Raw genomic sequence first — 57389 nt, forward strand, 5'->3', positions numbered from 1 at the left:
TCCACCTGGACTGGATGGAGCGCGAACTGACGGCCGCGCCGTGGTTCGCCGGCGAGCGCTTCACTGCCGCCGACATCCAGATGAGCTTCCCGATCCAGGCCGCGGCGTCGCGCGCGGGCAGCATGGAGGCGTACCCGAAGCTGAAGGGCTTCCTGCAGCGCATCGAACAGCGGCCGGCGTATCAGCGGGCGGTGGAGCGGGGCGGCCCGTTAAACCTGGGCGCCGGCGCGGCCTGAGCTTGTGGGGGCATCCCGACGCCCCCACCTTGTCGTGATGAGCACTGAAACGCTGCGCTTCGACAACCGCTTCCTCCGGGACCTGCCCGGCGACGATGAAACCGGCCCGCGCGTGCGCGAGGTGCGCGGCGCGCTCTGGTCGTCGGTGATGCCGACGCCGGTGGCGGCGCCGCAGTTGCTGGCGTATTCCCCCGAGCTGGCTACCCAGCTGGGCCTGGGCCAGGACCTGCTGGACAGTCCCGATTTCCCCCGCGTGTTCGGCGGCAACGCGCTGTACGAAGGCATGCAGCCGTGGGCGGCCAACTACGGTGGGCACCAGTTCGGGCACTGGGCCGGCCAGCTCGGCGACGGCCGCGCGATCTCGCTGGGGCAGCTGGTGGCGCCGGATGGGCGCTACTGGGAGCTGCAGCTGAAAGGGGCAGGGCGCACGCCGTACTCGCGCGGCGCCGACGGCCGTGCGGTGCTGCGCTCGTCGATCCGCGAATTCCTGTGCAGCGAAGCCATGCATCACCTGGGCGTGCCCACCACCCGCGCGCTCAGCCTGGTGGCGACCGGCGACCCGGTGGTGCGGGACATGTTCTATGACGGTCACCCCGAGGCGGAACCCGGCGCGGTGGTGTGCCGGGTGGCCCCTTCATTCCTGCGCTTCGGCAGTTTCGAGCTGCCGGCCTCGCGCGGCGACGTGGCCCTGCTGCGGCAGCTGGCCGATGCCTGCATCGCGCGCGATTTCCCCGAACTGGCCGAGGCCGGCGCGGACCGTTACGGCGCGTGGTTTGCGCAGGTCTGCGAACGCACCGCCGTGCTGGTCGCGCACTGGATGCGGGTCGGTTTCGTGCATGGCGTGATGAACACCGACAACCTGTCCATCCTCGGCCTGACCATCGACTACGGCCCGTACGGCTGGGTGGACGACTACGACCCGGACTGGACCCCGAACACCACCGACGCGCAGGGCCGACGCTACCGCTTCGGCACCCAGCCGCAGGTGGCGTACTGGAACCTGACCCGGCTGGCACAGGCGCTGGCGCCGCTGTTCGAGGACGTGGCGCCGCTGCACGCCGGCCTGGCCCGGTTCCAGGCCGTGCACGCGCAGCGCGAGCGCGACGACATCGCGGCCAAGCTCGGCCTGGCGGCGTGCGGCGATGCCGACCTCGGCTTGATGGCCGACTGGCTGCAACTGCTGCACGAGGGCGAGATGGACATGACCCTGGCGTTCCGCGGCCTGATCGCGTTCGATCCGCTGGCGCCGGACGTGGCCGTGCTGGACGACGCGTTCTACAGCCCGGACCGGCGCGCCGCAGTGCTGCCGGCGCTGCAGGCGTGGCTGCAGGCCTACGCGCTGCGGCTGCAGGCCGATGGGCTGGATCCCGCGCAGCGGCAGCAGCGCATGCGCGCGGCCAATCCGCTGTACGTGCTGCGCAACTGGCTGGCGCAGGAAGCGATCGAACGGGCGGAGCAGGGCGACCTGGGGGGTGTGCATGCCCTGCAGGAGGTGCTGCGGCATCCCTATGACAAACAGCCGGGCCGCGCGCATTACGCCGGCAAGCGTCCGGAATGGGCCCGGAACAAGGCCGGCTGCTCGATGCTGTCCTGCAGTTCCTGAGGGGTTACCCTATGCCACCCTCTGCTGTTGCGTGACCATGACCGATTCTTCCGCCCCCGTTCCGGCCTGGGCCGGCCGCCTGCGCGACGTCGCCGATTTCCCCAAGCCGGGCATCCTGTTCAAGGACATCATGCCGCTGCTGGCCAACGGCCCGGATTTCGCGGCCGCGGTGGACGCGATGGTCGCGCCGTGGCGCGATGCGACCCTGGACGCGGTGATGGGCATCGAATCGCGCGGGTTCATCCTGGGCGCGGCGATGGCGCAGGTGCTGGGCGTGGGCTTCGTGCCGGTGCGCAAGCCGGGCAAGCTGCCCGGGCGCACGTTGAAGCAGGAGTACACCCTGGAATACCGCACCGACAGCATCGAAGTACATGCCGACGCATTGCCGCCGGGAGCGCGCGTGCTGGTGGTGGACGACGTGCTGGCCACCGGCGGTACGCTGCTGGCGGCGCTGTCGCTGGCGCGGCAGCTGCAGGTCGAAGTGGTGGGCGCGGCGGTGCTGGTTGAACTGGCCGGGCTGGGTGGGCGTGAGCGCTGGAACAGCGACGTGCCGTTGGTGGCCAACCTGGTGTATTGAGACCGCTTGGGACACGCATGGCGTGTCGCTACGCCCGATCGTTGCCGCCACCGGTCGTTGCATCGAACGTCGCCGCAATCGGTCATCGCATCCATCGGTGATTGCGGCCCCGCGTAGAGACACGCCATGCGTGTCCCACGCGGTGCCAGACCCGCGCGATTACATCTTGCGAACGCGGAACCGCCGGCCCTTGATCTTCCCGGCTTCCAGTCGCGCGATGGCCTTGCCCACGTGCTCGCGCGCGATCGCCACGTACGAACGCGTGGCATAGATGTCGATCTTGCCGATCACCTTGGCCGACAATCCAGCGTCGCCGGTCAGCGCGCCGAGGATGTCGCCCGGGCGCAGCTTGTCCGTTTTGCCGCCGTCGATGCGCAGAGTGGCCATGGCCGCCTGCGGCAGCACCGCCGGGCGGGCCGTGGCCAGCGGCGTCTTCTGCCAGTCCAGAGGCTTGCCCTGTGCCGCTTCCAGCGCGTCGGCGCGGTTGCGTTCGCGCCCGGTCACCAGGCTGATCGCCAGCCCGGTGGCACCGGCGCGGCCGGTGCGCCCGACGCGGTGTTCATAGGTTTCGATGTCGGTGGGCAGCTCGTAATTGATCACCGCCGCCAGGTCCTGCACGTCCAGCCCGCGTGCGGCCACGTCGCTGGCCACCAGCACGTTGCAGCTGCGGTTGGCGAAGCGCACCAGTACTTCGTCGCGGTCGCGCTGTTCCATTTCACCGTGCAGCGGCAGCGCCGAGAAACCGAACTCCTGCAGCGACACGGCCACGTCGTCCACATCGCGGCGGGTGTTGCAGAACACCACGGTCGATTCGGGGGTGTACTTCAGCAGCAAGCCAGCCAGCGCCTTCTGCTTGCTGGCCAGGTCGACCTCGCAGAACAGGTGGCGGATCGCCGGCGCGTGGTCGGCGCCTTCCACGGTCACTTCGACCGGGTCGCGCAGCAGCACCCGCGCGATCTCGCGGATCTCGTCGGGGTAGGTCGCCGAGAACAGCAGCGTCTGCCGGTCCTTGCTGGTACGCCCGGCGATCTCGCGGATCGGCTCTTCGAAGCCCATGTCGAGCATGCGGTCGGCTTCGTCCAGCACCAGCGTGGTCACCCCGCCCAGCTTCAGGGCGCGCTTGCGGCCCAGTTCCTGGATCCGGCCCGGGGTGCCCACCACCACGTGCGGGTCATGCGCTTCCAGCGAGGCCAACTGCGGGCCCAGCGGCATGCCGCCGGTGAGCACCACCAGCTTCAGGTTGGGGATGCCGGTGGCCAGCTTGCGGATCTGCTTGCCGACCTGGTCGGCCAGTTCGCGGGTGGGGCACAGCACCAGCGCCTGCGCGCGGATCACCGCCGGGTCCAGCGCCTGCAGCAGGCCCAGCCCGAACGCAGCGGTCTTGCCGCTGCCGGTGGGAGCCTGTGCGATCAGGTCGCGGCGCGCCAGGATCGCCGGCAGCGCCTGCGCCTGCACGGGAGTCATCTGGGTATAGCCCAGCGCGTCGATGCCCGCCGCCAGCGAGGCCGACAGGGGCAGTTCGGAGAATTCGTTCATGCCACATTCTACCCGTTCGGGCTGCCGCGAGCGACGCCGCGCCCCGCCAGCCCGTACAATGGCGGGATGCCTCTGATTACTCTGCAAAACGTCGACTTCAGCGTCGGCGGCCCGCTGCTGCTGGAAAAAGCCGAACTGTCGATCGAACCGGGCGAACGCATCGCCCTGATCGGCCGCAACGGCGCCGGCAAGTCCACCCTGCTCAAGCTGCTGTCCGGCGACCACAAGCCCGACGACGGAGAAGTGCGCGTGCAGCAGGGGGTTCGCATCACCCGGCTGGAGCAGGAAGTGCCGCATGGCGCCGCCGGTAGCGTGTTCGACGTGGTCGCCGACGGCCTCGGCGAGCTGGGCCAGTGGCTGGCCGAATTCCACCACCTGAGCGTGGCCGAGGAGTTTGACGGTGACGCCCTGGCGGCCGTGCAGGCCAAGATCGACGCCGCCAACGGCTGGGGCCTGGACCAGCGGGTCAGCGAGACCCTGACCAAGCTCGACCTCAACGGCGATGCCGAGTTCGCGCGCCTGTCCGGCGGCATGAAGCGCCGCGTGCTGCTCGGCCGCGCGCTGGTCTCGGCACCGGACCTGCTGTTGCTGGACGAACCGACCAACCACCTGGACATCGAAGCCATCGACTGGCTGGAAATGTTCCTGAAGAACTGGAACGGCAGCGTGGTGTTCGTCACCCATGACCGCCGCTTCCTGCGCGCGCTGGCCACCCGCATCGTCGAGATCGACCGCGGCCAGGTCACCAGCTGGCCGGGCGACTGGGCGAACTACGAGCGTCGCCGCGAAGAGCGGCTGAACGCACAGGCGCAGGAAAACGCGCGCTTCGACAAACTGCTGGCCCAGGAAGAAGTCTGGATCCGCCAGGGCATCAAGGCCCGCCGCACCCGTGACGAAGGTCGCGTGCGCCGCCTCAAGGCGATGCGCACCGAACGTTCGCAGCGTCGCGAGCTCGGCGGCAACGTGCGCATGGAGGCCTCCCAGGCGGAGAACTCCGGCAAGAAGGTGATCGACGTCAAGGACATCTCGTTCGCGTTCGGCGACCGGGTGATGGTCAAGGACTTCAGCACCACCATCCTGCGCGGTGACCGGATCGGCCTGATCGGCCCCAACGGCAGCGGCAAGACCACGCTGCTCAAGCTGCTGCTGGGCGACCTCGCGCCGGACAGCGGCGAAGTGCGCGCCGGCACCAACCTGCAGATCGCCTATTTCGACCAGTACCGTTCGGTGCTGCGCGAAGACTGGACCGCGATCGAGAACGTGGCCGAAGGCCGTGATTTCCTCGAGGTCAACGGCAAGCGCAAGCACGTGCATGCCTACCTGCAGGACTTCCTGTTCACCCCCGAACGCGCGCGCGCGCCGATCACCCGTCTGTCCGGTGGCGAGCGCAACCGCCTGCTGCTGGCCAAGCTGTTCGCGCAGCCGTCCAACCTGCTGGTGATGGACGAACCGACCAACGACCTCGACGTGGAGACGCTGGAACTGCTCGAAGAGCTGCTCGGCGATTACACCGGCACGCTGCTGCTGGTCAGCCACGACCGTGACTTCCTGGACAACGTGGTGACCTCCACCATGGTGATGGAAGGCAACGGCGTGGTAGGCGAGTACGTCGGCGGCTACAGCGACTGGCAGCGCCACGCGGCGCGCGTGGAAGCGGCGGCCGCGCCGGTTGCAGTGGCGAAACCCGCTACGGCCCCGGTCGCGGCGGCTGCCGCGCCGGCGCCGACGGCGAAGCGCAAGCTCAGCTTCAAGGACCAGCGCGAACTGGAGCAGCTGCCACAGAAGATCGAAACCCTGGAGAAGGACGTCGAAGGCCTGACCGCCGCGATGAACGATCCGGCCTTCTACCAGCGCAGCGCGCCGGACATGGCTGCGCATACCCAGCAGCTGGGCAAGGTGCAGGCGGAGCTGGACGCCGCCTACAAGCGTTGGGAAGAGCTCGACAATTGAGGAACAGCCGGGCAGAGCCCGGCTCTACGCCGTAGTGCCGGGCTCTGCCCGGCAGCGATGCGTGCAATCACGCATCGCCCGCACGGGTCACTTCAACCCGTGCAGATCCCGCAACTGACTCGGACGGCTACCAAAATACGCAGCCAGGTCGGCAATATCCTGATCGCTCAGGTCCGTCGCCTGCGGCGTCATCAACGCATGCTGGCGGTCGCCGGCACGGTAGGCCTGCAATGCATGCGCCAGGTAATCGCCGTATTGTCCGCCCAGCTTCGGGTAGGTCGGGTCGATCGGATGGTTGCCGTCGGCGCCGTGGCAGTCGATGCAGCTCTGGTTCGTTGCCTTGCCCTTGACCTGGGCCCGGGCTTCACCGGCGGCGATGCGTCCGGCCGGCAGGCCGGCAGAGGAGCCTGACCCGTGCTCACCACTGGCGTGGCCCGGGTCGGCGGCGGAATCTGCGCTGTTTTCCACCTGCGACTGCGAACAGGCAGCCAGCAGCAGGGTAACGGACAGGGCGATGGCGTAACGCTTGAATCGCGTGGCTTTCGTCATGAGCGCGCTTATTTGACGGTGGACAGGTAAACAGCGAGATCGGCGATCTCCTGTTCGCTGAAACTCATGGACTGCGCCTGCATCGTCGGATGCCGGCGCTTGCCCGTGCGGTACTCGCTCAGCGCCTGGCTGAGGTACTGCTGGGTCTGCCCACCGATCTTGGGCACCCGGTAACTGGGGTAGGCGTTCTTGTACCCGGTGATGCCATGGCACCCCTGGCAGGTGTAGGCGAGCACCCGGCCGTTGTCGAACTGCCCGGTCAGGGCGGCCGGGGCGGCGGGCGCGGCTGCCGGGGCAGCGGCGGGTACTGCGGGTACGGCTGGAGCTGGAGCAGGTGCGGCCTGGACGGCAACCCCGAAGGGCAGGAGGACGGCCAGAGCAAGACAAGCGGCGAGCGGCTGCGGGCGCATGATGTCGTTTCCGATATACGGGTTCTGGTCGTTCCGGCGTGGGGTACGGAACTGACCCGAGTATAGCCTGCGTTTTCATCTTGCTGAAACCGGGCATTGCCGACAGGCGGCCGCAGGTCACCATGACCTTTGGGATATGGTGTAGTCGTGACGTGGTGCATTACTTTGCTACCACACCTGCCCACGCATCCTTCAGGGACACGACGATGTTGCGAATCTCTCTTCTGCCCGGCCGCACCGGAACCTGCGCCGCGGCGCTGATCATCTCCACCTCGCTGCTGCTCGGCGGCTGCGGCGCCGGTGGCCCGGCCGGCGAAGCGGCGGCCGCCGAAAAGGACCCCAAGGCCGAGAAGGCCGCTGAAGCGGTGCCGGTCGAAGCCGCCGCGGCCACCCGTCGCGCGGTTGCCGCCAGCTACACCGGTACTGCGGCGCTGGAAGCCCGCGCCGAATCGCAGGTGGTGGCCAAGACCTCGGGCGTGGCCCTGGCCGTGCTGGTCGAGGAAGGCCAGCAGGTGCGTGCCGGCCAGCCGCTGGTGCGGCTGGACCCGGACCGTGCGCGCCTGGCCGTTGCCCAGAGCGAGGCACAGATGCGCAAGCTGGAGAACAGCTACCAGCGTGCGCAGAAGCTGGTCGGCCAGCAGATGGTCAGTGCCGCCGACGTGGACCAGCTGCGTTACGACCTGGAAAACGTGCGCGCGCAGTACCGCCTGGCCACGCTGGAGCTGTCCTACACCACGGTGGTGGCGCCGATCTCCGGCGTGATCGCCTCGCGGTCGATCAAGACCGGCAACTTCGTGCAGATCAACACGCCGATCTTCCGCATCGTCGACAACTCGCGGCTGGAGGCCACCCTCAACGTGCCCGAGCGCGAACTGGCCACGCTGCGTCCGGGCCAGCCGGTGACCCTGGTGGCCGACGCGCTGCCGGGCAAGTCCTTCCCCGGCAAGGTCGACCGCATTTCGCCGGTAGTCGATGCCGGCAGCGGCACCTTCCGTGTCGTGAGCGGCTTCGGCGAAGGTGCCGAAGGCCTGCAGCCGGGCATGTTCGGCCGCATCCGGATCGACTACGACCAGCGCGCCGACGCACTGGTGGTGCCGCGCCTGGCCCTGCTCGACGATGGCGACCCGGCGGTGTTCCGCGTGCGTGACGGCAAGGTCGCGCGCGTCCCGGTCAAGCTGGGCTACGCCGAAGGCCCGTGGGTGGAGATCCGCGACGGCCTGGTCGCCGGCGACAAGGTCGTGACGGCCGGCAAGGTCGCGCTGCGCGACGGTACCGCGGTCCAGGTGATCGGCGACAAGCCGGCGGCCACCGTGGCCAGCAAGGCCGCCCCGGCCAAGGCGGAGACCCGCCAATGAGTCCGGCCGGCCACGACCACCCGGACGCCCCCGGCGGCGGCTTGGTGGAGTTCGCCACCCGCCGCCGCGTCACCATCTTCATGTTCATGATCACCCTGGTGCTGTTCGGGTTGATCGCACTGGGCAACCTCAAGGTCAACCTGCTGCCCGACCTGAGCTATCCCACGCTGACCGTGCGCACCGAGTACACCGGTGCAGCCCCGACCGAGATCGAAACGCTGATCACCGAACCGGTCGAAGAGGCCGTGGGCGTGGTCAAGAACCTGCGCAAGCTCAAGTCGATCTCGCGCACCGGGCAGAGCGATGTGGTGCTCGAATTCGCCTGGGGCACCAACATGGACCAGGCCAGCCTGGAGGTGCGCGACAAGATGGAAGCGCTGAACCTGCCACTGGAGGCCAAGGCCCCGGTGCTGCTGCGCTTCAACCCGTCCACCGCGCCGATCATGCGCCTGGTGATCGCGTCCAAGGCCGACCCGGCCAGCGACGCCGACGCCGTGCGCCAGCTCACCGCGTTGCGCCGCTATGCCGACGAAGACCTGAAGAAGAAACTGGAACCGGTGGCCGGCGTGGCGGCGGTGAAGGTCGGCGGTGGCCTCGAGGACGAGATCCAGGTCGACATCGACCAGCAGAAGCTGGCCCAGCTCAACCTGCCGATCGACAACGTCATCAAGCGCCTCAAGGAAGAGAACATCAACATTTCCGGCGGCCGCCTGGAGGAGGGCTCGCAGCGCTTCCTGGTGCGCACCGTCAACCAGTTCGCCGACCTGGAGGACATCCGCAACCTGCTGGTGACCACCCAGAGCAGCACCGGCAGTGCGGCCGATTCGGCCATGCAGCAGATGTTCGCGATTGCCGCCTCCAGCGGTTCGGACGCGGCCATCGCCGCCGCCTCCGCCGCGCAGAGCGCCTCCAGCAGCAGCTCCACCACCATCGCCAACGGCGTGCCGGTGCGCCTGAAGGATGTCGCCACCGTGCGCCAGGGCTTCAAGGAACGCGAGGCGATCATCCGCCTGGGCGGTCGCGAAGCGGTGGAACTGGCGATCTACAAGGAAGGCGACGCCAATACCGTGGCCACCGCCGAAGCACTGCGTGCCAAGCTCGAACAGATCAAGGCGCAGATCCCCGGCGATGCCGAACTGACCACGATTGAAGACCAGTCGCGCTTCATCGAACACGCGATCAGCGACGTCAAGAAGGACGCGGTGATCGGTGGCCTGCTGGCGATCCTGATCATCTTCCTGTTCCTGCGCGATGGCTGGAGCACCTTCGTGATCAGCCTGTCGCTGCCGGTCTCGATCATCACCACGTTCTTCTTCATGGGCCAGCTCGGTCTGAGCTTGAACGTGATGTCGCTGGGCGGCCTGGCGCTGGCCACCGGCCTGGTGGTGGACGACTCGATCGTGGTGCTGGAGAGCATCGCCAAGGCGCGCGAACGTGGCCTGGGCATCCTGCAGGCCGCCATTGCCGGTACCCGCGAAGTGAGCATGGCGGTGGTCGCCTCGACCCTGACCACCATCGCGGTGTTCCTGCCGCTGGTGTTCGTCGACGGCATCGCCGGCCAGCTGTTCCGCGACCAGGCGCTGACCGTGGCAATCGCGATTGCGATCTCGCTGCTGGTGGCGATGACCCTGATTCCGATGCTGAGCTCGCTCAAGGGCCGCCCGCCGCTGGCGTTCCCGGAAGAACCGGCGCACGCCACCTGGCAGCCGCAGAACCGCTGGCTCAAGCCGGTGGCCGGCGGTCGTCGCGGGCTGGGTGCACTGGTGCGCTGGACCGTGTTCGGGATCGCCTGGGCAATCGTCAAAGTGTGGCGTGGCCTCACCGCCGTCATTGGTCCGGTGATGCGCAAGGCCAGCGACCTGGCGATGAAGCCGTATGCCGGTGCCGAGCGCGGCTACCTGAAGCTGCTGCCCAGCGCGCTGGCCCATCCGGGCAAGGTGCTGGGGCTGGCCGCGCTGGCGTTCGTCGCCACGATGGCGCTGGTGCCGATGCTGGGCGCGGACCTGATTCCGCAGCTGGCCCAGGACCGGTTCGAAATGACCGCCAAACTGCCCGCTGGCACGCCGCTGAAGCAGACCGATGCGCTGGTGCGCGAGCTGCAGCTGGCCCATGCCAAGGACGACAGCATCACCTCGCTGTATGGCGTGAGTGGCAGCGGCACGCGGCTGGACGCCAGCCCGACCGAGAGTGGCGAGAACATCGGCAAGCTCACCGTGGTCATGGCCGACGGCGGCAGTGCGCGCACCGAAGCGGCGATCACCGAACGCCTGCGTGCGTCGATGAAGGGCCATCCGGGCGTGCAGGTCGACTTCGCACGGCCTGCACTGTTCAGCTTCTCCACGCCGCTGGAAGTGGAACTGCGCGGTCAGGACATGGCGACGCTGGAACATGCCGGCCAGGCGCTGGCCGCACGGCTGCGTGCCAACCCGCACTACGCCGACGTCAAGTCGACGGTGGAAGAGGGCTTCCCGGAAATCCAGATCCGCTTCGACCAGGAACGCGCCGGTGCGCTGGGCCTGACCACGCGCCAGATCGCCGACGTGGTGGTCAAGAAGGTGCGCGGCGACGTGGCAACGCGTTACAGCTTCCGTGACCGCAAGATCGACGTGCTGGTGCGTGCCCAGGAAGGCGACCGCGCCAGCGTGGAGAGCATCCGCCGGCTGATCGTCAATCCGGGCAGCTCGCGGCCGGTCACCTTGGATGCGGTGGCGGAAGTGGTCGCCACCAATGGCCCGAGCGAGATCCATCGCGCCGACCAGACCCGCGTGGCGGTGGTCTCGGCCAACCTGCGTGACATCGACCTCGGCGGCGCCGTGCGCGAAGTGCAGGACATGGTCGCCAAGGAGCCGCTGGGTGCGGGCGTGGGCATGCATATCGGCGGGCAGGGCGAGGAGCTGGCCGAGTCGGCGCGTTCGCTGATCTTCGCCTTCGGCCTGGCGATCTTCCTGGTCTACCTGGTGATGGCCTCGCAGTTCGAATCGCTGCTGCATCCGTTCGTGATCCTGTTCACCATCCCGCTGGCCCTGGTCGGCGCGATCCTCGCGCTGATGCTGACCGGCAAGCCGATCTCGGTGGTGGTGTTCATCGGCCTGATCCTGCTGGTCGGGCTGGTCACCAAGAACGCGATCATCCTGATCGACAAGGTCAACCAGCTGCGCGAGGCCGGCGTGGCCAAGCACCAGGCGCTGGTGGAAGGTGCACGTTCGCGCCTGCGCCCGATCATCATGACCACCCTGTGCACGCTGTTCGGCTTCCTGCCGCTGGCGGTGGCGATGGGCGAGGGTGCCGAAGTGCGCGCACCGATGGCGATCACCGTCATCGGCGGCCTGCTGGTTTCCACCCTGCTGACCCTGCTGGTGATCCCGGTGGTGTACGACCTGCTCGACCGTCGTGGCGATGCCTACTACCGCGAGCGCGGCCGCAAGCACCACATGGATGTCGCGGCCACTCCCGGTACGGCCGGCGACGCGGCACAGGAGCCGGCATGAGCATCGCCGAGTTCTCCATCCGCCGCCCCATCACCACCATCATGATGTTCGTCTCACTGGTGGTGGTGGGCCTGATCGCCGCGTTCCGGCTGCCACTGGAAGCGTTGCCGGACATCTCCGCACCGTTCCTGTTCGTGCAGGTGCCGTACTCGGGTTCGACGCCCGAGGAAGTGGAGCGCACCATCATCCGGCCGACCGAGGAAGCACTGGCGACGATGACCGGGATCAAGCGCATGCGCTCCCAGGCCACGTCTGAGGGTGCCAGCATCTTCATCGAGTTCACCGACTGGGACCGCGACATCGCCATCGCCGCCTCCGACGCACGCGAGCGCATCGACGCGGTCCGCACCGACCTGCCCGACGACCTGCAGCGCTACAACGTGTTCAAGTGGTCCAGCAGCGACGAGCCGGTGCTGAAGGTGCGCCTGGCCAGCACTGCCGACCTCACCGGTGCGTACGACATGCTCGACCGCGAGTTCAAGCGGCGCATCGAACGCATTCCCGGGGTGGCGCGGGTGGAGATCTCCGGTGCGCCGCCGAACGAGGTGGAGATCGCGATCGACGCCGATCGCCTGACCGCGCACAACCTGAGCATCAACGAGTTGAGCGAGCGGCTGCGCACGCTGAACTTCTCGATCTCGGCCGGACAGATCGACGACAACGGCCAGCGCGTGCGGATCCAGCCGGTCGGTGAAATCACCGACCTGCAGGAATTGCGCGACCTGGTGATCGACACCAAGGGCCTGCGCCTGGGCGACATCGCCGAGATCCGGCTAAAGCCCACCCGCATGAACTACGGTCGCCGCCTGGACGGCAACCCGGCGGTCGGCCTGGACATCTACAAGGAGCGCAGCGCGAACCTGGTGGAGGTGTCGCGCGGTGCGCTGGCGGAAGTGGAGGCGATCCGCAAGCAGCCGTCGATGCGCGACGTGAACATCAAGGTGATCAACAACCAGGGCAAGACGGTGACGTCCTCGCTGCTGGAGCTGGCCGAGGCCGGCGCGGTTGGCCTGCTGCTGTCGGTGACGGTGCTGTTCTTCTTCCTGCGCCATTGGCCGTCCACGCTGATGGTGACCCTGGCGATCCCGATCTGTTTCGTGATCACCCTGGGCTTCATGTACTTCGTGGGGGTCACCCTCAACATCCTGACCATGATGGGCCTGCTGCTGGCCGTGGGGATGCTGGTGGACAACGCGGTGGTGGTGGTGGAGAGCATCTACCAGGAACGCGAGCGCATGCCCGACCAGCCGGTGCAGGCCTCGATCGTCGGAACCCGCAACGTGGCCATCGCGCTCAGCGCCGGCACCCTGTGCCACTGCATCGTGTTCGTGCCCAACCTGTTCGGCGAAACCAACAACATCAGCATCTTCATGGCGCAGATCGCGATCACCATCTCGGTCTCGCTGATGGCGTCGTGGCTGGTGGCGGTCAGCCTGATCCCGATGCTGTCGGCGCGCATGCAGACGCCCAAGCTGGTGCACTCGCAGACCGGCGTGATCGCGCGGCTGCAGCGCCGCTACGCCACGGTGCTGCAGTGGACGCTGGAGCACCGTGGCTGGAGTGTGTTCGGCATCATCATGGTGGTGCTGATCAGCCTGGTGCCGATGAAGCTGACCAAGATCGACATGTTCGGCGGCGAGGGTGGGACCGACGTGTTCATCGGCTACAACTGGAAGGGCGCGTTCACCCGCGAACAGATGTCCGACGAGGTGGCGCGGGTCGAACAGTACCTGCAGCAGAACCGCGAAAAGCTGCACATCACCCAGGTGTATTCCTGGTACAGCGAGCAGGAAGGCAGCAGCACCATCGTGACCCTGGACGAGAAGCACACCGGCAACATGGCGGCGGTGCAGGAGTCGCTGCGCAAGGGGCTGCCGCGTTCGGCGCGCGCCGACTACATCGTCGGCAACCAGGGCGGCGACGGCGGTGGCGGCGGTGGCAGCAAGGGCGTGGAAGTGCAGCTGATCGGCGACTCCACCCAGATGCTGCAGGAGATCGGCGAAGACGTGGTGCCGCTGCTGGCCCAGCGCAAGGAACTGCGTGACGTGCGCATCGACAATGGCGAAAAGGGCAGCGAGCTGTCCATCCATGTCGACCGCGAGCGCGCGGCGGCGTTCGGCTTCAATGCCGAGCAGGTCGCCAGCTTCGTCGGCCTGGCGCTGCGTGGCGCCCCGCTGCGCGAGTTCCGTCGCGGCGACAGCGAGGTGCCGGTGTGGGTGCGTTTCGCCGGTGCCGAGCAGAGCAGCCCGGAAGACCTGGCCAGCTTCACCGTACGCACCGGCGACGGACGTTCGGTGCCGCTGCTGAGCCTGGTCGACGTCAGCATCACGCCCTCGGCCACGCGGGTAGGGCGCACCAACCGCCAGACCACGCTGACCATCAAGGCCAACCTGGCCGAAAAGGTCACCGCGCCGGAAGGCCGCAAGGCGATGGAGGAGACGCTGAAGCCGATGAGCTTCCCGGCCGGCTACAACTTCACCTTCGACGGCGGCGACTTCGGCGACGACAACGAGGCGATGCAGCAGATGATGTTCAACCTGCTGATCGCCCTGGTGATGATCTACGTGGTGATGGCGGCGGTGTTCGAATCGCTGCTGTTCCCCGCCGCGATCATGAGCGGGGTGCTGTTCTCGATCTTCGGCGTGTTCTGGCTGTTCTGGCTGACCGGCACCTCGTTCGGGATCATGTCCTTCATTGGCATCCTGGTGTTGATGGGCGTGGTGGTGAACAACGGCATCGTGATGATCGAGCACATCAACAACCTGCGCCGGCGCGGCATGGCCCGCACCCAGGCACTGGTGGAGGGCTCACGCGAGCGCCTGCGCCCGATCATGATGACGATGGGCACCGCGATCCTGGCGATGATCCCGATCTCGCTGACCGACACCCAGCTGCTCGGCGACGGCCCGCCGTACTACCCGATGGCCCGCGCCATCGCCGGCGGCCTGGCGTTCTCCACCGTGGTCAGCCTGCTGTTCCTGCCGACCATCTACGCCATGCTCGACGACATGAGCATCAGCGTGGCCCGCATCGTGCGGCGGGCAAGGGGCCTGCCGCCCAAGGGCAGCGACGCGGTGATCGAACCGGCCTAGGGTTCGGTCACCCTTTGCGCAGGAACCAGGTCCGGACCTTGTACTCGTGGCCGAAGTCGACGTGCTTGAAGCGGGCTACATGGCGGCCATCGCGTTGGTAGTAGCGCCAGGGGGCATGCTGGCGGGCCTTGGACGGATCATAGAAGACGTCCATGTGGCCCACCGGCATGCCCTTGGGGGTGACATGCATGACGACGCTGCGCCGGGTGCGCGTCGCAGCGTGCGGGGCGCCTCCGTGGAACAACTGCGGATGCCAGATGATGACGTCGCCCGGCGACACGTGCACCGGTTGCGGCATCAGTCCGGCGGCGTCGCACTGGGCGGCCACCGCGTCCTGGTAGGCAGTCCAGCCTTCCGGCGACATCGGATCGATCGGGCCCTCGCCAAAGAGCCGCTGGCGAATGGCCTGCACGTCGATCGGGGGCAGCGCATGACTACCCGGGACGACCATCAGGGGACCGTTGTCATCGGAGACCGTGTCCAGCGCCACCCAGACGCCCATGTAGCGACCCAGCGGATTGGTGGCAAACACGGGCGTATCCCGGTGCAGTGACTGCTCCGATCCGCGCTCGTAGTACAGGCTGGTGTACAGCGAGGTAGGCTCTCCGAAGAAGGCGTCGCACACGGCGATGGCCGCATTTTCTGTCAGCAACCGCGTCATCGCATCGATGGCCAGGTGCAGGTTGACCACGCGATACAACCGCCCATGCTCGTCAAGGTTCCGCGCCGCGGCCTTGGCGTTGCGCTGCTTGAAGCGGTTGATGCGTTCGTTGAGTTCGTTGACCAGGGAGGCGTCTACCGCACCCCGAACCACCACGTAGCCGTCCCGCTCCAGACTCTCCATTGCGTCCATCGACTCTCCTTGGAACTACATTTCACATTGAATGCCGCCAACAGGTCGGCGCTTGTTCATCCGCCGACCTTGTGCCAGACCTGGAACCCGGTCAGCCACAATCCCAGCATGCTGCCCAGATTGGTCAGCATGAAGGTCAGCACCACCCGCGTCACCCGGTTCCGATACCAGCCGCGCACGCTCTGCGCGTCATCACGCAGCTTGAGGAAATCCTCGTACGCCGGCTTGCGCAGCCGGGTTTCCACCAGCGCGGCGAATGCGCCGGTGGGAATGCTCAACCGGAACGGCTTGAACGGCGCGACCACGATCGCGGTCAGGATGCTCAGCGGATGGCTGCCCGCCAGCAGGCAGCCCAGCCCCGCCAGGCCGCCGGTATACATCGCCCACACCGCCAGCAGCTCGGTCCCGACGCCAAGCCCGCCACGATAGAAGCCCACCGCGATCCCGGTCAGCACGATGGCCAGGATGGCCAGCGTGATCCACGGAATGTTGCGCTTCTTCGGCACCGACTCCAGCGACTCGCGCAGCGGACCCGGCGCATCGGTATCGGTTTCCAGGTACTTCGCGAGCCCGGCCAGATGCCCGGCACCCACCACCGCCAGCACCTCGCGCTGGGCCGGGTCATGCACCTCGCGCAGGCGCGTGGCCATGTAGCGGTCGCGCTCGCCGATGATGGTTTCGTACAGGGCCGGGCTCTCGCTGGCGAACTCGCCGAAGCTGGCCTCCAGCATGTCGCCCTGCTTGAGCTTTTCGATCTCGTCTTCGCCAACATCTTCGGACGCGAACAGGCCGGTGCCCAGGCCCATCACCAGCTTGATCTTGCCGACGAACCCGAGCCGCTGCGAGGCGCGCTTGAAGGTCAGGCCGACTTCACGGTCGATCAGGTGCACCGGCAGGTTGCGTTCGTTGGCCAGGCCGACCGCACGCTTGAGTTCGGCCCCCGGTTCGATGCCCAGCTGCTCGGCCAGGCGGCGCTGGTAAGCGGCCAGGGCGAGGTTGGCGGCGAACAGCGCGACCCGGCCCTTGCGGATCACTTCGACCAGGTCGAGCTTGGCCAGCGCGTCCGGGTTGGTCAGCGCCTGCAGGCGCTGCGGATCCAGCTCCACTGCCACGGCATCGAAGCGACCGCTGTTGATCGCGCGTTCCACCACCTCGACGCTCGCCTGCGAAACGTGCGCAGTGCCAAGCAGGGTGTAGCGCACGCCGTCGCGTTCGACCACGCGCACGGGCTGGCCGGCGAACAGGGCGTCGCCGTTGGGGTCCATCAGGTTTTCAGTCATTTCGTCATTCATTGGAAGGGGCGCTGTCGGCGCCGTCGCCGAGCGCGCGCTGCATCTGCACGGTATCCAGCCAGCGCCCATGCTTGCGGCCCAGGCCACGGAAGATGCCGACGGTATGGAAACCGAAGCGTTCGTGCAGCTTGATCGACGCCGTGTTGGACGGTTCGCCGATCACCGCGACCATCTGCCGGTAGCCGCGCGCGACGCAGGCGTCGATCAGGCCCTGCATCAACGCGGTGCCCACGCCACGGCCCTGGAAGGCGGCATCGACGTAGACCGAGTTCTCCACGGTCCACTGGTAGGCGATGCGCCCGCGGTAGGTATTGGCGTACGCATAGCCGGCAACCTGGCCATCGACCTCGGCCACGATGTAGGGGAAGCCGCGCGCAACGATGTCATGCATGCGTCGCAGCATCTCGGCCGCATCGGGAACGTCGTACTCGTAGGTGTTGACGAAGTCGGTCACTTCCACCGCATAGATCGCGGTGATGGCCGCAATATCGGCGTCGGTGGCATCGCGCAGCTGCACGGTCACGGGGCAGGGGTCCTCTGGGATCAGTCGATGTAACGCTTGAGCAGGTCGCCATAGGCGTCGATGCGGCGGTCGCGCAGGAACGGCCAGATCCGGCGCACGTGTTCGCTGCGCTGCAGGTCGACGTCGCAGACCAGCACGGTCGGTTCGCCACCGGCTTCGGCGATGAACTCGCCCTGCGGACCGAGCACATGGCTGTTGCCCCAGAACTGGATGCCGGAAGCACCCAGCGGCGATGCCTCATGGCCCACGCGGTTGCAGCTCAGCACCGGCACGCCGTTGGCCACGGCATGGCCACGGTGGCTCAGCACCCACGCATCGCGCTGGCGGCCCTGTTCGTCCTTCTGATCGTCCGGGTCCCAGCCGATCGCGGTGGGATAAAGCAGCAGTTCCGCACCGGCCAGCGCCATCAGGCGCGCCGCTTCCGGATACCACTGGTCCCAGCACACCAGCACGCCAAGGCGGCCCACCGAGGTGTCGATCGGCTTGAAGCCGATGTCGCCGGGAGTGAAGTAGAACTTCTCGTAGAAGCCCGGATCGTCCGGGATATGCATCTTGCGGTACTTGCCCAGCAGCGTGCCGTCCTTCTCGAAGACCACCGCCGTGTTGTGGTACAGGCCGGCGGCGCGACGCTCGAACAGCGAGCCGACGATCACCACGCCATGCTTTTTGGCGAGCGCGCCGAGGCGCTCGGTGCTGGGGCCCGGGATCGGCTCGGCCAGGTCGAACTCATCGACCGACTCGTGCTGGCAGAAGTACGCACCGTTGTGCAGTTCCTGCAGCAGGACCAGCTTGGCACCCTGGGCAGCCGCTTCAGCCACGCGCGTTTCGATCACGGCCAGGTTGGCCGCCGCGTCACCGTGGTTGCGCTCCTGGATCAGGGCGACGGAAAGGGTGTGGCGTGAGCTCATCCGGGGCGGGTCCTGCAGGGGGAAAAACGCAGTTTATCGCGGATGGGTGTGTAGGGCGTGCTGGGGGTTAAATGGGTTGAAGCCAAAGCCAAAGCCAAAGCCGGCGTCTCAGTTGCTACGTGCAGGGGCGGCCGCCGGGCAGCCCCGCTCCGGGATAACACGTGCCTTCGGCCCGTGTTATCCGCGCATTCCACCTTAACCCCGCGCCTTCGGCGCGCCCCCTTCAACAAGAAGGGGGCTTTTCTCCAGACAGCACTACGGCGACTTCAAGAGCGGACACGCATGGCGTGTCCCTACGCGAGTTCGAGACCGTGCGCTGGCCTGCGTAGGTAGGGTCGGTTCCCAAACGACCGCCGTGAAATCACCCGCGCCCGGTAACGCATGGAAATGATCGGCACCGAACGGCCGGCCGACGGCCGGCACCGGCGTCTCCCGTGGCCACCGCCACACTGTCAAAGGGTCGACCGGGGTCGGTTTGCGGGGGACTCGGCGCCATGGATGGCGTCCGCGTAGCCCCCATGGATGGGTTTACGGCGACCCCGCAAACCGGCACCGGGCGGCCCAAGCCAGGGAAACCGCGCAAACCGCGGCTGTTCGCCCAAAACCAAAAGCGCCGGGCAAAGCCCGGCGCCTGGGAAACCATCGAATACCGACAACGGCTTACGCGGCAAGAACACCCGCAGGCAACTGCATGGTGATGCAGTGCAGGCTGCCGTTCTGCCAGATCAGCGAGCGGCAGGGGACCTGCACGATCTCGTGATTCGGGTAGGCCCGGGCCAGGACGTCGCGGGCCGCGTCGTCCGCGACGTCGCCGTAGGCGGGCATGAGCACCGCGCCGTTGAGGATCAGGTAATTCGCGTACGACGCCGCCAGCCGGCGGCCCTCGTCGATCACCGGGCGTGCCCACGGCAGCGGGAACAGCCGGTACGGCTCGCCCTCGGCCGTGCGCAGCGCCGCCAGCTCTTTGCCCATCGCCTGCAGCTCCGCGAAATGCGAATCCGTACTGTCATCGCAGGCCTGGTACACGATGCTGTCCACCGACGCGAAACGCGCCAGCGTGTCGATGTGCGCGTCCGTGTCGTCGCCTTCCAGGTACCCGTGGTCCAGCCACAGCACCCGGTCCTGCGCCAGCCAGCCGGCCATGTCCGCGCTCAGCGAAGCGCGGTCGCGCTCCGGGTGGCGCTCGTGCAGGCACTTCCAGGTGGTCAGCAGGGTGCCGGCGCCATCGGTTTCGATCGCGCCGCCTTCCAGTGCGAACGGGATGCTCTGCAGCTCCGCGTCAGCAAAGACACCGGCCTCGTGCAGCACCCCCACCAGCTGGTCGTCCAGGCTCGCCTCGAACTTGCCGCCCCACCCGGTGAAGCGGAAATCCAGCAGCCGGAAGCCGCCATCGGCACGGCGCAGCGTGATCGGGCCCGAATCGCGCAGCCACGTGTCGTCGTACTGCGCCGTGACGAAACGCACCCGGTCCGTGTCGATCCGGTTCGAGCGCAGGCGCGCGTCCGCGTACGCCTCCAGGTCGTCGTCGGCCACGATGATCACCACCGGCTGGAAGCGGGTGATGGCCGCGACCAGCGCGATGTAGGTGTCCTCGACGTCACCCAGGCGGTCGGCCCAGTCAGTGTCGGCGTGGGGCCAGGCGATCAGGATGGCGGACTGGGATTCCCATTCGGCCGGAAAACGGAGCGTGTCGTTCATGGTCTCTATGCAATGACCCGCCGGATGCCGGCGGGCGGGGTAGGGTGGATCAGCGGATCGGCGGCCTCGGGCCGACTTCGTTGCTGTCGGCCTTGTTGACCACCACGTCGATCACCTTCGACTTTTCGAAGTAGACGGTGAACTGCGGGTAGACCCAGCGGTTGATGGTCGGCCACTGGCGCTTCTGGCCGCCGCGCGGATCCAGTCGTTCGCTGGGCTCGCCGAAGGCAGCCTGGACCTGGCTGGCGGTCTGGCCGCGAACCGGAACGGCCGTGGTGGGCTGCTCCTTGGTGCGGTCGATCAGCAGCGTGTCGGCGTGGACGCTGGCGCAGGCCAGCAGGGCAAGCAACGGCAGGGTGGACAGGTAACGCTTCATCTCGATCTACTCCCCAGTCATCAAGAACGGTGTGGGCCAATTACAACAAAATCGGCAATAAAAAACCGCCCGGAGGCGGCTTTTTATTCAGGCAGGTCGCGACCACGGGGTCGGGACGCCCTTGGGCTCAGCGCTGGCGAGCCTTGAAACGCGGGTTCGACTTGCAGATCACGAAGATCTTGCCGCGACGACGGACGACCTTGCAGTCGCGGTGACGGGACTTGGCCGACTTCAGGGAAGACAGGACTTTCATTGCATACCTCGGCGTAAACGTGGATTCGGGTGGAGCGCGGCCGCGATATGCAGATGACAATCGGCAGGTGACGCTCGTTCAAGCCCGCCATTCTACCGGGCTTTTTTCCATCCTTTCAAGTGGTTGCACCAAAAAAGTCTCGGTACCGACCCGCCAGGGGCTAGAATGGGCGGTCAAATACACAGGGAAACCCATGAACCAGCTACCTCCCGTGCTCACCATCGACGGCCCGTCCGGGGCCGGCAAGGGGACCGTCAGCCGCATTGTCGCACGCCGGCTGGGCTGGCATTACCTGGATTCCGGCGCCCTGTACCGCGCCGTGGGCGTGGCCGCCAGCTGGGCCGATATCGACACCTCCGACGCCTCCGCGCTGGTCCGCTGCACCTTTGATACCCATGTGAAGTTCGTCGAAGCCGCCGACGGCGGGCTGCGTGTCATCGTCAATGAGACCGACGCCACCGACGAGCTGCGCCTGGAGACCACCGGCGCGCTGGCCTCCGCCATCGCCGCCATCCCCGAGGTCCGGGCCGCCCTCAAGGAGCGCCAGCGCGCATTCAGGGTTCTGCCCGGCCTGGTCGCCGACGGCCGCGACATGGGCACCGTGATCTTCCCGGACGCCCCGTTCAAGGTGTTCCTGACCGCCAGCGCCGAAGAGCGCGCGGAGCGTCGGCATAACCAGTTGAAAGACAAGGGGGTTTCTGTTAACTTTGATGACCTCCTGCGCGAGATCATGGCCCGCGACGCCCGTGATGCACAGCGCACAGTGGCGCCCCTGAAGCCGGCAGACGATGCCGTCGTCATCGACACCAGTGGTATCGGCATCGACACCGTCGTTGCCAAGGTACTGGATCTGCTTCCGGTTTCGGGTGCCTGATCCGTTGCAAGGAGGCCGTCAATCCATCGGCGGTAGTCGCACCAATGCAAGGCAACACAAGCTCCGTCCCGCAATGATGCGTGGCGGTTTTCCTACTTAACACACGACCTGCGTTTCCGGGGTCGACCAACAGGCGGGCAGTAAACGGAACCCTTCCGGGAACCAATGCCCATGTGTCCAACAGAGTAAATCTAATGACCGAATCATTTGCCGAACTGTTTGAAGCCAGCCAGGCCAATCTGGCCAAGCTGAAGCCGGGCGCCATCGTCAGCGGTGTTGTCGTTGAAGTCCGCGGCGACGTCGTGGTGATCAACGCCGGCCTGAAGTCCGAAGGCATCGTGCCGATCGAACAGTTCCGTAACGACGCTGGCGAAATCGACGTTGCCGAAGGCGATGTCGTCAAGGTCGCCCTCGACTCGATCGAGAACGGCTTCGGTGAAACCGTCCTGTCGCGCGAGAAGGCCAAGCGCGCCATGGTGTGGGACGAGCTGGAAGAAGCGTTGGAAAAGAACGAAACCATCACCGGCCGCATCAGCGGCAAGGTCAAGGGTGGTTTCACCGTGGACATCAAGGATGTCCGCGCGTTCCTGCCCGGTTCGCTGGTGGATGTGCGCCCGGTGCGCGACCCGGCCTACCTGGAAGGCAAGGAGCTGGAATTCAAGCTCATCAAGCTGGACCGCAAGCGTAACAACGTCGTGGTCTCGCGCCGCGCTGTCGTCGAAAGCGAGCACTCGGAAGAGCGCGAGCAGCTGATGGACAAGCTGCAGGAAGGCGCGATCCTGAAGGGTGTCGTCAAGAACCTGACCGATTACGGCGCGTTCGTGGACCTGGGCGGCATCGACGGCCTGCTGCACATCACCGACATGGCCTGGAAGCGCGTGCGCCATCCGTCCGAAGTCGTGAACGTCGGCGACGAGCTGGACGTGCGCGTGCTGAAGTTCGACCGCGAGCGCAACCGCGTTTCGCTCGGCCTGAAGCAGCTGGGCGAGGATCCGTGGGACAACATCGCCCGCCGTTACCCGGCCAACAGCCGCGTCTTCGGCAAGGTCTCCAACGTCACCGATTACGGCGCGTTCGTCGAGATCGAGCCGGGCGTCGAAGGCCTGGTGCACGTGTCCGAGATGGATTGGACCAACAAGAACGTCAACCCGTCCAAGGTTGTGCAGGTCGGTGACGAAGTTGAAGTCATGGTCCTGGACGTCGACGAGGAGCGTCGCCGCATCTCGCTGGGCATGAAGCAGGTTGCCGCCAATCCGTGGGAAACCTTCGCTGCCATCCACAAGAAGGGCGACAAGGTGTCGGGCCAGATCAAGTCGATCACCGACTTCGGCATCTTCATCGGCCTGGACGGCGGTATCGACGGCCTGGTGCACCTGTCCGACATCAGCTGGAACACCACCGGCGAAGACGTGGTCCGCAACTTCAAGAAGGGCGACAACCTGGACGCCGTCGTCCTGGCCGTCGATCCGGAGCGCGAGCGCATCAGCCTGGGCGTCAAGCAGCTGGAGCAGGATCCGTTCGGTCAGTACATGGCTGCCAACCCGAAGGGTTCGAAGGTCGAAGGCGTGGTCAAGGAAGTGGACGCCAAGGGCGCTACCATCGAACTGGCTGACGGCATCGAAGGTTACGTCTCGGCTCGTGACGTTGCCAACGAGCGCGTCGACGACGCGACCCAGTTCCTGAAGGTCGGCGACAAGGTTGAAGCGAAGTTCGTGGGCATGGATCGCAAGGGTCGTACCCTGCAGCTGTCGATCAAGGCCAAGGACGACGCGGAAATGCGCGAAGTGCTGGAGGAATACCAGTCCTCTTCGGCTTCCAGCGGCACCACCCAGCTGGGCGCGCTGCTGCGTGCACAGCTGAACGGCAACAAGTCCGAGTAATCGGACCCTGCCGCAGCCGTAGTTTCCTGGACGGCCCGGACACATGTCCGGGCCGTTTCAGGGTTTGAGACCCTCGACGCGAGTCCGCAATGACCAAATCCGAGTTGATCGAAATCCTGGCGCGCCGACAGGCGCATCTGAAGTCGGACGATGTCGATCTGGCGGTAAAGTCGTTGCTGGAAATGATGGGCGGGGCGCTGGCCGGCGGGGATCGCATCGAGATCCGCGGGTTCGGCAGTTTTTCGTTGCACTACCGGCCGCCCAGGCTGGGTCGCAACCCCAAGACCGGGGAATCGGTCGCACTGCCGGGCAAGCATGTCCCGCACTTCAAGCCGGGCAAGGAACTGCGTGAGCGCGTCAGCGCCGTGGTGCCGCTGGAAAGCGATCCGGCCTGAGCCAATTCGTCCGCCCTGGCGGATGCACCCTTTACATCCCTTCGGCTACTCTTTGACCGAACGCATGCCTTCTTCTCCTTTCGACGGACAATAAGCGCCGATGGAATTCGTCTCCGAGTGGTTCTGGTTTTTCCTGTTCCTGCCGCTGGCAGCGGTGTCCGGCTGGGTGATCGGCCGACGTGGCGGGCAGCGCCACGGCGACAACCAGGTCAGCCGCCTCTCCAGCACCTATTTCCGCGGCCTGAACTACCTGCTCAACGAGCAGCCGGACAAGGCCATCGAGCTGTTCCTGCATATTGCGGAGCTGGACAAGGAAACCTTTGAAACCCAGGTTGCGCTGGGCCACCTGTTCCGCCGCCGTGGCGAGGTCGACCGGGCCATCCGCCTGCACCAGGGGCTGGTCAACCGCACCGACCTGAGCGACGCCCAGCGCGTCCAGGCCCTGCTGGCGCTCGGCGAGGACTACATGAAGTCCGGCCTGCTCGACCGAGCCGAAACCGTGTTCTCCGAGCTGGCCCAGATCGACCAGCGCGCCCCGCAGGCGCTCAAGCACCTGATCGGCATCTACCAGGCCGAGCGCGACTGGGAAAAGGCGATCGACAACGCCACCCGCTATGAAGAGGTCACCGGCGAGCCGATGGGCAAGCTGGTGGGTCAGTTCGAATGCGAACTGGCCGAACGCTTCCGCGGCGCCGGCAAGATCGACGAGGCGCGTGCGGCCATTGCCCGCGCCTACCAGGCCGACGCCATGTCGGTCCGCGCCGGCATCATCGAAGGTCGCCTGGAAACCGATTCGGGCAATGCCGAAGCGGCGGTGCGCGCCTTCGAGCGCGCGGCCCGCAACGACCCCGAGTACCTGCCCGAGGTCCTGCAGCCGCTGATGCAGAACTACCGCAAGGTCGGCGACCTCGGTGGCGCGCGTGCATTCCTGTCGGAAATGACCGAGCACTACCGCGGCATCGCCCCGGTCCTGGCATTGACCCAGTTGATGGAAGAGCAGGAAGGCGTTGCCCCCGCGCGCGCATACCTGGGCCGCCAGCTCAAGGACCGTCCGTCGGTCCGTGGCGAGTCCGCGCTGATCGACCTGACCCTGGCCGAGGGCGCCGATTCCACCGCGACCCTGCACGACCTCAAGCACATCACAGACCAGCTGCTGGTCCGCAACCCGGCCTACCGCTGCACCCGCTGCGGCTTCGGCGCGCGCACCCACCACTGGCAATGCCCCAGCTGCAAGGAGTGGGGAACGGTCAAGCCGCTGCTGAACTACGCGGTGCTCTGACCCATGCTGCCGGGAGGGTGGATCGGGCTGCTGGCGGTGCTGGCAGTCGCCGCGGTGCTTACCGCGTGTGCCCGCTACTACGCGCTGCGGCGCAACCTGTTGGACCAGCCCGGCGAACGCCGCAGCCATGGCGTGGCGACCCCGCGCGGCGGCGGCATCGCCATCGTGCTGACCCTGCTGCTGGCGGTCGTTGCCGGTGCGGTCTGCTGGCCGCAGGCCCGCACCGCGCTCCTGGTGTTCGGGCTGGGCCTGGCCCTGGTGGCCGGGATCGGCTGGTGGGACGACCACCGGCCGCTGCCGGCGGTGCGCCGGCTGCTGGTCCACGTGGTCGCCGCCAGCCTGTTGGCCGGACTGGTCTGGAATGCCACCGGCAACCCCTGGCAGACCGCGCTGGCCCTGCTGTTCACGACATCCCTGATCAACATCTGGAACTTCATGGATGGGATCAACGGGATTGCCACCACCCAGGCGATCCTGGCCGGCGCCGCCTTCGCGCTGGTGCTGCCCGGTCCGCTGGCCCTGGCCGGCGTGGTCCTGGCCCTGGCGTGCCTGGGCTTCCTGCCGTTCAACTTCCCCCGCGCCCGGATTTTCATGGGGGATGTCGGCAGCGGCGCGCTTGGCTATGCGGTGGCGGCCCTGGTCTGCCTGGCCAGCGTGGCCACGACGGTGTCCTGGTTGCTGCTGCTGGTGCCGCTGACCGCCTTCCTCGTGGACGCGGGCTTCACACTGCTGGCGCGCATGCTCTCCGGGCAGAGGTGGATGGAGCCCCACACCCAGCATCTGTACCAGCGCGCCGTCAAAGGTGGAGCAACGCACACTTCGGTTACAGGGATGTACTTTGTTTTTGGTTTGTTCAGTATTACAGTGTTTAATGCTTGCACGTATTTGCAGCCGAGGTGGGAGGCTGCCGTGGCCGTAACGTGGATGATCTCCGCGACCGGTCTTTGGCTACTCCTGCGCAAGGGAATGCGCCACTAGAAGGAATGCTTGGTTTATGACGCCTTGGCTGGACCGCTTTACGAGTCTGCTCCCCCGTGCCGCCATCGTGGCCCACGACCTCTTCATGGTCTGGGCCTGCTGGTAGTTGCTGCATGCGGGCCGCTATTCGATGCTGGCCGACGCCCCTTCGCTTCCGCTCTGGAACATCGACACCACCCTGGTGCTGGCCATCCAGGCCGTCGTGTTCTGGCGGGTAGGCCTCTACCGGGGCCTGTGGCGGTTCGCCAGCGTGGCCGACCTGTTGCACATCTTCAAATCCAGCTTCATCGGCCTGCTGGCGATCGTCGTGGTGCTTGCCTACAAGCGCTTCAATGGCGTGCCGATGTCGGTGCTGGTGATCTATCCGTTCGCGCTGTCGGCCCTGCTGGGTGCGCCGCGCCTGCTGTACCGGGCCTGGAAGGACTACCAGGCGCTGCAGTCCGATGCGAGCGCGCGCCGCGTGCTGATCCTGGGTGCCGGCCAGGCCGCCGAAGCCTTGGTCCGCGACCTGCGCCGCTCCGGTGATTTCGAACCGGTCGGCCTGCTCGACGACGCCCCGCACCTGCAGGGCGCCAAGCTGCAGGGCCTGCCCATCCTCGGCACGCTGGACGATGCCGCTGCCGTGGCCCGCGAAACCGCGGCCAAGCTTCTGGTGATCGCCATTCCTTCGCTCGACGCGGCGGGCATGCAGCGGGTGGTGGCCCTGTGCGAGAGCACCGGGGTGCCGTTCCGGATGGTGCCCAAGCTCAACGACGTGCTGCTCGGCCATTCGCTGCCGGGCGAGCTCAAGGAAGTGGCGATCGAGGACCTGCTCGGGCGCAAGCCGATCCTGCCGGACTGGTCGCTGATCCGCGGCTGGCTGGGCGGCCGCACCGTGCTGGTCACCGGCGCCGGTGGCTCGATCGGTTCGGAACTGTGCCGCCAGTGCGCGCGGCACGGGGCAGGGCGGGTCGTGCTGCTGGAAATGAGCGAGCTGCTGCTGCTGACCATCGAGGCCGAGCTCAAGCGCAGCTTCCCTGACCTGGTGGTGGAAGCGGTGCTGGGCGACTGCGGCGACCCGGCCGTGATCCGCCACGCGCTGTCGCTGTCCAGTGTCGACGCGGTGTTCCATGCGGCGGCCTACAAGCAGGTACCGGTGCTGGAGCGCCAGCTGCGCGAAGCGGTGCGCAACAACATCCTGTCCACCGAAACGGTGGCGCGCGCGTGTGTCGAGGCGCGCATCGAGCATTTCGTATTCATCTCCACCGACAAGGCGGTCGACCCGGTCAACGCGCTCGGCGCCAGCAAGCGCTACGCGGAGATGATCTGCCAGAGCCTGGACCAGAAGACCAGCCACACGCGCTTCGTCACCGTGCGCTTCGGCAACGTGCTGGCCTCGGCCGGCAGCGTGGTCCCGGTGTTCCGCGAACAGATCCTCAAGGGCGGCCCGGTCACGGTCACCGACCCGGAAGTGACCCGTTACTTCATGACCATCCCCGAGGCCTGCCAGCTGATCCTGCAGGCGGCGGCGTCGGCTTCGCATGGTGCGATCTACACCCTGGACATGGGCGAGCCGGTGCCGATCCGGGTGCTGGCCGAGCAGATGATCCGCCTGGCGGGCAAGCAGCCGTACAAGGACATCGCGATCGTCTACACGGGCCTGCGTCCCGGCGAGAAGCTGCACGAAACCCTGTTCTATTCAGACGAGGATTATCGGCCGACCGCGCACCCGAAGATCCTCGAAGCCGGCGTGCGCACCTTCTCCCGCGACCAGGTGCTGGGCAACGTGCCGCGCCTGCGCGAGGCGATCGCCAATTACGATACCGATGCCATCAACAGCATCCTGTTCGCGACCATGCCGGAGTTCTCGCCGTTGCAACAGGAATCTCACGTCGAGTCGGCTAATGTGGTTCCCTTTCCGGCACGAGAGGCCAACAGGCTGTGACGAGCAAGCGCATTCGCAAGGCGGTTTTCCCGGTGGCAGGCCTGGGTACCCGGTTCCTTCCCGCCACCAAGACGGTTCCCAAGGAAATGCTGCCGATCATCGATCGGCCGTTGATTCAGTACGCCGTCGATGAGGCGATCGAAGCAGGGTGCGACACCCTGATCTTCATCACCAACCGCTACAAGCACGCGGTGGCCGACTATTTCGACAAGGCGTACGAACTGGAGCAGAAACTCGAGCGTGCCGGCAAGACCGAGCAGCTTGAACTGGTCCGGCACGTGCTGCCCAACGGCGTGCGTGCGATCTTCGTCACCCAGGCCGAAGCGCTGGGCCTGGGCCACGCGGTACTGTGCGCCAAGGCCGTGATCGGCGATGAGCCGTTCGCCGTGCTGCTGCCGGACGACCTGATCTGGAACCGCGGCGCCGGCGCGCTCAAGCAGATGGCCGACCTCAACCAGGCCACCGGCGCCAGCGTGATCGCGGTGGAAGACGTGCCGCACGAGAACACCGCCAGCTATGGCATCGTTGCCACCGACGCGTTCGACGGCCGCAAGGGCCGCATTTCGCAGATCGTGGAAAAGCCCAAGCCGGCCGACGCGCCGAGCGACTTGGCCGTGGTCGGGCGGTACGTGCTCAGCCCGAAGATCTTCGATCTGCTGGAGTCCACCGGCACCGGTGCCGGCGGCGAGATTCAGCTGACCGACGCCATTGCCGAACTGCTCAAGACCGAGGAAGTGGACGCATTCCGCTTCGAAGGCACCCGTTTCGACTGCGGTACCCACCTGGGCCTGGTCGAGGCAACCATCCGCTTCGCGCTGGAAAGCCACAAGCTGGGCAAGCCGGCACGCGAGAAGCTGGCGCAGATGCTGGCCGACGACGAAGGCTGAGGTGTTCCGGCCGCTGGCTGGAAAAACACACAAAAAAAAGGGCGACCCGAGGGTCGCCCTTTTTCATGGTGCGCTTACAGCGATTCGAAGATGCCCGCAGCGCCCATGCCGGTGCCGATGCACATGGTGACCATGCCGTACTTCTGCTGGCGGCGGCGCAGGCCATGCAGCAGGGTGGCGGTACGGATCGCGCCGGTCGCGCCCAGCGGGTGGCCCAGGGCGATGGCGCCGCCCAGCGGGTTGACCTTGGACGGATCCAGGCCGCAGTCGCGGATCACTGCCAGCGACTGCGCGGCGAAGGCTTCGTTGAGCTCGATCCAGTCCAGCTGGTCCTGGGTCAGGCCAGCCTGCTTGAGCGCCTTCGGAATGGCCGCGATCGGGCCGATGCCCATCACTTCCGGACGCACGCCGGCAACCGAGAAGCTGACGAAGCGGGCCAGCGGCTTCAGGCCGTAGTCCTTCACCGCCTGCTCGGAGGCCAGCAGCACCGCACCGGCGCCGTCGCTCATCTGCGAGGAGTTGCCGGCGGTCACGGTGCCGCCGAACTGGCCGTTGCGGAACACCGGGCGCAGCTTGGCCAGGCCTTCGGCGGACGAATCCAGGCGCGGGCCTTCGTCGGTGTCGACGATGCGGTTGCGGGTGATGATGCGGCGGCCGTCGGCCAGGTCCGGCTGGCGGGTGCGCACATCGTACGGGCTGATCTCATCCTTGAACTCGCCGTTCTGGATCGCGGCGATGGCCTTCTGGTGCGAGGCCAGGGCGAAGGCGTCCTGCTCCTCGCGCGAGACCTTCCATTCCTCGGCGACCTTCTCGGCGGTGATGCCCATGCCGTAGGCAATGGCCACGTGGTCGTTGTCGAACACGCTCGGGGCCATGGCGATCTTGTTGCCCATCATCGGCACCATCGACATCGACTCGGTACCACCGGCCAGCATCAGGTCGGCGTTGCCCAGGCGGATCTGGTCGGCGGCCATGGCCACGGCCTGCAGGCCGGAAGAGCAGAAGCGGTTGACCGTCTGCGCGGCGATGGTGTCCGGCAGGCCGGCCAGCAGCACGCCGATGCGGGCCACGTTCATGCCCTGCTCGGCTTCGGGCATGGCGCAGCCGATGATGGCGTCGTCGATGCGGTTGACGTCGATGCCCGGGGCCTGCGCGACCACGGACTTGAGCACGTGCGCGAGCATGTCGTCGGGACGGGTATTGCGGAACACGCCCTTGGGCGCCTTGCCAACCGGGGTGCGGGTGGCGGCGACGATGTAGGCGTCCTGGATCTGCTTGGTCATTGTGGCGATCTCTTGAATGTGGTTCGGGCCGATCAGTTACGCAGCGGCTTGCCGGTCTTGAGCATGTGCGCGATGCGGGCCTGGGTCTTTTCCTGCTGGGCCAGTTCGACGAAGTGTTTGCGCTCCAGGTTCAGCAGCCACTCTTCGTCGACCAGGGTGCCGCGGTCGACTTCGCCACCACACAGCACGGTGGCGATGCGCACGGCGATCTCGTAGTCGTACGGGCTGATGAAACGGCCTTCCAGCATGTTGACCAGCATCATCTTGAAGGTAGCGATACCCACGTCGCCGGCGACCTGGATGCGACGGGCCGGCATCGGCGGACGGTAGCCGCCCTCGGCCAGCGCCTGCACTTCGGCCTTGGCGATGTACAGCGCTTCGAAGCTGTTGAACACCACCTTGTCGGTGGGGCGCATCAGGCCCAGTTCCTTGGCGTTGACCGCCGAGTTGGAGACCTTGGCCATGGCCACGGTTTCGAAGGTCTTCTTCAGTTCGGCGAACACGTCACCGCCCGGGCCGGCGGCCTGCGAGGCACGCACCGCCAATTCCTTCAGGCCGCCACCGGCCGGCAGCAGGCCAACGCCGGCCTCGACCAGGCCGATGTAGCTTTCCAGGGCCGCCACGCTCTTGGCGCTGTGCATCTGGAATTCGCAGCCACCGCCCAGGGCAAGGCCGCGCACGGCGGTCACCACCGGCACCAGCGAGTACTTGATCGCCTGGCTGGTGCGCTGGAAGTTGTGCACCATTTCTTCGAACTGGTCGACCTTGCCGGCCTGCAGCAGGCCGAGTGCACCGGCCAGGTCGGCACCGGCGGAGAAGGGCTCCTTCTGCTGCCAGATCACCAGGCCCTTGAAGCCCTGCTCGGCGCGCTTGATCGCTTCCTGCAGGCCGTTGAGCACGTGGTCGGACACGGTGTTCATCTTGGTCTTGAAGCTGACCACGGCAATGCCGTCGCCGTCGTGCCACATGCGCACGCCGTCGTTCTCGAACACGGTTTCGCCCGGGCTGAAGGTCTCGCCCAGCAGCGGATCCGGGAAGCGCTGGCGCTGGTACACCGGCAGCGCCGAACGCGGCAGCTTGGCGTTGCGGGTCGGGCTGTAGCTGCCTTCGGCGGCGTGCACGCCGTCGCGGCCGTCGAACACCCAGTCCGGCAGCGGGGCGTTGCTCATGCTCTTGCCGGCGACGATGTCATCGGCGATCCACTGCGCCACCTGCTTCCAGCCGGCGGCCTGCCAGGTTTCGAACGGGCCCAGCGACCAGCCGTAGCCCCAGCGGATGGCCAAGTCCACGTCGCGCGCGGTCTCGGCGATGTCGGCCAGGTGATAGGCGCTGTAGTGGAACAGGTCGCGGAAGGTCGCCCACAGGAACTGCGCCTGCGGATGCTGGCTTTCGCGCAGCTTGGTGAACTTCTCGGCCGGGTTCCTGATCTTGAGGATCTCGACCACTTCCGGGGCGGCGGTGCGGTCGGCCGGACGGTAGTCCTGCTTCTCCACGTCCAGTACCACGATGTCCTTGCCGACCTTGCGGAAGATGCCGGCGCCGGTCTTCTGGCCCAGCGCGCCCTTGGCGATCAGCGCTTCAAGCCACTTCGGCGACTTGAAGAAGGCGTGCCACGGATCGTTGGGCAGGGTGTCGCCCATGGTCTTGATGACGTGGGCCATGGTGTCCAGGCCGACCACGTCGGAGGTGCGGTAGGTGGCCGACTTCGGGCGGCCGACCAGCGGGCCGGTCAGGCCGTCGACTTCGTCGAAGCCCAGGCCGAACTGCTCGGTGTGGTGGATGGTGGACAGGATCGAGAACACGCCGATGCGGTTGCCGATGAAGTTCGGGGTGTCCTTGGCGTACACCACGCCCTTGCCCAGGGTGGTGACCAGGAAGCTTTCCAGGCCTTCCAGCACGGCGCCGTCGGTGGTGCTGGCCGGGATCAGCTCGGCCAGGTGCATGTAGCGCGGCGGGTTGAAGAAGTGCACGCCGCAGAAGCGGTGGCGCAGCTGTTCGGGCAGCACGTCGGCCAGCTTGTTGATGCCCAGGCCGGAGGTGTTGGAGGCCAGTACCGCGTGGTCGGCCACGAACGGCGCGATCTTCTTGTACAGGTCCTGCTTCCAGTCCATGCGTTCGGCGATGGCTTCGATGATCAGGTCGCAGTCGCGCAGCTGCTCCAGGCCGGTTTCATAGTTGGCCGGGGTGATCGCTTCGGCGTAGGACTTGCTGGCGAGCGGGGCGGGGCTCAGCTTGCCGAGGTTGGCGATGGCCTTGAGCACGATGCCGTCGGCCGGACCTTCCTTGGCGGGCAGGTCGAACAGCACGGTGTCGACGCCGGCATTGGTCAGGTGGGCTGCGATCTGGGCGCCCATGACGCCGGCACCCAGCACGGCGGCGCGGCGGACTAGCAGGGAATTGGACATGTCGATAAGCCTTTTGGCGTTACGGGGTGGAGAGGGGGAGTGCGGTGGCCGCGCTGGCGCGGAAACCGGCTTCGGCAAAATGGATCAGTTCCTGGGCTGCATGGGCACGATGCGCCGCTTCGGTGACACCGGCGGGACGCTTGATCAGCCCGAAGTCGGCCATCGCGTAGGTCAGCGCGCCGGCCAGGAAGTCCAGGCGCCAGTACAGCTCTTCCTTGCTCAGGCCCGGCACGCAGGCCGCGATGGCCTTGCCGAACTCGCGCAGCACGTGGCCGTAGTGGTCGGAGAGGAACTTGCGCAGGTTGTCGTTCTTTTCCGCATAGGCGCGGGCGATGACGCGGACGAAGGCGCCGCCGGTCTGGCGGTCCTGGGCCATGGCCAGGGCGGGTTCGACGAACGCGGCCAGTACCGGGCGCAGCTGGCCCGGGTGCTCGCGGCGGGCGGCCTCGAGCTGGGACAGCCGCGCGGCGGTCATTTCGTCCATGCGGCGGCGGAACACCTCGTTGACCAGGTTTTCCTTGGAGCCGAAGTGGTAGTTGACCGCCGCGATGTTCACGTCGGCCTGGCTGGTGACCTGGCGCAGCGAGGTCCCGGCGAACCCGTGCAGGGCGAACAGCTCCTCGGCGGCGCCGAGGATGCGGTCCTTGGTGGAGAAGTGGGCGGGCTTGGCCATGGGCAGGGCAGGGTTCAATCAAACGATTGTTTGATATTAGACCTGGACGCTCGGGGCTGCATTGTGCGGCGCAACAGAACGGTTGCCGGGCGGTCATCCAGATGAATGCGGCACGTTGTATCCGGCCGCCGGGACGCTGTAGAATTGACGCACGTATATCAGGCTAAGCCCGCGTTTTGACGCGGGTTTTTTTCATGTTACTCTCGGGCCGATCAGTGGCCCGCCCAACGGAGAACTTCCCATGGCGCTGGAGCGCACCCTTTCCATCATCAAGCCGGACGCCGTCGCCAAGAACGTCATCGGTGAAATTTACGCCCGCTTCGAAAAGGCTGGCCTGAAGGTCGTGGCTGCCAAGTACAAGCAGCTGTCGCGCCGCGAAGCCGAAGGCTTCTACGCCGTGCACCGCGAGCGTCCGTTCTTCAACGCGCTCGTCGAGTTCATGATCTCCGGCCCGGTGATGATCCAGGCCCTGGAAGGCGAGAACGCCGTGCTGGCCCACCGCGACCTGCTGGGCGCCACCAATCCGAAGGACGCTGCGCCGGGCACCATCCGCGCCGACTTCGCCGATTCCATCGATGCCAATGCCGCCCACGGCTCGGACTCGGTCGAGAACGCCGCGATTGAAATCGCGTACTTCTTCGCCGCGACCGACGTGGTCTCGCGCTGAGAGTAATGCCGTGAACGAGGTCGTACAGCCCACCGCCATCCCCATCGTGCTCGCCGAAGGCGCGCCGGTGGCCAAGCAGAACCTGCTCGACCTCGATCGCGCGGGCCTGGAGCGCTTCTTCGCCGAGACCCTCGGCGAAGCGCGCTACCGTGCCCACCAGGTGATGAAGTGGATCCACCACCACTACGTCACCGACTTCGATGAAATGACCGACTTGGGCAAGGCGCTGCGCGCCAAGCTGCACCAGCATGCCGAGGTCCGCGTTCCCAACATCGTGTTCGACAAGCCGTCTGCCGACGGCACCCACAAGTGGCTGCTGGCCATGGGCACCGACGGCAAGAACGCGATCGAAGCGGTGTACATCCCGGACAAGAACCGCGGCACGCTGTGCGTGTCCTCGCAGGTCGGCTGCGCGCTGAACTGCACGTTCTGTTCGACCGCCACCCAGGGCTTCAACCGCAATCTTTCCACCGCCGAGATCATCGGCCAGGTGTGGGTTGCCGCGCGCCACCTGGGCAACATCCCGCACAAGCAGCGTCGCCTCACCAACGTGGTGATGATGGGCATGGGCGAGCCGTTGATGAATTTCGACAACGTCGTGCGCGCCATGAGCGTGATGCGCGACGACCTGGGCTACGGCCTGGCCAACAAGCGGGTGACCCTGTCGACCTCCGGCCTGGTACCGCAGATCGACCGCCTCTCGGCCGAAAGCGATGTGTCGCTGGCGGTGTCGCTGCACGCACCCAACGATGCGCTGCGCGAGACCCTGGTGCCGCTCAACAAGAAGTACCCGATCGTCGAACTCATGGCGTCGTGCGCGCGCTACCTGCGCGCCAACAAGCGCCGCGAATCGGTGACCTTCGAATACACCCTGATGAAGGGCATCAACGACCAGCCCGAACACGCCCGTCAGCTGGCGCGGCTGATGCGGCAGTTCGACAACGCGGTGCAGGCGTCGCACTCGGGCAAGGTCAACCTGATTCCGTTCAACCCGTTCCCGGGCACGCGCTACGAGCGCTCCGGCGATGCGGAGATCCGTGCGTTCCAGAAGATCCTGCTCGACCAGCAGGTGCTGACCATGGTGCGGCGTACCCGCGGCGACGACATCGACGCCGCCTGTGGCCAGCTCAAGGGCCAGGTGATGGACCGCACGCGCCGCCAGGCCGAGTTCAACAAGACGCTCCAGGACGGGAAAAACCGGGATGCCGCTGCCTGACCTTCGATTGCCAGCCGTTGTTTTCGTCGCGCTGGCATTCGCTGGCTGTGGCAGCAAAGGCGTCAAACCCCCCAGTGCGCCGTTGGGCATCGCCCCGGAGTACGTCGCCCGTGACAGCGCCGACACCCGGCGCCGGTTCAACTACCAGGACCAGCTGACGCTGGCGGCTGAGGCCTTCCGCGCCGGCCAGCCCGACGTGGCTGAAAAACGCGCGCGCAGCGCGCTCAAGCTCGACCCGGGCCAGCCCGACGCCTACATCCTGCTCGCTGCCCTGGCCAACCAGCGTGGCGCGGTGGCCGAGGCCGGTCCGCTGTTCCAGAAGGCGGCCGAGCTGGCGCCGCAGAGCGGCGACGTGCTGAACAACTACGGTGCCTGGCTGTGCGGGCAGGGGCGTGCCGCCGAGGCGCTGCCGCTGTTCGACCGCGCCGTGGTGGCGCCGGGCTACCGCACCCCGGCTGCCGCGCTGGCCAATGCCGGGGGCTGCGCGCTGGAGGCCGGACAGCCCGAACGGGCCGTGCGTGACCTGCGCAAGGCGCTGGTGCTGGAACCTGGCAACGCCTACGCGCTGGAATCCATGGCGCGCAATGAGTACGCGCAGTCGCGTTATTTCGAGGCCCGCGCCTTCGTGCAACGGCGTCTCGCGGCTGCACCGGCCACACGTTCCGTGTTACAACTTGCCTCTCAAATCGAGGCGCAGCTTGGTGACACAGTGGCATCCGGTCGCTATCTGCAGCGAATTCGCGACGAATTTCCGCAGGATGCGGCTCCTAATTCCCGGGGTTGAAGCATTGTGATTGATGACCAGACTGTGAACGCGCTTGATACCGCTGCCGGCTGTGGGGCTCGCCTCCGCCAGGCGCGGGAAGCGGCAGGGATGACGCTTGAGGACGTAGGTCCGAAGCTGCGCATGCCGGTCCAGGTGGTGAAGTCGCTGGAAGCCGAGCAGTGGGACCGCCTCGGTGCGCCGGTGTTCGTGCGCGGCCAGCTCAAGAGCTACGCCCGCCTGCTCAACGTCGACCTCGGCGATGTCCTGGACCAGGCCCGGATCGGGCCGGTGGTGCCGCCGCAGCTGGTCAGCCATACGCACACCCCGCGGGCCCGGCGCATCGCCGAGAACCTCGGTCGCCGTGCCCTGTACGTGGGCATCACCGCGGTGCTGGCGGTGCCGGTGTGGTTCGCCACGCGCGGCCATTTCGACAGTGCCTCCACCGCGCCGGCGACCGCCTCGCTGGACGTGATTCCGGCCGCGGTGCCCGTGGCTGGCTCGACTCCGCCGGCCGCTCCGGCGGCGTCCGCTGCAACGCCTGCCGCGGCACCGGCCGCGCCTTCGGCCCCGTACCTTGCCTCGCTCACCCCGGTGCCGCGACCGACCGCCGCCGCCCCGGCGCCGGCCGGCGTGCTGACCCTGCAGTTCAAGGGCGACAGCTGGGTCGACATTGCCGGTCCCGATGGCGCGACCGTCGAGAAGGCCCTGATCAAGTCCGGCAAAACCCGCACCTTCAGCCCCGGCCAGGTGGCCCGCATGGTGCTGGGCAATGCCTCGGCGGTCGAGGTTCAGCAGGCCGGCTCTATCGTCGACCTTTCGCCGTACCAGCGAGCCAACGTGGCGCGCTTTACGGTATCCTCTGACGGCTCCGTGGCTCCGGTTTCACACTGAGCCGCGTTTCCGCTGTTTCGACAGTCCAATTCAAACAGTCCCTCCTGACCGGCAGGGGCGAGAGTACGCATGGCGATCGACGACCTGCTCGACGAGCACGAACAAAGTGAACGCGTCCGCAGCTGGCTGCGGAACAATGGTGTGAGCATCATCGCCGGCGTGGCGATCGCCATCGGCGGCATTGCCGGCTGGCAGTGGTGGCAGAAGGAACAGGGCAACCACCTGTCCATGGCCAATGCCGAGTACCAGGTGGTGCTCAAGCAGCTGCAGGACAACAAGCTGGATGACGCGGCCAAGGGCATCAAGGCCCTGGACGGCGGCAAGGCGAGCGTGTATGCCGACCTGGCCGCGCTGCAGCTGGCCAAGGCGCAGGTCGACGCCGGCAAGAACGAAGAGGCCCTGGCCACCCTGCGTGCGATCCAGGCCAGCCCCGAACTCAAGACCGCGATCGACCAGCGCATCGCGCGCCTGTTGATCGCCACCGGCAAGCAGGATGAAGCCATCAAGCTGCTGGGCGATGCGACCGACAGTGCCAGCCTGGAAATCCATGGCGACGCCCTGATCGCATCGGGCAAGCGCGACGAAGCCCGTGGCCTGTATGAGAAGGCGCTCAAGACGCTGGACGTGGCAGCGCCGCAGCGGCGTGTTCTTGAAACCAAGGTGATGGATGCCGGTGGCACCGTCGCCGAGCCCGCGGAGTCGGTGTAATGAAGCAGATGGTCATGATCAAGCGCGTTGCCACCCTGGTCCTGATGGGCGTGGCGCTGTCCGGCTGCAGCACCGTCAAGGGCTGGTTCGCGGGCAAGGACGCAGAGGCCAAGAAGGCGCTGGAACCGGCTGAGCTGGTCAAGTTCGAGCCGACCGTGAAGGTCGACAAGGTCTGGAGCACCAACCTGGGCAAGGGCGAAAAGCGCATCGGCGTCCGCCAGGGTCCAGTCGTGGCCGACGGCCGCGTGTTCGCGGCGGCCATCACCGGCGGCGTGCATGCGCTGGACCTGCAGACCGGCAAGACCGTGTGGACCTACGAGCCGGCCAAGGTCAAGAAGCAGCCGAAGCTGCGCCTGTCCGGTGGCCCCGGCGTCGGCGAAGGCCTGGTGGTGATCGGTACGCTGGACGGCCAGGTGATCGCGCTGGACGCCAACGACGGCGCCGAAAAGTGGCGTGCCAAGGTACCCGGCGAAGTGATTTCTGCTCCGGCCGTGGGCCAGGGCATCGTGTTCGTGCGCAGCAACGATGGCCGGGTAACCGCCTTCGATGCCGGCAACGGCACCCAGAAGTGGTTCAACCCGCGCGAACTGCCTGCGCTGACCGTGCGCGGCAACGCGCCGGTGGTGGCGGGCCCGGGCGTGCTGTTCATCGGCAACGATGACGGCAGCGTGGCCGCGCTGGCCATGCAGGACGGCCGCACCGTGTGGGATCAGATGGTCGCCAACGGCGAAGGCCGTACCGAGCTGGAGCGCATGTCCGACGTGGACGGCGCCCCGGTGCTGGAAGGCAACACCCTGTTCGTGAGCAGCTTCAAGAACCAGACCATGGCGATCGAAGGCCCGACCGGCCGTCCGCTGTGGGCACGCGATCATGGCGGCGCCGGTGGCGTGGCCCTGACCTCGGGCAATGTGTTCGTCACCGACAACAAGGGTGGGGTGTTCGGCCTGGACAAGGCCAGTGGCTCGGCCATGTGGTCGCAGACCGGGCTGGCCCGCCGCTCGCTGACCGGGCCGGTGGTGCAGGGCGATTACGTTGTAGTCGGTGACTACAAGGGCTACCTGCACTGGCTGCGCACCGATAACGGCGAATTCGCCGGGCGCGCCAAGAGTGGCGGCGATGCCCTGCTGGCGCAGCCGGTAGTCGCCGATGGGATTCTGCTGGTGCAGAACGTTGATGGAAAGCTGACCGCGTTCCGGTTGGCACAATAAGGAGTTACCGCGATGCTGCCCTTGGTCGCCCTGGTTGGACGGCCGAATGTCGGCAAGTCCACCATTTTCAATGCGCTGACCCGTACCCGTGACGCCCTGGTCCATGACCAGCCCGGCGTCACCCGGGACCGCAACTATGGTGTCTGCCGTCTGGACGAGGACAATCACTTCCTCGTCGTCGACACGGGCGGTATCGCGGAAGACGAAGAGGGCCTGGCCGGTGCGACCGCACGCCAGGCCCGCGCCGCTGCTGCCGAAGCCGACCTGATCCTGTTCGTGGTGGATGCCCGTGAAGGCACGTCGGCCCTGGACGACGAGATCCTGTCCTGGCTGCGCAAGCTGTCGCGTCCGACCCTGCTGCTGATCAACAAGATCGACGGCACCAACGAAGACAACGTCCGCTCCGAGTTCGCCCGTTACGGCTTCAGCGAAATGCTGACCGTGTCGGCCGCGCACCGCCAGGGCCTGGACGATCTGCTCGAGGAAGTGGTCCAGCGCCTGCCGGAAGAAGGCAGCGCCGAGGAGATGGACAACGATCCGGCCCGGATGCGCATCGCCTTCGTCGGCCGCCCCAACGTGGGCAAGTCGACCCTGGTCAACCGCATCCTCGGCGAGGAGCGGATGATCGCGTCCGAAGTGCCGGGCACCACCCGCGACTCGATCGCGGTGGACCTGGAGCGCGACGGCCGCCAGTACCGGCTGATCGACACTGCCGGCCTGCGCCGCAAGGCGCGCGTCGAAGAGGTGGTCGAGAAGTTCAGCGTCATCAAGACCCTGCAGGCCATCGAACAGTGCCAGGTTGCGGTGCTGATGCTGGACGCCAATGAAGGCGTGACCGACCAGGACGCCAGCGTGCTGGGTGCGGTGCTCGATGCCGGCCGTGCGTTGGTGGTGGCGATCAACAAGTGGGACGGGCTGACCGACTACCAGCGCGAGCAGGCCGAAACGCTGGTGTCGCGCAAGCTCGGCTTCGTGCCGTGGGCGGAAACCGTGCGCATCTCGGCCAAGCATGGCTCGGGCCTGCGCGAGCTGTTCCGTGCAATCCACCAGGCGCATGCCTCGGCCACGCACGAGTTCAGCACCAGCGAAGTCAACAAGGCGCTGGAAATCGCCTACGAGACCAACCCGCCGCCGGCGGTGCGTGGCCACGTGTCCAAGCTGCGCTACGTGCACCCGGGCGGCTCCAACCCGCCGACCTTCATCGTGCACGGCACCCGCCTGAAGGAACTGCCGGAGTCGTACAAGCGCTACCTGGAGAACTTCTTCCGCAAGCGCTTCAAGCTGATCGGCACCCCGGTGCAGTTCATCTTCCGCGAGGGTGCCAACCCGTACGAAGGCAAGAAGAACCAGCTGACCGAGCGCCAGATCGCCAAGAAGAAGCGCCTGATCCGGCACGTAAAGGGCCGCTGAGGCGGCCCGGATACGGCGATCCCGGTAGAGCCACGCCCTGCGTGGCTTCGCGGCGCCCGAACGTACGGCAGCCACGCAGGGCGTGGCTCTTCCGTTCGGGCGCGCGCGATAATGTGGCCATGAGCGCCATTCCCGAACTCCCCCCCGAACACGCCCACCAACGCGCCCTCCACGGCGCGCTGCTGATCGACGTGCGCGAAGCGCACGAGCGCGCCACCGGCATGGCCGAAGGCGCCCGGGGCATCGCGCAGGGCGACCTCCAGGCCGACCCCGCCACGCACCTCCCGGCCCGCGACCGCGAGATCCTGCTGATCTGCCAGAGTGGCAAACGCTCGTTAGACACAGCTACGCTCCTGCACGACCTCGGCTACACCCGCATCGCCTCGGTCCACGGCGGCACCAACGCCTGGCGTGCCGCCGGCCTGCCGCTGGTGCAACCACTGCAGAGCGATGACGAGCGTGACTTCAACGAACGCTACTCGCGCCACCTGCTGCTGCCCCAGGTCGGCGTGGCTGGCCAGCAGACGCTGCTGGGCGCACGTGTGCTGCTGCTCGGCGCGGGCGGTCTCGGCTCGCCCGCCGCCTTCTACCTGGCGGCCGCCGGGGTAGGGCACCTGCGCATCGCCGACGACGACGTGGTCGACCGCAGCAACCTGCACCGGCAGATCCTGCACACCGACGCCAGCGTGGGCCAGCCCAAGGTAATGTCGGCGCGCGAACGCTTGCTGGCGCTCAATCCACGGCTGGACGTGGACGCCGTGCAGGCGCGCGTCACCTCGGACAACATCGACACCCTGCTGGAAGGCGTGGACGTGGTGCTGGACGGCTCGGACAACTTCCCGCTGCGCTACCTGCTCAACGATGCCTGCATCAAGCACGGCATACCGCTGGTGTATGGCGCGGTGGAGCGCTTCACCGGCCAGGTGTCGGTGTTCGACGCCGGCCGCCAGCGCGGCCAGGCACCGTGTTACCGCTGCCTGTTCCCGGAACCGCCACCGCCGGAGTTCGCGCCCAACTGCGCCGAGGCCGGGGTGCTGGGCGTGCTGCCGGGCATGGTCGGTCTGCTGCAAGCCACCGAGGTGCTCAAGCTGCTGCTGGGCATCGGCGAGCCGCTCGTCGGCCGGCTGCTGACCTTCGATGCGCTGGCGATGCGGTTCCGAGAGCTCCGGCTGGCACCGGACCCGGCGTGCCCGATATGTGCGCCGGGGCAGGCGTTCCCCGGATACATCGACTACGTGGCGTTCTGTAACAGCAAATAGTGGAATGACATGGCGCTTTTATGGCCTATCGTTCCATTCCCGGCACGATCCTGCGCACCGGCGTGCTATGTCCCTGCGTCAACTTGTCCTATCGTGACGGCTGATCGGATCTACAGGGAACAACCGCATGGCGGTGGAAGCAGGTGCCAGTGAACTGGTGAAGGTAGTCGCCCTGCTGGGTGCGGCCGTGGTGATGGTGCCGTTGTTCCGTCGACTGGGGCTGGGCTCGGTGCTGGGCTACTTCGCCGCCGGCCTGGCGATCGGACCATTCGGCTTCGGCTGGTTCTCCGACCCGCAGGCGATCCTGCATACCGCCGAACTCGGCGTGGTGATGTTCCTGTTCGTGATCGGACTGGAAATGCGTCCGTCGCACCTGTGGAGCCTGCGCACCGAAATCTTCGGCCTGGGCACCTTGCAGATCGTGGTCTGCGGTGCGGTACTCACAGGCGTATGCATGCTGTTCGGCTTCCCGTTGCCGGTGGCCTTCATCGGCGCGGCCGGTTTCGTGCTGACCTCCACTGCGGTGGTCATGCAGCTGCTGGCCGAGCGCGGCGACATCGCGCTGCCCTCGGGCCAGAAGATCGTCTCGATCCTGCTGTTCGAAGACCTGCTGATCGTGCCGCTGCTGGCCGTGGTGGCGTTCATGGCGCCGGTGCAGGCCGATGCCGGTGCAGGTTCGCGCTGGCTCAGCGTGGCCATTGCCGCCGGCGCGATCATCGGCCTGGTGCTGGTCGGGCGCTTCCTGCTCAACCCGCTGTTCCGGATCCTGGCCGCAGCCAAGGCGCGCGAAGTGATGACCGCCGCGGCACTGCTGGTGGTGCTGGGTGCGGCGCTGCTGATGCAGCTGGGCGGCCTGTCGATGGCGATGGGCGCGTTCCTGGCCGGCGTGCTGCTCAGCGAGTCGACCTTCCGCCACCAGATCGAAGCGGACATCGAGCCGTTCCGCGGCATCCTGCTCGGGCTGTTCTTCCTCAGCGTGGGCATGGCGCTGGACCTGACCGTGGTCGCCAACAACTGGCCGCTGATCGTGTCCGGCGTGCTGGCGCTGATGCTGGCCAAGGCGGTGTGCATCTATACCGTGGCGCGCCTGCTGGGCAGCGACCACCGCCAGGCGCTGGACCGTGGCGTGGTGATGGCGCAGGGCGGCGAGTTCGCGTTCGTGCTGTTCTCGGCGGCGGCCACCGCCGGCGTGATCGGGGTGGAGGTCAATGCCAACCTGACCGCCATCGTGGTCCTCTCGATGGCGCTGACCCCGCTGTTCGTGCTGCTGCACGACAGGCTGATGCCGGCGCGCGAGGTGTCGCTGGAAGGCGTGGATACCGCCGAGGGCATGTCCGGCAGCGTACTGATGATCGGCTTCGGTCGTTTCGGCCAGGTCGCCAGCCAGTCGCTGCTGGCGCGCGACGTGGACGTGACCATCATCGACAACGACGTGGACATGATCCACAACGCCGAGCGCTTCGGCTTCAAGATCTATTACGGCGATGGTACCCGGCTGGACGTGCTGCACGCGTCCGGTGCCGCCACCGCGCGGGCGATCGCGATCTGCGTCAACAACGACGTCGACGCCGACCGCATCGTGGAGCTGGCCAAGCACGAGTTCCCGCAGGCCAAGCTGCTGGTGCGTTCGTTCGACCGCGAACATTCGTTGCGGCTGATCCATGCCGGGGTCGACTATCAGATCCGCGAGACATTCGAATCGGCGCTGCAGTTCGGCCAGGCCGCATTGATGGAGCTGGGCGCCGACGCCGACGACGCGCGCGAGATCGCCGAGCAGATCCGCGAGCGCGACGCCGAGCGTTTCGAACTGGAAATGGCCGGTGGCGACCTGCGTGCGGGCGCCCACATGGTGTTCGGCAGCGCGCTGCCCGGCGTGCCGACCCCGACGCCGTTCACCGCGCCGAAGCGCAAGGCGCGCACCCTCAACGCCGACGAAGTGCCAGACGAAGAGGAATGACGCCACGGGATCGTGCGAATCGGGGACAATAGGGTCCCCGCCGCCCCACGCCGCACGCCCGATGACCGACTCCGCCGCCCCCCATTCCGCCCGCATCCTGGACGGACGCCGCATCGCCGAAGACCTGCTGGACAGCCTGAAGGTGCGCGTGGACGCCCGCCTGGCCGCCGGTGGCAGCCGGCCGGGGCTGGCCGTGGTGCTGGTCGGCGGCGACCCGGCCTCGACCGTGTACGTGCGCAACAAGCGCCGCGCGGCCGAGAAGGTCGGCATCGAAGCGTTCGACTACGACCTGCCGGCCGGCACCAGCGAAGCCCAGCTGCTGACCCTGATCGACCAGCTCAATGCCGACCCGAAGATCCACGGCATCCTGGTGCAGCTGCCGCTGCCGGGCATCCCTGACGCCAGCCGCCTGATCCACCGGATCGACCCGCGCAAGGACGTGGACGGCTTCCACCCGGAAAACGTCGGCCATCTGGCGCTGCGTGAGTTCGGCCTGCGCCCGTGCACCCCGCGCGGCATCACCACGCTGCTCGGGCATACCGACCAGCCGGTGCGTGGCCGCAACGCCACCATCGTCGGCGTGAGCAACCACGTGGGCCGGCCGATGGGCCTGGAACTGCTGATCGCCGGCTGCACCGTGACCAGCTGCCACAAGTTCACCCCCAAGGACGTGCTGGAGCAGTCGGTGCGCAACGCCGACATCCTGGTGGTCGCGGTGGGCCGCCCGGGGATCGTGCCGGGCGAGTGGGTCAAGCCGGGCGCGGTGGTGATCGACGTGGGCATCAACCGCCTGGACGACGGCCGCCTGGTCGGCGACGTGGGCTTCGATGCGGCCGCGCAGCGCGCCAGCTGGATCACCCCGGTGCCGGGTGGGGTAGGGCCGATGACGGTCGCCACCCTCATGCAGAACACCATCGAGGCTGCTGAAGCGTCCTGAATGGCGGCACGCGGCGCGACACAGCGTCGCATCTGGCCCCTGCCCATCGGGGCCAAATCAGGGTAAAATGTCGCGCTTCCCCACATCTCGGGTATGCCGATGCTGCGCATCCAGGCTGAAGCACTGACTTACGACGACGTCTCGCTCGTCCCCGCCCATTCGACCATCCTGCCCAAGGACGTCACCCTGGAGACGCGCCTGACGCGTGACCTGCGGTTGAAGTTGCCGATCCTTTCGGCTGCCATGGACACCGTCACCGAAGCCCGCCTGGCGATCGCCATGGCCCAGCTCGGCGGCATGGGCATCATCCACAAGAACCTGAGCGTGGAGCAGCAGGCCGCCGAAGTGGCCAAGGTCAAGAAGTTCGAGGCCGGCGTCATCCGCGACCCGATCACGGTGGGTCCGGAAACCACCATCCGCGACGTATTGGCCCTGACCCAGGCGCGCAACATCTCCGGCGTGCCGGTGGTCGACGGCGGCCAGCTGGTCGGCATCGTGACCCATCGCGACATGCGCTTCGAGACCGAGCTGGACGATCCGGTCCGCCACATCATGACCAAGAAGGATCGCCTGATCACGGTCAAGGAAGGCGCCGCGTCCGACGAAGTCCTGCAGCTGCTGCACCGCAACCGCATCGAAAAGATCCTGGTGGTCAACGATGATTTCGCCCTGCGCGGCCTGATCACCGTCAAGGACATCCAGAAGAACACCGATTACCCGAACGCCGCCAAGGACATCGCGACCCGCCTGCTGGTCGGCGCGGCTGTCGGCGTGGGCGGCGACACCGACCGCCGCGTCGAAGCGCTGGTCGCGGCCGGCGTGGACGTGCTGGTGGTGGACACCGCGCACGGCCACTCGCAGGGCGTGCTGGACCGCGTCAGCTGGGTCAAGAAGCACTTCCCGCAGGTGCAGGTCGTCGGCGGCAACATCTGCACCGGCGAAGCTGCACTGGCGCTGCTGGACAGCGGCGCGGATGCGGTCAAGGTCGGTATCGGCCCGGGCTCGATCTGCACCACCCGCGTGGTCGCCGGTGTCGGCGTGCCGCAGGTCACTGCGATCGACCTGGTCGCCGAAGCGCTGCAGGACCGCATCCCGCTGATCGCCGACGGTGGCATCCGCTACTCCGGCGACATCGGCAAGGCGCTGGCCGCCGGTGCCTCGACCATCATGATCGGTGGCCTGCTGGCCGGTACCGAGGAATCGCCGGGTGAAACCGAGCTGTTCCAGGGTCGTTCGTACAAGAGCTACCGCGGCATGGGCTCGCTTGCGGCGATGGAGAAGGGGTCCAAGGACCGCTACTTCCAGGACGCGTCCAGTGCCGACAAGCTGGTTCCCGAGGGCATCGAAGGCCGCGTGCCGTATCGCGGCCCGGTCGGCGGCATCATCCACCAGCTGATGGGGGGCCTGCGCGCCACCATGGGCTATGTGGGTTGCGGCACCATCGAAGACATGCGCAGCAAGCCGAAGTTCGTCAAGATCAGCGGCGCCGGCCAGCGTGAGAGCCACGTCCACGACGTGCAGATCACCAAAGAGCCGCCGAACTACCGCGCTTGATGCCGGTGAGCAGAGAGGAACGAGGAAGCTGATTCCCGTTCCTCTTTCTCTATCTGCCGTCGATTTTTGTTACTCCGATTTCCCATCAGTTCTGCCTGGGCGCCATGACCAACATCCATAACGACAAGATCCTCATCCTCGATTTCGGCGCGCAGTACACCCAGCTGATCGCGCGCCGCATCCGCGAGCTCGGCGTGTACTGCGAGATCTGGGCATGGGACCACAACCCGGCCGAGATCGCCGCGTTCGGCGCCAAGGGCATCATCCTGTCCGGCGGCCCGGAATCCACCACCCTGCCGGGCGCGCCCGCCGCGCCGCAGGAAGTGTTCGACAGCGGCCTGCCGATCTTCGGCATCTGCTACGGCATGCAGACCCTGGCCGCGCAGCTCGGGGGTGCCACCGAAGCGGCCGACCAGCGCGAGTTCGGCCACGCCGAAGTCAACGTCGTCAACCCGGACGCGCTGTTCAAGGGGCTGAGCGATCACGGCGGCGAGCCGCGTCTCAATGTGTGGATGAGCCATGGCGACCACGTCTCCAAGGCACCGCCGGGCTTCACCATCACCGCCACCACCGACCGCATTCCGGTGGCCGCGATGGCCAACGAAGAGAAGCGCTGGTACGGCGTGCAGTTCCACCCGGAAGTGACCCACACCCTGCAGGGCCAGGCGCTGCTGCGCCGCTTCGTGGTCGACGTGTGCGGCTGCCAGACCCTGTGGACCGCCGCCAACATCATCGACGACCAGATCGCCCGCGTGCGCGAACAGGTGGGCGACGATGAAGTGATCCTTGGCCTCTCCGGCGGCGTCGATTCGTCGGTGGTCGCTGCGCTGCTGCACAAGGCGATCGGCGACAAGCTGACCTGCGTGTTCGTCGACACCGGCCTGCTGCGCTGGCAGGAAGGCGACCAGGTGATGGCGATGTTCGCCGAGCACATGGGCGTCAAGGTCATCCGCGTCAACGCGGCCGACCGTTACTTCGCCAAGCTGGAAGGCGTGAGCGACCCGGAAGCCAAGCGCAAGATCATCGGCAACCTGTTCGTGGACATTTTCGACGAAGAGTCCAACAAGCTGAGCAACGCCAAGTGGCTGGCGCAGGGCACCATCTACCCCGACGTGATCGAGTCGGCCGGCAGCAAGACCGGCAAGGCCCACGTGATCAAGAGCCACCACAACGTGGGCGGCCTGCCGGAACACATGAAACTGGGCCTGGTCGAGCCGCTGCGCGAACTGTTCAAGGACGAAGTGCGCCGCCTCGGCGTCGAACTCGGCCTGCCGCGCAGCATGGTCTACCGCCACCCGTTCCCGGGCCCGGGCCTGGGCGTGCGCATCCTGGGTGAAGTGAAGCGCGAATACGCCGAACTGCTGGCCAAGGCCGATGCGATCTTCATCGACGAACTGCGCAAGGCGGATCTGTACGACAAAACCAGCCAGGCGTTCGCGGTGTTCCTGCCGGTGAAGTCGGTCGGCGTCGTCGGTGACGCGCGTGCCTACGAGTGGGTGATCGCGCTGCGCGCGGTGGAAACCATCGACTTCATGACCGCGCACTGGGCGCACCTGCCGTACGACTTCCTCGGCACGGTGAGCAACCGGATCATCAATGAGCTGCGCGGCGTGTCGCGCGTGGTCTACGACATCTCCGGCAAGCCGCCGGCGACGATCGAGTGGGAGTGAATTGACGTCCTTCGAGGACTATCGCCAGCTATCGAAAAACTGACGTAACGTGTTGATTTAGAAGAAAATACGTCGCACCAGCTATCGGTAGCTATCGCCGGCCAGCAGAAAAAGTTGACGGTAGAGCTGACGGTAAAAATCGAGGCCGGATTAAGACACTCTCGTTCACTATTCAGACTTTTACCGTCTTTGACGGTAAAAGCCTTCTCGGGAAAGCTTGTTTTATGGGGCTTTCCGGGCATCAGCAGGTCTCCAAGTCCCTGACGGTAAAACCTGACGGTAAATCCGTCACATGCCGGAGGAAACCTCGATGCTGACCGACGCTGCACTACGCAATTTCAAACCTAAGTCCAAGATTTATAAGGCTTCTGACCGAGACGGGATGTACGTGACGGTATCGCCTGGCGGAACGATCACGTTCCGCTACGACTACCGGCTCCACGGCCGCCGCGAGACGCTGACCCTCGGACGCTATGGCCCTGGTGGCATCTCGCTGGCAATGGCGCGCGAACTGCTGCTGGACGCGCGCAAAGCCGTTCTCAAGGGTGTCTCGCCCGCGCTGGAGAAGCAGCGTGAGAAACGCCGGGTGGTCGCCATCAAGACCTTCGGCGCGGCGATGGAGACGTGGCTGGCCAACGCAAGGCTGGCCGACAGCACCCGCGCCATGCGCAAGCACATCATCGACCGGGACATCCTGCCGGTCTTCCAGAATCGCCTGCTGACCGAAATCCAGGCCGAAGACCTGCGGGCCTTGTGCAACAAGGTCAAGGATCGTGGGGCGCCGGCCACGGCGGTACAGATTCGGGACATCGTGAAGCAGGTCTACATCTACGCCATCGCCCACGGTGAGAAGGTGGACAACCCCGCCGACAGCGTGGGCGCGGCCTCGATCGCCACCTTTGTGCCGAAAGATCGCGCCTTGTCGCCGCTGGAGATTCGGCTGTTCATGCAGCAGATGGAATCGGTGGCGACCTATCCGACCATCAAGCTGGCGCTGCGCTTGATCCTGCTGACGCTGGTACGCAAGAGCGAACTGATCCACGCCACCTGGGATGAGGTCGATTTCGAGAGCAAGACCTGGACGATTCCTAAGCAGCGGATGAAGGGGCGCAACCCGCACGTGGTCTATCTATCGCGCCAGACGCTCGACATCTTCGTGACGTTGCACGCCTGCGCGGCGGGATCAAGGTTCGTTTTTCCGTCTCGCTATGACGCAGAACGGTGCATGTCCAACGCTACTTTGAATCGCGTCACAGGGCTAGTAGTGGAGGCGGCAAAGACCAAGGGGCTGCCGCTGAAACCCTTCACCGTCCATGACCTGCGCCGGACCGGCTCGACACTGTTGAACGAAATCGGCTTCAACCGCGACTGGATCGAGAAGTGCCTGGCGCACGAGGACGGGCGTTCCTCGCGCTCGGTTTACAACAAGGCCGAGTACGCCGAGCAGCGGCGCCACATGCTGCAAGAGTGGGCCAACCTAGTCGATGCCTGGGGCGGTGGGCAGACCTACGTGCCGAAGCTGTTACCGGCGAACGTGGTGGTGCCGGCGTTGAGCGCGATAGCCTGAAACAGTGGCTTGGTTGTCACTTGACAACCAAGCCAATCATCCCCATACTGGAGATCATTGATGGCTCGTTCCCCTCATCCGAAGAAAGATGTCGAGGAAGCTCTCAGGCACGCCGAAGGGCAGGGCTGGCGCGTCGAAGTCGGCGGCAGCCACGCTTGGGGGCGGATGTATTGCCCTTACAACGATGAAGAATGTCGCTGCGGCGAGTTCTGCATCACCAGTGTATGGAGCACGCCGAAAAATCCCGGCAACCACGCGCGCTCCTTGCGGCGCGTCGTGGACAACTGCACCACGCACCGGCCGCAGCGCGACGCTGATGATGGTGCCAAGGAGTAGCGCGATGGAATACACCTTCACTCTGAAATATCAGCTCACGGATGCTGACCGCGACCCGGATGCACTGGTGGAGCGCCTGGGCGAAGCCGGCTGCGACGATGCCTTGGTCGGCATCGGGCAGCCGGGTCGGTTGGCGCTGGAGTTCACCCGCGAGGCAGCGGATGCGGACGAGGCCGTGCGTAGCGCGCTGGCCGATGTGCGCTGCGCCGCGCCGACCGCGCGATTGATCGAAGTAGCGCCGGATCTGGTGGGTCTGACTGACGTGGCCGACATTGTTGGCGTGTCGCGGCAGAACATGCGCAAGCTGATGCTGGCGCATCCGGGCAGCTTTCCGGCGCCGGTGCATGAGGGCAGCGCGTCGATCTGGCATTTGGCGGACGTATTGGCGTGGTTGCAGGCCAAGGGCAGCTACTCGCTGGCCAAAGACGTGTTTGAGGTGGCACGGGTGGCCTTGCAGGTCAACGTGGCGAAGGAGGGGCGGCGATTGCCGCGCTCGACATCCAAGGCACTGGAGGCTTTGATTGGATGAGCGCCGCTGCTTGGCCTTATGCCTCGCTCGAACCCGCCCGGACAGGGCGGGCTTTTCGTAGGTAGACATCCGGTTTCGACACGCCGGCGCGCGGAGCCTGCTTTCGTTCTTCGACCCAGGCTTCCACTTCTGCCAAGTCCCATACGACGCAGCGTGGCGTCAGGTTGAAGCGACGTGGGAACTCACCGCGACGCTCCATTTCGTAGATCGTCGTTTCGGCGAGGGGAACGATCTGCCGCAGTTCCTGCCGGCGAATGGTGCGACGGAAGGGAAGGACACTGCGCTTTGGAAATTGCGGCAAAGCCTCGTAGGCATCCGTGCCTGGCAAGGGGAGGCCGACATCGGTGCCGGCAGTATTGGGGGCTTGCGATAGCTGTTCCACCTCGGACTCCATGGTTCTGCTGCATGGAGACATGGTGAAGTTCAATACCTATCGGGACAACTTGCTGCGGCGTAGTGGAGCGGGTTCGATGTGGTATTTGGATGTTGCGTCCCGGCGTACCGCCGTCGGGTTCGCGGGCTGCGCCCCGCGCTTCGTGCCGAATCGCGGCCATCCGGCTTTGATCCCTGACGCCTTCGGCCCTGTTGGGCCTGCGCGCTGCGCTTGCTCAACGGCGGGTGTGTGCAGTGGGCGGGGTGTGGGCGGTCTTGCTGTTCCCTTCACCATATCACGGCGTTCTCGCCGTCAAGGGCGGCGCGCGCTTGTGCGCGCTTGCGTCCTGGCGGCCGTCTGCGACCCCTGACTGCTTGCGCTGCGCCGTGCTGGCGACGGTTCCGGGCAATTCCGCCCGAGCAACCGGAGCACGATCATGTCGCAACTGTCCTTTTCCTCGTTCGATGCCTCGCTGATGGTGCGTGATGCACAGGGCCGCTATCTGCTGGCGACGACTGACCAGATTCTGGAGGCCGCGCGCCAGGCTATCGAGCACAAGATGCAGCGCGGTGCGTCATTCAGTTCGCCGGTGGCGGTCAAGGAGTACCTGCGCGCCAAGCTGGCTGGGTTCGAGCACGAGGTGTTCGCCGTGCTGTTCCTCGATACGCACCATTGCTTGATCGAGTATGCCGAGATGTTTCGAGGCACCATCGACAGCGCATCGGTGTATCCGCGCGAAGTGGTCAAGCAGGCGCTGCGGCTCAATGCGGCGGCGGTCATCGTTTCGCACAACCACCCGAGCGGGAATCCTGAGCCGAGCGCGGCCGACAGGGCACTGACCCAGCGGCTCAAGGAGGCGCTGGCACTGGTGGACGTTCGCATTCTGGATCACGTCATCGTCGCGGGCGGCAACACCGCGTCATTCGCCGAACGCGGCCTGATCTGACCAAGGGGGCTTCGGCCCCCTTTTTTGCTGCGTCCGGTGGCGCAACTCCGGCCCGCGCCGGCCTGCGCGGGCCTGCGCGCTTCGCTTGCCGAGAACCGGGGAACGTGAAGGTGCAAGGGAGGCGGTCTTGCTGTTCCCTTCATCGTGCCACGGCGTGCTCGCCGTCAAGGGCTGCGCGCCGATGGCGCTGGCGTCCTGGCGGCCGTCGTTGACCCCTGACTGCTTGCGCTGCGCCGTGCCCTGGAAGGGGTGGGCAATTCCGCCCGGCAACCTTTCAGGAGTTCACCATGAACTGCGCATTCATCACCGACGAGCAGCGCATCGTGCTGCTGGCCAATGGCCGCGAATCCTTGCTGAACCCGGACTTCGATCCGGCCCCCGTGGTCAAGCTGTTCACGCCGGATGCCGGCGCGACCTGGCTGCTGACCGAGATTGATCCCGATGACCACGACCACGCCTTTGGTCTTTGTGACCTGGGCCTGGGGATGCCGGAAATCGGCTGGGTCAGCCTGGGCGAACTGGCGACCGTGCGCGGCGGGCTGGGCCTGCCAATCGAACGCGACCTGTCTTTCCGGGCCGAAAAGCGGTTGAGCGCCTATGCGCGCGATGCGCGCCTGGCCGGGCGAATCGTTCAATGATTGCGCGGGGCGTCGCAAGATGCCCCGTTCAAGGTCTCAGCAGATCCGGCAGGCAGTCGGCGAATGCCGGCTGGATCTTGCTCACGGGCTTGGCCACGGTTTCATCGCCGGTGAGGACAGCCATCGTCATGCCGGTCATGGTCGTCAGACCGTTCGAGCTGCGCAGTACTTGCAGCGCAAGATCGACCGGGAAGCCGTCGGCACTACGCCGCAGCGGATGAATGCCGCCATGCACGAATGAGTTCATGCCGTGCCAGGTCACATCCTTGAAGTGCAACAGCATCTGGTGCGCGGCTGCCGGCGCGCCTTGTCCGACTCGCTTGCCGATCTGCTCAATCATTTCGCTGGCGCCAGGCAAGTTCTTGGCTGCCCGTTCGCTCTGCTGCGTCAGTGGCGCCAGCAACTTATCGATCGCTGCGTCGCTAGCTGCGTAGAGCAGCCACATTGCCCGTGTCAGGGCCTCGAACTGCAGGCGCATGAGGCCGACGGCAGACGTGGGCAGTCGCAGCGACATCAATGCTCGCATTGCCGCCGCATGTTCCATAGCGACCAAGCACATGCCGAGGGTTGATTCGCCGCGGGGCGATCCATCGAAATCGGCATCGCCCAGCAGTTCATCCAGCCGCTCGTGCAAGGTATTGGAACGGTGGAGCATGTGCTCCAACGGGTCGTTGTTGATGATGGTTTCCTCCATAGAGGGATGGTAGGACAGTCGTGCGTCCCCGGCCAAGCAGACATGGCCGGTCGCGCTGTCGTGCTTCGCATCGAGCCGCCTGCGGCGTCTCGCCCCTGATGGGCTTCCATCGTTCCCTCGCTCCGCTCGGCTGACGCCTCCGGCCCGGATTCCTAGATCCGGGCCTGCGCGCTTCGCTTGCCGTGCGGTCGGCGTGTTGAGGGGCCGTTGCCATGTCCAGCCGTCTCCCCTGACTTCATCACCTTCACCGCGACTGTAGCCCGCGCCCGTGTGCCGTCAAGGCGCGCAGGGCCGTGTCCTCGGCTGCGCCTGCGGGCCGCACCAACCCTGCGCTTGCCTCCTTGACGGCACCCGTTCGCGCGCTCCTGACCGTCGCGGGCGATGAACTCAGGAAAGACGGTGGCAACAGGGCCAACCGGGTTCCTCGTGCCGACCGCACCGAACAGCCGAAAGGCTGGGCTTCCGAATCTAGGAATCCGGTGTGCGGTGTGAACAGCAAACCCTTTTTTCTTTGTCAGGAGAAATGCCATGCAACTCGCATCCCGCTTCGCTTCCCGTTCCCCGGTGCTGCGTTCGGAACGCCCCTTGTCCGATGACCAAATCCGGGCCGTGGCCCCGTCCATCTTCGCGGACGCCCCGCACGAAAGCCGCTCCGAGCGGTACAGCTACATCCCCACCGCGACCGTGCTGCAAGAACTGCGCGGGGAAGGCTTCGAGCCGTTCATGGTGACGCAAACCCGCGTGCGTCACGACGACCGCCGCGACTACACCAAGCACATGATCCGGCTGCGCCACGCCAGCCAGATCAACGGCCGCGAGGCCAACGAAATCATCCTGCTGAACTCCCATGACGGCACCAGCAGCTACCAGATGCTGGCCGGGATGTTCCGCTTCGTTTGCAGCAATGGCCTTGTCTGCGGCGACACCGTGGCCGACGTGCGCGTTCCCCACAAGGGCGACGTAGCCGGGCACGTCATCGAAGGCGCTTACGAAGTCCTGCACGGCTTCGACCGGGCGCAGGAATCCCGCGATGCCATGCGCGCCATCACGCTGGACGCCGGGGAATCGGAAGTGTTCGCCCGCGCTGCGCTGGCGTTGAAGTACGACGAGGACAAGCCCGCGCCCATCACGGAATCGCAAATCCTAGTGCCGCGCCGCCATGACGACGACCGCCGCGACCTGTGGAGCGTGTTCAACCGCACGCAGGAGAACTTGACCAAAGGCGGCCTGTCCGCCCGCGCCGCGAATGGCCGCCGCCAGACCACCCGGCCCGTGCAGGGCATCGACCAAAGCGTGCGCCTCAATCGCGCCCTGTGGCTGCTGGCCGATGGTCTGCGTCAGTTGAAAGCCTGAATCCCCACGCGGCAGGGGCAGGCAGCAGCCCTTGCCGCTTCTCTCGCTGCTGCATCCCAACCGCTAGGAGTTATCACCATGAACGCCGTACTCAAAACCGAAGCCATCACCATCGAAGCCGCCGCCCCGCTGGAAATGGCCGACCCGTCCAAGAACCTGATTCTGGTTCCGCTCTCGCAGTTGCTGCCGCGCCGCTCCAAGCGCAACGCCCGCAAGATGCCGCGCCTGTCCATCCCCGAACTGGCCGCGAGCATTGCCCGCATCGGCCTGCTGCAAAACCTTATCGTCATCCTTGCCACCGATGGCGAGGCTTACGAAGTGGTGGCAGGCGACCGCCGCCTGACCGCCTTGAAGCTGCTGGCGAAGAAGAAGCGCATCCCCGCCGACTACGAAGTGCCGTGCCTGCTGGTGCCCGATGCGTCCGCTCGTACCGTCAGCCTCGCGGAAAACCTGATGCGCGAGCAGATGCACCCCGCCGACCAGTTCGAGGCGTTCGCCGCGCTGGTCAAGGAAGGCCGGCCCATCGAGGACATTGCCGCCGACTTCGGCGTGTCCCCGCTGGTGGTGCAGCGCCGCTTGAAGCTCGCCCACATCGCGCCGCGCCTGATGGCCGACTACCGCGCCGGAACCGTCACGCTGGAACAGTTGATGGCCTTGACCATCACCGACGACCACGCCGCGCAGGAAGCCGCGTTCTATGGTGCGCCGGAATGGCAGCGCAGCCCGCCCAAGCTGCGCGAGCGCCTGACCGAGCGCGAAATCGACGCCGCGCACGCGCTGGTGCGCTTCGTCGGGCTGGACACCTACCGGCAGGCAGGCGGCGGCATCCGCCGCGACCTGTTCGCAGAAGGCGCTGCCGGAACCTACCTCACCGATACCGCAGTGCTGGAAACGCTGGTGCGCGACAAGCTGGCAACGCTGGCCGAGGACGTGCGCGCCGAGGGCTGGGCGTGGGTGGAGGCCGTGCCGCATCTGGCCTACGAGGAACGGCAGGCGTTCCAGAACGCCCCGCGCCATCGCCGCGAGCCGACCACCCGCGAGGCCCGCCGCATCGCCTCGTTGGAAACCCGCCTCGAAAAGATCGACGCCGAACTGGAAGAAGCCTGCGACGCCGAGGACGAGGCCAAGGCCGAGAAGCTGGAACAGCGGCGCGATCAGGTGGTCGGGGAACTGCAAGACGCGGAGGACGCCTTACAAGGCTATGCGCCCGAGGTGCGCGAGGTGGCCGGTGCCATCGTCACCATCGACCGCAACGGCGAGGCCGTCATTCATCGCGGCCTGCTGCGCGAGGCCGAGGCCAAGGCGCTGCGCACGCTGGAAAAGCTGCGGCGCGGTTTCAGCAACACCGAAGGCGAAGCCGCCAACGACGAGCACGAGGACGCCGACGACGCGCCCAAGGCCGCGAGCCTGTCCGACCGGCTGGCGCAGCGGTTGAGCGCCCACCGCACGGCGGCGCTGCAAATCGAAGTCGCACGGCATCCGCACGTCGCGCTGGCCGCGCTGGTGCATGGCATGGTGCAGACCGTCTTGCAGCCCGACGCCTACGGCGATGGCCTGCCGCTCGGCGTGCGCCTCACGGCGCAAGACCGACTGGAAGGCATGGCCCCGGACTGGCCGGAATCGCCCGCTGCCGTGGCGCTGCGCGAACTGCAACAGGTGGCCGGTGAAGCCTTGCCGGAGGACAGCGCCGAACTGTTCGCCGCGCTGCTGGCGAAGCCGCAAGACGAACTGGTGCGGCTGCTGGCCGTGTGCGTGGCTTCCACGGTGGACGTGGTGACGCCTCGCGCCACGGCGCACCAGCCCGGCGGGGAACTGGCGCAGGCCGTGGGCCTCGACATGGCCGCATGGTGGAAGCCGACCGCAGAAGGCTATTTCAAGCACGTTTCCAAGGCCGTGATTCTGGATGCCGTGGGGGAGTACGCGCCCGAGCAGGTCAACCGGCTGGCGAAGTTGAAGAAGGCCGACATTGCCAGCGAGGCCGAGCGGCTGGCCGATGGCACGGGCTGGATGCCCGGCATCTTCAAGGCCGCAGGCCCGCAGGATGCCGCGCAGGAGGAAAGCCCGGAGCAGGACGCCCCGGAGGATGCCGAAGCAATGGCGGATGAACCCGCCGAGGCGCTGGCCGCTTGACCCGCGCCGAAGGCAAGCGCCCCGGCCTCGACCGGGGCGCTTCGCTGCAAGGAGAAGCCCCCATGACCCGTACCACCACCAGTCGCCCGCGCATGGCGGCCATCTACGCCGCCGGCACGGTACGCGCCCGCCGCTGGCACGGCGCAGGCGACGTGCGCGGCTACCGCCCGCCCTCGGGCTGGTCAGCCCGCGCAGACCTCACCGACATTCATCCCCTCACGGGCCGCGCCTTGCCGCGTGCCGTGTGGTGGCTTATCGAGACGAAGGAATAACCGCGTTCAGCACCGCGCCCAGGCCGTGCCGTCCTGGGCGCGGTGAAATGCAAATCCGGTCGCGGCAGTGGCCGCGCCCGGTGTTCAAGGCCAGCAGCCGATTCAGAACGCCGCCGCCTTCGCGCTGGCTCAGGCGGCGGCGTTGAAAGCATCGCTGTAGTGCGCGATGCCTTCGGGAACCGGCCCATGTAGGGCCAGCGCCATGAAGTAGCCGGGCGGCACGCCCGGCAGTTGCAGGCCCGCATGGGCCTGAAAACCAAAACCCGCGTAGTACGCGGGATCGCCCAGCAGCACGCAGCCTGCGGCCTGCATGGCCCGCAGTTCAGACAGCGCCTGTTCCATCAGGCGCGAGCCGATGCCGTGCCCTTGCCTTTGCGGCAGGACGAAGATCGGCCCCAAGCCGTACCAGCCTTCGGCCTTGTGGCCGTTGCGATCGGTGATGGTCACGGGCGACAGGGCCACATGGCCGACGACCTGGCCGTGTTCCTCGGCCACGATGGAAAGCGTCAGTTCGCCGGCGGCGCGCAGGGCGCGCATGATGAACTGCTCGGTGTGGCTGGTGTGCGGTGCATCGGCGAAGGCGGCGACCGTGACGGCCTCGATGGCGGCCATGTCGTCAGGTGTTTCGTGTCGTAGCTGGATGGTCATGGACTGCTCTTGGATTCCTTCCTGAAAATATAGAACGGCCTGGGCGTGTCGGCGCTTCGCCCCGCCGGGCTTTCGGGCTACGCCCCGTGCCGTCTTTGTCGTCACGGCCATTCGACTTCAATCCCTCACGCCTTCGCGCCTGCGGCGCTGCGCGCTTCGCTTGCCTCCAGGGGAAAGCCCTGCGGGCTATCCCCGCCGCGCAATGCTTGGCGCCCCTCGATGCGACCGAACCGGCTGCGCCGGATCGCCCCGCCGCAATGGACGGGATGCTGGCGAACACGCTGGCGCTTGCTGCGGCAGGTTGTGCAGATGCGTGCCGTCCTCAACGCTGGCGGTTCCTGCCCATCACGTTACGAAGGACGGTTCACGGACAACCCAACCGG

At 66.6% G+C, this 57389-nt stretch carries 50 protein-coding genes (1 of these 50 cut by a window edge); 34 read left to right on the forward strand and 16 right to left on the reverse strand.

Annotated features, from left to right (window positions below):
• The 3 genes in view from HGB51_RS15385 to HGB51_RS15395 are tightly spaced (at most 37 nt apart) and all read left to right on the forward strand, a layout consistent with a single transcriptional unit that may run on beyond the window.
• Positions 1-236, forward strand: the 3' portion of a protein-coding gene (locus HGB51_RS15385) for a glutathione S-transferase family protein (RefSeq protein WP_171966876.1). 457 nt of this gene lie to the left of the window's left edge; the window shows 236 of its 693 coding nt (coding positions 458-693); the start codon falls outside the window, past its left edge; it ends in the stop codon at positions 234-236.
• A 37-nt stretch (positions 237-273) separates the two neighbouring features.
• Positions 274-1839, forward strand: a complete 1566-nt coding sequence (locus HGB51_RS15390) for a protein adenylyltransferase SelO (RefSeq protein ID WP_070209623.1) — start codon at positions 274-276, stop codon at positions 1837-1839.
• A gap of 37 nt (positions 1840-1876) precedes the next feature.
• The gene (locus tag HGB51_RS15395) at positions 1877-2416 is read left to right on the forward strand and encodes an adenine phosphoribosyltransferase (RefSeq protein ID WP_070209622.1); all 540 of its coding nucleotides are present in this window, start codon (positions 1877-1879) and stop codon (positions 2414-2416) included.
• 159 nt (positions 2417-2575) lie between these two features.
• On the opposite strand, the gene dbpA is transcribed toward HGB51_RS15395, so the two are convergent.
• Entirely contained in the window at positions 2576-3952 is a 1377-nt protein-coding gene (gene dbpA / locus HGB51_RS15400; protein WP_070209621.1) for an ATP-dependent RNA helicase DbpA, read from the reverse strand.
• A 66-nt stretch (positions 3953-4018) separates the two neighbouring features.
• Between dbpA and HGB51_RS15405 the strand changes: the two genes are divergently transcribed.
• Complete coding sequence (locus tag HGB51_RS15405; RefSeq protein ID WP_171966877.1) at positions 4019-5902, forward strand: ATP-binding cassette domain-containing protein; 1884 nt, start codon at positions 4019-4021, stop codon at positions 5900-5902.
• Between the two features lie 87 nt (positions 5903-5989).
• Here HGB51_RS15405 and HGB51_RS15410 read toward each other — a convergent pair whose 3' ends face one another.
• Positions 5990-6451, reverse strand: a complete 462-nt coding sequence (locus HGB51_RS15410) for a c-type cytochrome (RefSeq protein WP_070209201.1) — start codon at positions 6449-6451, stop codon at positions 5990-5992.
• Positions 6452-6459: 8 nt separating this feature from the next.
• A complete protein-coding gene (locus tag HGB51_RS15415) occupies positions 6460-6861 on the reverse strand; it encodes a c-type cytochrome (RefSeq protein ID WP_070209200.1) in 402 nt (133 codons plus the stop codon).
• 206 nt (positions 6862-7067) lie between these two features.
• On the opposite strand from HGB51_RS15415, the gene HGB51_RS15420 reads away from it, so the two are divergent.
• From HGB51_RS15420 to HGB51_RS15430, 3 genes are read left to right on the forward strand one after another with little or no spacing between them, the layout of a single operon-like run.
• Positions 7068-8216, forward strand: a complete 1149-nt coding sequence (locus HGB51_RS15420; protein ID WP_070209199.1) for an efflux RND transporter periplasmic adaptor subunit — start codon at positions 7068-7070, stop codon at positions 8214-8216.
• Positions 8213-11704, forward strand: coding sequence for an efflux RND transporter permease subunit (locus HGB51_RS15425; protein ID WP_070209198.1), 3492 nt, complete (start codon positions 8213-8215; stop codon positions 11702-11704). The genes HGB51_RS15420 and HGB51_RS15425 overlap by 4 nt, the downstream gene beginning before the upstream one ends.
• Positions 11701-14796, forward strand: a complete 3096-nt coding sequence (locus HGB51_RS15430; protein WP_070209197.1) for an efflux RND transporter permease subunit — start codon at positions 11701-11703, stop codon at positions 14794-14796. The genes HGB51_RS15425 and HGB51_RS15430 overlap by 4 nt, the downstream gene beginning before the upstream one ends.
• Positions 14797-14803: 7 nt before the next feature.
• Here HGB51_RS15430 and HGB51_RS15435 read toward each other — a convergent pair whose 3' ends face one another.
• The 7 genes from HGB51_RS15435 to ykgO all read right to left on the reverse strand — a co-directional run bounded on the left by HGB51_RS15435 (position 14804) and on the right by ykgO (position 20699).
• Complete coding sequence (locus tag HGB51_RS15435) at positions 14804-15649, reverse strand: phytanoyl-CoA dioxygenase family protein (RefSeq protein WP_070209196.1); 846 nt, start codon at positions 15647-15649, stop codon at positions 14804-14806.
• A gap of 56 nt (positions 15650-15705) precedes the next feature.
• Positions 15706-16941, reverse strand: a complete 1236-nt coding sequence (locus HGB51_RS15440) for a TraB/GumN family protein (RefSeq protein WP_070209195.1) — start codon at positions 16939-16941, stop codon at positions 15706-15708.
• A complete protein-coding gene (locus HGB51_RS15445; RefSeq protein WP_070209194.1) occupies positions 16934-17464 on the reverse strand; it encodes a GNAT family N-acetyltransferase in 531 nt (176 codons plus the stop codon). The genes HGB51_RS15440 and HGB51_RS15445 overlap by 8 nt, the downstream gene beginning before the upstream one ends.
• A 20-nt stretch (positions 17465-17484) precedes the next feature.
• Positions 17485-18372 carry a carbon-nitrogen hydrolase gene (locus HGB51_RS15450; RefSeq protein WP_070209193.1) on the reverse strand — a complete coding sequence of 296 codons (888 nt, stop codon included), beginning with the start codon at positions 18370-18372 and terminating at the stop codon, positions 17485-17487.
• Positions 18373-19032: 660 nt separating this feature from the next.
• On the reverse strand, positions 19033-20070 hold the full coding sequence (locus HGB51_RS15455; protein ID WP_070209363.1) for an agmatine deiminase family protein: 1038 nt from the start codon (positions 20068-20070) through the stop codon (positions 19033-19035).
• 49 nt (positions 20071-20119) lie between these two features.
• Complete coding sequence (locus HGB51_RS15460; protein ID WP_070209364.1) at positions 20120-20446, reverse strand: hypothetical protein; 327 nt, start codon at positions 20444-20446, stop codon at positions 20120-20122.
• A gap of 127 nt (positions 20447-20573) precedes the next feature.
• Positions 20574-20699, reverse strand: coding sequence for a type B 50S ribosomal protein L36 (gene ykgO, locus HGB51_RS15465; RefSeq protein WP_017355593.1), 126 nt, complete (start codon positions 20697-20699; stop codon positions 20574-20576).
• A gap of 193 nt (positions 20700-20892) precedes the next feature.
• Here ykgO and cmk point away from each other — a divergent pair, with 193 nt between their 5' ends.
• From cmk to galU, 7 genes are all read left to right on the forward strand, one after another.
• The gene (gene cmk / locus HGB51_RS15470) at positions 20893-21573 is read left to right on the forward strand and encodes a (d)CMP kinase (protein ID WP_070209365.1); all 681 of its coding nucleotides are present in this window, start codon (positions 20893-20895) and stop codon (positions 21571-21573) included.
• A 194-nt stretch (positions 21574-21767) separates the two neighbouring features.
• Positions 21768-23453, forward strand: coding sequence for a 30S ribosomal protein S1 (rpsA, locus tag HGB51_RS15475; RefSeq protein ID WP_070209366.1), 1686 nt, complete (start codon positions 21768-21770; stop codon positions 23451-23453).
• A gap of 89 nt (positions 23454-23542) precedes the next feature.
• Positions 23543-23848, forward strand: a complete 306-nt coding sequence (locus HGB51_RS15480; RefSeq protein ID WP_017355596.1) for an integration host factor subunit beta — start codon at positions 23543-23545, stop codon at positions 23846-23848.
• Positions 23849-23948: 100 nt separating this feature from the next.
• Positions 23949-25127, forward strand: coding sequence for a lipopolysaccharide assembly protein LapB (lapB, locus tag HGB51_RS15485; RefSeq protein WP_070209367.1), 1179 nt, complete (start codon positions 23949-23951; stop codon positions 25125-25127).
• Between the two features lie 3 nt (positions 25128-25130).
• On the forward strand, positions 25131-26105 hold the full coding sequence (locus HGB51_RS15490; RefSeq protein WP_070209368.1) for an MraY family glycosyltransferase: 975 nt from the start codon (positions 25131-25133) through the stop codon (positions 26103-26105).
• 130 nt (positions 26106-26235) lie between these two features.
• Entirely contained in the window at positions 26236-28029 is a 1794-nt protein-coding gene (locus HGB51_RS15495; protein WP_246233602.1) for a polysaccharide biosynthesis protein, read from the forward strand.
• A complete protein-coding gene (gene galU / locus HGB51_RS15500) occupies positions 28026-28916 on the forward strand; it encodes a UTP--glucose-1-phosphate uridylyltransferase GalU (protein ID WP_070209370.1) in 891 nt (296 codons plus the stop codon). The genes HGB51_RS15495 and galU overlap by 4 nt, the downstream gene beginning before the upstream one ends.
• Positions 28917-28990: 74 nt before the next feature.
• Here the strand turns inward: galU and HGB51_RS15505 are convergent, their stop codons facing one another.
• The 3 genes from HGB51_RS15505 to HGB51_RS15515 are packed head-to-tail and all read right to left on the reverse strand — an operon-like array spanning position 28991 to position 33277.
• A complete protein-coding gene (locus HGB51_RS15505; RefSeq protein WP_171966878.1) occupies positions 28991-30199 on the reverse strand; it encodes an acetyl-CoA C-acyltransferase in 1209 nt (402 codons plus the stop codon).
• 32 nt (positions 30200-30231) lie between these two features.
• Positions 30232-32604: a 3-hydroxyacyl-CoA dehydrogenase/enoyl-CoA hydratase family protein gene (locus tag HGB51_RS15510; protein WP_070207201.1), complete on the reverse strand. Its 2373-nt coding sequence runs from the start codon at positions 32602-32604 to the stop codon at positions 30232-30234.
• A gap of 19 nt (positions 32605-32623) precedes the next feature.
• Positions 32624-33277, reverse strand: a complete 654-nt coding sequence (locus HGB51_RS15515) for a TetR/AcrR family transcriptional regulator (protein ID WP_070207200.1) — start codon at positions 33275-33277, stop codon at positions 32624-32626.
• Positions 33278-33518: 241 nt separating this feature from the next.
• On the opposite strand from HGB51_RS15515, the gene ndk reads away from it, so the two are divergent.
• The 15 genes from ndk (at position 33519) to HGB51_RS15590 (ending at position 49952) form a co-directional block, all read left to right on the forward strand.
• Positions 33519-33944: a nucleoside-diphosphate kinase gene (ndk, locus tag HGB51_RS15520; protein WP_070207199.1), complete on the forward strand. Its 426-nt coding sequence runs from the start codon at positions 33519-33521 to the stop codon at positions 33942-33944.
• Between the two features lie 10 nt (positions 33945-33954).
• Positions 33955-35160 carry a dual-specificity RNA methyltransferase RlmN gene (gene rlmN / locus HGB51_RS15525; RefSeq protein WP_070207198.1) on the forward strand — a complete coding sequence of 402 codons (1206 nt, stop codon included), beginning with the start codon at positions 33955-33957 and terminating at the stop codon, positions 35158-35160.
• Complete coding sequence (pilW, locus tag HGB51_RS15530; protein ID WP_070207197.1) at positions 35147-35944, forward strand: type IV pilus biogenesis/stability protein PilW; 798 nt, start codon at positions 35147-35149, stop codon at positions 35942-35944. The genes rlmN and pilW overlap by 14 nt, the downstream gene beginning before the upstream one ends.
• Before the next feature lie 6 nt (positions 35945-35950).
• Complete coding sequence (locus tag HGB51_RS15535) at positions 35951-36817, forward strand: helix-turn-helix domain-containing protein (protein WP_070207196.1); 867 nt, start codon at positions 35951-35953, stop codon at positions 36815-36817.
• A gap of 69 nt (positions 36818-36886) precedes the next feature.
• Complete coding sequence (locus HGB51_RS15540) at positions 36887-37525, forward strand: YfgM family protein (protein WP_070207195.1); 639 nt, start codon at positions 36887-36889, stop codon at positions 37523-37525.
• The gene (gene bamB, locus HGB51_RS15545) at positions 37525-38733 is read left to right on the forward strand and encodes an outer membrane protein assembly factor BamB (protein WP_070207194.1); all 1209 of its coding nucleotides are present in this window, start codon (positions 37525-37527) and stop codon (positions 38731-38733) included. Before HGB51_RS15540 ends, bamB begins: the two co-directional genes overlap by 1 nt.
• 12 nt (positions 38734-38745) lie before the next feature.
• Entirely contained in the window at positions 38746-40143 is a 1398-nt protein-coding gene (gene der / locus HGB51_RS15550) for a ribosome biogenesis GTPase Der (protein WP_070207193.1), read from the forward strand.
• Between the two features lie 119 nt (positions 40144-40262).
• Positions 40263-41402 carry a molybdopterin-synthase adenylyltransferase MoeB gene (moeB, locus tag HGB51_RS15555; protein ID WP_070207192.1) on the forward strand — a complete coding sequence of 380 codons (1140 nt, stop codon included), beginning with the start codon at positions 40263-40265 and terminating at the stop codon, positions 41400-41402.
• A 127-nt stretch (positions 41403-41529) separates the two neighbouring features.
• A complete protein-coding gene (locus tag HGB51_RS15560) occupies positions 41530-43359 on the forward strand; it encodes a monovalent cation:proton antiporter-2 (CPA2) family protein (RefSeq protein WP_070207191.1) in 1830 nt (609 codons plus the stop codon).
• A gap of 61 nt (positions 43360-43420) precedes the next feature.
• Positions 43421-44296, forward strand: coding sequence for a bifunctional methylenetetrahydrofolate dehydrogenase/methenyltetrahydrofolate cyclohydrolase FolD (folD, locus tag HGB51_RS15565; RefSeq protein WP_070207190.1), 876 nt, complete (start codon positions 43421-43423; stop codon positions 44294-44296).
• Positions 44297-44395: 99 nt separating this feature from the next.
• Positions 44396-45850 (forward strand): IMP dehydrogenase, encoded by a 1455-nt coding sequence (guaB, locus tag HGB51_RS15570; protein WP_070207203.1) that lies wholly within the window; start codon positions 44396-44398, stop codon positions 45848-45850.
• A 104-nt stretch (positions 45851-45954) separates the two neighbouring features.
• Positions 45955-47520 carry a glutamine-hydrolyzing GMP synthase gene (gene guaA / locus HGB51_RS15575; protein WP_070207189.1) on the forward strand — a complete coding sequence of 522 codons (1566 nt, stop codon included), beginning with the start codon at positions 45955-45957 and terminating at the stop codon, positions 47518-47520.
• 310 nt (positions 47521-47830) lie between these two features.
• The gene (locus tag HGB51_RS15580; protein WP_053505376.1) at positions 47831-49087 is read left to right on the forward strand and encodes a tyrosine-type recombinase/integrase; all 1257 of its coding nucleotides are present in this window, start codon (positions 47831-47833) and stop codon (positions 49085-49087) included.
• A gap of 60 nt (positions 49088-49147) precedes the next feature.
• Positions 49148-49423 (forward strand): hypothetical protein, encoded by a 276-nt coding sequence (locus HGB51_RS15585; RefSeq protein WP_080376526.1) that lies wholly within the window; start codon positions 49148-49150, stop codon positions 49421-49423.
• Positions 49424-49427: 4 nt separating this feature from the next.
• Positions 49428-49952: a helix-turn-helix transcriptional regulator gene (locus tag HGB51_RS15590; protein WP_053505377.1), complete on the forward strand. Its 525-nt coding sequence runs from the start codon at positions 49428-49430 to the stop codon at positions 49950-49952.
• A 16-nt stretch (positions 49953-49968) separates the two neighbouring features.
• Here the strand turns inward: HGB51_RS15590 and HGB51_RS15595 are convergent, their stop codons facing one another.
• Positions 49969-50334, reverse strand: coding sequence for a helix-turn-helix transcriptional regulator (locus HGB51_RS15595; RefSeq protein WP_313949853.1), 366 nt, complete (start codon positions 50332-50334; stop codon positions 49969-49971).
• Between the two features lie 427 nt (positions 50335-50761).
• On the opposite strand from HGB51_RS15595, the gene radC reads away from it, so the two are divergent.
• Positions 50762-51271 (forward strand): RadC family protein, encoded by a 510-nt coding sequence (radC, locus tag HGB51_RS15600; protein ID WP_053505379.1) that lies wholly within the window; start codon positions 50762-50764, stop codon positions 51269-51271.
• Between the two features lie 287 nt (positions 51272-51558).
• Positions 51559-51909, forward strand: coding sequence for a DUF2958 domain-containing protein (locus tag HGB51_RS15605; protein ID WP_053505380.1), 351 nt, complete (start codon positions 51559-51561; stop codon positions 51907-51909).
• Positions 51910-51937: 28 nt separating this feature from the next.
• On the opposite strand, the gene HGB51_RS15610 is transcribed toward HGB51_RS15605, so the two are convergent.
• On the reverse strand, positions 51938-52603 hold the full coding sequence (locus HGB51_RS15610; RefSeq protein WP_053505381.1) for a DUF6988 family protein: 666 nt from the start codon (positions 52601-52603) through the stop codon (positions 51938-51940).
• A 528-nt stretch (positions 52604-53131) separates the two neighbouring features.
• Between HGB51_RS15610 and HGB51_RS15615 the strand changes: the two genes are divergently transcribed.
• From HGB51_RS15615 to HGB51_RS15625, 3 genes are all read left to right on the forward strand, one after another.
• Positions 53132-53956 carry a DUF932 domain-containing protein gene (locus HGB51_RS15615; RefSeq protein WP_053505382.1) on the forward strand — a complete coding sequence of 275 codons (825 nt, stop codon included), beginning with the start codon at positions 53132-53134 and terminating at the stop codon, positions 53954-53956.
• A gap of 78 nt (positions 53957-54034) precedes the next feature.
• A complete protein-coding gene (locus HGB51_RS15620) occupies positions 54035-56086 on the forward strand; it encodes a ParB/RepB/Spo0J family partition protein (protein ID WP_070207188.1) in 2052 nt (683 codons plus the stop codon).
• Positions 56087-56148: 62 nt separating this feature from the next.
• Complete coding sequence (locus HGB51_RS15625) at positions 56149-56358, forward strand: hypothetical protein (RefSeq protein WP_053506338.1); 210 nt, start codon at positions 56149-56151, stop codon at positions 56356-56358.
• 129 nt (positions 56359-56487) lie between these two features.
• Here the strand turns inward: HGB51_RS15625 and HGB51_RS15630 are convergent, their stop codons facing one another.
• On the reverse strand, positions 56488-57006 hold the full coding sequence (locus HGB51_RS15630; protein WP_053506339.1) for a GNAT family N-acetyltransferase: 519 nt from the start codon (positions 57004-57006) through the stop codon (positions 56488-56490).
• Between the last annotated feature and the right edge of the window lie 383 nt (positions 57007-57389).

Source organism: Stenotrophomonas bentonitica (genome assembly GCF_013185915.1).
Classification (GTDB): domain Bacteria; phylum Pseudomonadota; class Gammaproteobacteria; order Xanthomonadales; family Xanthomonadaceae; genus Stenotrophomonas; species Stenotrophomonas bentonitica.

Coding starts and splice junctions, on each gene's coding strand:
- HGB51_RS15495 (WP_246233602.1), top strand. CDS start 26,236: ATGCTGGCCGACGCCCCTTCGCTTCCGCTCTGGAACATCGACACCACC.
- cmk (WP_070209365.1), top strand. CDS start 20,893: ATGAACCAGCTACCTCCCGTGCTCACCATCGACGGCCCGTCCGGGGCC.
- pilW (WP_070207197.1), top strand. CDS start 35,147: ATGCCGCTGCCTGACCTTCGATTGCCAGCCGTTGTTTTCGTCGCGCTG.
- bamB (WP_070207194.1), top strand. CDS start 37,525: ATGAAGCAGATGGTCATGATCAAGCGCGTTGCCACCCTGGTCCTGATG.
- moeB (WP_070207192.1), top strand. CDS start 40,263: ATGAGCGCCATTCCCGAACTCCCCCCCGAACACGCCCACCAACGCGCC.
- folD (WP_070207190.1), top strand. CDS start 43,421: ATGACCGACTCCGCCGCCCCCCATTCCGCCCGCATCCTGGACGGACGC.
- HGB51_RS15620 (WP_070207188.1), top strand. CDS start 54,035: ATGAACGCCGTACTCAAAACCGAAGCCATCACCATCGAAGCCGCCGCC.
- HGB51_RS15510 (WP_070207201.1), bottom strand. CDS start 32,604: ATGTCCAATTCCCTGCTAGTCCGCCGCGCCGCCGTGCTGGGTGCCGGC.
- HGB51_RS15540 (WP_070207195.1), top strand. CDS start 36,887: ATGGCGATCGACGACCTGCTCGACGAGCACGAACAAAGTGAACGCGTC.
- rpsA (WP_070209366.1), top strand. CDS start 21,768: ATGACCGAATCATTTGCCGAACTGTTTGAAGCCAGCCAGGCCAATCTG.
- HGB51_RS15625 (WP_053506338.1), top strand. CDS start 56,149: ATGACCCGTACCACCACCAGTCGCCCGCGCATGGCGGCCATCTACGCC.
- HGB51_RS15580 (WP_053505376.1), top strand. CDS start 47,831: ATGCTGACCGACGCTGCACTACGCAATTTCAAACCTAAGTCCAAGATT.
- HGB51_RS15415 (WP_070209200.1), bottom strand. CDS start 6,861: ATGCGCCCGCAGCCGCTCGCCGCTTGTCTTGCTCTGGCCGTCCTCCTG.
- radC (WP_053505379.1), top strand. CDS start 50,762: ATGTCGCAACTGTCCTTTTCCTCGTTCGATGCCTCGCTGATGGTGCGT.
- HGB51_RS15460 (WP_070209364.1), bottom strand. CDS start 20,446: ATGAAGCGTTACCTGTCCACCCTGCCGTTGCTTGCCCTGCTGGCCTGC.
- HGB51_RS15390 (WP_070209623.1), top strand. CDS start 274: ATGAGCACTGAAACGCTGCGCTTCGACAACCGCTTCCTCCGGGACCTG.
- HGB51_RS15605 (WP_053505380.1), top strand. CDS start 51,559: ATGAACTGCGCATTCATCACCGACGAGCAGCGCATCGTGCTGCTGGCC.
- HGB51_RS15425 (WP_070209198.1), top strand. CDS start 8,213: ATGAGTCCGGCCGGCCACGACCACCCGGACGCCCCCGGCGGCGGCTTG.
- dbpA (WP_070209621.1), bottom strand. CDS start 3,952: ATGAACGAATTCTCCGAACTGCCCCTGTCGGCCTCGCTGGCGGCGGGC.
- HGB51_RS15435 (WP_070209196.1), bottom strand. CDS start 15,649: ATGGACGCAATGGAGAGTCTGGAGCGGGACGGCTACGTGGTGGTTCGG.
- guaA (WP_070207189.1), top strand. CDS start 45,955: ATGACCAACATCCATAACGACAAGATCCTCATCCTCGATTTCGGCGCG.
- HGB51_RS15615 (WP_053505382.1), top strand. CDS start 53,132: ATGCAACTCGCATCCCGCTTCGCTTCCCGTTCCCCGGTGCTGCGTTCG.
- HGB51_RS15490 (WP_070209368.1), top strand. CDS start 25,131: ATGCTGCCGGGAGGGTGGATCGGGCTGCTGGCGGTGCTGGCAGTCGCC.
- ykgO (WP_017355593.1), bottom strand. CDS start 20,699: ATGAAAGTCCTGTCTTCCCTGAAGTCGGCCAAGTCCCGTCACCGCGAC.
- HGB51_RS15405 (WP_171966877.1), top strand. CDS start 4,019: ATGCCTCTGATTACTCTGCAAAACGTCGACTTCAGCGTCGGCGGCCCG.
- lapB (WP_070209367.1), top strand. CDS start 23,949: ATGGAATTCGTCTCCGAGTGGTTCTGGTTTTTCCTGTTCCTGCCGCTG.
- HGB51_RS15630 (WP_053506339.1), bottom strand. CDS start 57,006: ATGACCATCCAGCTACGACACGAAACACCTGACGACATGGCCGCCATC.
- HGB51_RS15585 (WP_080376526.1), top strand. CDS start 49,148: ATGGCTCGTTCCCCTCATCCGAAGAAAGATGTCGAGGAAGCTCTCAGG.
- HGB51_RS15430 (WP_070209197.1), top strand. CDS start 11,701: ATGAGCATCGCCGAGTTCTCCATCCGCCGCCCCATCACCACCATCATG.
- ndk (WP_070207199.1), top strand. CDS start 33,519: ATGGCGCTGGAGCGCACCCTTTCCATCATCAAGCCGGACGCCGTCGCC.
- HGB51_RS15440 (WP_070209195.1), bottom strand. CDS start 16,941: ATGAATGACGAAATGACTGAAAACCTGATGGACCCCAACGGCGACGCC.
- HGB51_RS15395 (WP_070209622.1), top strand. CDS start 1,877: ATGACCGATTCTTCCGCCCCCGTTCCGGCCTGGGCCGGCCGCCTGCGC.
- HGB51_RS15455 (WP_070209363.1), bottom strand. CDS start 20,070: ATGAACGACACGCTCCGTTTTCCGGCCGAATGGGAATCCCAGTCCGCC.
- HGB51_RS15450 (WP_070209193.1), bottom strand. CDS start 18,372: ATGAGCTCACGCCACACCCTTTCCGTCGCCCTGATCCAGGAGCGCAAC.
- HGB51_RS15410 (WP_070209201.1), bottom strand. CDS start 6,451: ATGACGAAAGCCACGCGATTCAAGCGTTACGCCATCGCCCTGTCCGTT.
- der (WP_070207193.1), top strand. CDS start 38,746: ATGCTGCCCTTGGTCGCCCTGGTTGGACGGCCGAATGTCGGCAAGTCC.
- HGB51_RS15505 (WP_171966878.1), bottom strand. CDS start 30,199: ATGACCAAGCAGATCCAGGACGCCTACATCGTCGCCGCCACCCGCACC.
- HGB51_RS15560 (WP_070207191.1), top strand. CDS start 41,530: ATGGCGGTGGAAGCAGGTGCCAGTGAACTGGTGAAGGTAGTCGCCCTG.
- HGB51_RS15420 (WP_070209199.1), top strand. CDS start 7,068: ATGTTGCGAATCTCTCTTCTGCCCGGCCGCACCGGAACCTGCGCCGCG.
- HGB51_RS15480 (WP_017355596.1), top strand. CDS start 23,543: ATGACCAAATCCGAGTTGATCGAAATCCTGGCGCGCCGACAGGCGCAT.
- HGB51_RS15515 (WP_070207200.1), bottom strand. CDS start 33,277: ATGGCCAAGCCCGCCCACTTCTCCACCAAGGACCGCATCCTCGGCGCC.
- guaB (WP_070207203.1), top strand. CDS start 44,396: ATGCTGCGCATCCAGGCTGAAGCACTGACTTACGACGACGTCTCGCTC.
- HGB51_RS15590 (WP_053505377.1), top strand. CDS start 49,428: ATGGAATACACCTTCACTCTGAAATATCAGCTCACGGATGCTGACCGC.
- HGB51_RS15610 (WP_053505381.1), bottom strand. CDS start 52,603: ATGGAGGAAACCATCATCAACAACGACCCGTTGGAGCACATGCTCCAC.